Below are 46,983 nucleotides of genomic sequence, written 5' to 3'. Positions count from 1 at the left end.
TGTTCAATGTTGTGGGCCCGAAGAAATGCGGCCCAATCTCGGCTGGTATATTGAGAGCCTTGATCAGTGTGGATCAACACGGATTGCTTTGGTTTCCGGTAGCATGAGATCTCGGTAAAGCGTCACAGTATTTCTTGGGCATAGATGACTTTTACTTTCGTCTCGATGAGACTTTAGCGTCGCCGCATTTGGAAGACAGGATGGGCGCGCGCAATCGCGAGAAGCTATTGGAGCAGATCAACTCTGAACTAAAATTCGAAGAAATATCGAGCCACGCGACAGCAAGCCATTACCCAAGTCAACAAGTCTTCCTCAACGTGATTCCAATTTTTGTTTCGGCACTTTGCCGCATCTTTCGCAGCCTCAGTGATAGGGGGATCAAATTCGACGGGTTCGACGCTGGTACTTACAAGGCCGTCTTTGTCGACGAGCTCGCCGTCGACTTTGACAAAATTTCCTACAACAAATTGAGGATCATGTAAGTTGAGATCTTAACAAGCTTTATCTTTAGAAAACGATGTCTTGCAGTCGACCGATGCCGCGCGCGCAGCGAATGGCAGGAAAGAGTGCTGCAACCGGCAGAAGGCCGAAGGCGCATTGAAAGGCAGCTCTGGGCCGTCCACAACGCTGGGCCACCAAGAAAAGGGTGAGGGCGCGGCCCTCCCCCTCGGGCAACCGAATTAGACAGGGCCGTGTCCTCGCTTCGCTGCGGGCCGCACCACCCCTGTCGAATTAGGTTGCCTCGCCCCCTCCCGCGTTCGCCACGTGGCAGATTTGCAGGAGCAGGCGGCTTCGCCGTCTGACCTTCAAATCAGCCCTGATTTTCGGAAACGGAAGTCAGATCAACGCAACAGGCGCACAAGCGGCAGGATACGGGATCAGGTCAGTTTATGACGCAAAGGTCAAAGTCGTGTGACGTTCTACAAGAATTCTTTGGCGGACTGGGGAGGATTCGAACCCCCGACCCCTTGATTCGTAGTCAAGTACTCTATCCAACTGAGCTACCAATCCGCGTTAGGGGGGATTTAGACGTGCTGGCGGTTGGGCGCAAGGCCCAATTTCGATTATTTTGTCATTCATTTGCTTCCGTAAGGGCAAGGTCGGCTTTGGGCAGTTCGATGACGAATGTTGTGCCTGCCTCGCCGGTGCTTTCCAGTCGTAGCCGTCCACCGTGGCCTCGGATTAGGTCGCCTGCGATCACAAGGCCCAGTCCGGCCCCGCCTTTTCGTACGCCGCCTTGGAAAGGTTGGAATAGGTGTTCTTGTGCCTTTGGTGGAAGGCCTGGCCCGGTGTCGGAAACTGTAAGGTGCCAGCGGTCATCGTCTTCGTGGGCGTGAAGGCCGATTTCGCCGGGTTTATTGGTGGCCATGATGGCCTGACGTGCGTTGCGGACGAGGTTCTGAATGACGCGGTACAATTGTTCACCGTCGGCGCGCAGTGTCATTGAGGCAGGGATATCCTCGGAGAATGATAGGGGGTAGTCGCCTGCGGCCAGCCGTTCGCTGTCGATCACGTCGCTTACGATTTGCGCAAGATTAACGCGAGACAAGGACGGGGCAGGTTCTTCGACGCGGCCAAAGGCAAGGGTCGTTTCGCACAGGTGCACGGCGCGTGTGATTGACCCAACCAGCTTTGGTGCCATGCGTTGAACCAGCGGGTCTTCTGAGCCTTCGATCCGGTCCGTAAATAACTGCGCGGAGGTCAGGATGTTTCGTAGGTCATGGCTGACCTTGGCAACGCCACTGCCTAGCTGCGCTAGCCGTTCCTTTTGTTTCAAGGCGCTGGTCAGTTGGGTCTGCATCATCTGCAATGACTCTTCGGCGGCCCGCAGTTCCTTGATGCTGGCAGAGGGCGTAATGATCTGTCGCGCATCTTCGGGGGATTTGGCGTAGGCTTCCATATGAGCGACGACGCCCTTGATCGGCGTGACGAGCAATTTGCGAACGGCAAAGAACAACAGGCCAGCGGTCACGACAGAGATAAATGCCGATAGGATTAGGATGTTCCAGCCGTATTTGAGCATTGCCGCGCGTAACGGCATTTCATCGATTGTGACTTCGATCAATAGCCCGCCATCGCGCACAGGGTTCCCGATGATCCGAATGACCCGTTCTTCGGCGTCTAGCAATGTTCGCAAAGCATCAGCGATCAGCGTCATGCTGGTCGGTGCGCGCATGTCATATGTTGCCGTGATTGGTGACGGTATTGGTGATGACAAGGCCAGCTGCCGCATGTCATCGCGCCGCAACACGACGTTATAGACTTCGGCGTTTTCCAGCAGCTCCGCCTCGAGAGCCGGGCTGATCATATCGTCCGCTTCGAGCGCAAGTGACGCAAGCTGCGCCCGTTCAAGCCGAGCAAGCAGATAGTCTTGGCGAAATCGTGCGATGGAGGGGACGAAAATGAACACTTCGGCCAACATCACGAAAACTACCGTGAGAATCAGAAAGCGGCCGGAAAGTGAGTTGGTCATTATTCCTCGCTATGGCAACCACCGCTGCACAAGGCCGACGACACGTTTGACCGTCGGGTTTTCAAAAAGTCTTGGGCTAAAATAGGCACCCGCAGCCCGTTTGTTAACCTCAGTAATGGTGGGGTAGGGCAGAACGGTGTTCGCGATGGCAGACATCTTCATGTTATTGGCGATCGCCATGGCCCACATTCCAATCAATTCACCCGCTTGATGGCCCACGATTGATGCGCCAATTGGGCGTCCTTTTAACACCATGACCTTGATCAGGCCTTTGGTTTTGCGTTCTGCGATTGCGCGGTCGTTATGGTGGAATTCAAAGCGTACGACTTCGACCTTGTCGCCATGTTTTTCTTTGGCCTGCGCTTCAGTTAGTCCGACTTGCGCCAGTTCTGGGTCAGTGTAGGTCGCCCAAGGGATGTGATCTGTCCGTTGCTTTGACGGCAGGCCGAATAGCATCGACCGGATCAGAACACCTGCGTGGTAGCCGGCAACATGCGTGAATTGTAGCCCGCCCGCGACGTCACCTGCTGCATAGACCCTTTTATTGCTGATGGATCGCAGGTTGTCGCCAACCTTTAGCCCGCGGCGGTCATGTTCGATGCCGCCTTTATCAAGGTCTAGTCTATCCGTGTTCACCTTACGCCCGACGGCCATCAATAGGTGCGATCCGGTAAAGTCACCCTTGGCCGTATGCACAGTAATCGTGTCACCTTTGCTGCTGATTTTTTCGGCTTGGGCATCTTCAATGATGTTCACGCCTTCTTCGCGTAGGGTGTCGAGAACGATTTGAGCAAGCTCTGGGTCGTCTTTACCCAGCGCTTTTGCGCCTTCGATGACGGTTACATTGCAACCAAGTCGACGGTGCGCCTGTGCCATTTCAATCCCGATGGGGCCGCCGCCGATAATGATCAGGTGCTTGGGCTTTTCGCGTAGATCAAAGATGTTTTCATTTGTGTAATAGGTGACGCTATCCAGCCCTGGAATGGGCGGAACCAGCGGGCCGGATCCGGTTGCCACGACAAAACGCCGCGCAGTGATGATCGTGTCGCCTGCTTGGACATCGGTTTCGGAAATGAAACGGCCGTGTTCTTGGATGACGTGAACGCCTAAACCTTCGAACCGTTCGACACTATCGACGGGGGCGATGGTCGCGATCACATCATGAACGTGGTCTTTGGCTGCGGCGTAATCGACGACAGCGTCGGTTTCAGCCACGCCCAGATTCGCACCATGTGACATCGCATAGGCTTGTTTGGCTGATGCGATCAGGGCCTTGGATGGGACGCAGCCATAATTCAGGCAGTCGCCGCCCATTTTTCCACCTTCGATCAAGATGACCTTTGCGCCCATCTGAACCGCGCCTGCCGCAATCGACAGCCCGCCAGAGCCGCCGCCGATGATGCAGATATCTGTTTTAATACGCTTCATGGTCTAAGGGCCTTTCTTGCTGCGGACGGCTTTGATCACGATGGGAAGGGCAGCAAGCGCCGACAATCCGATGATAGGGAAAAGGATAGCGGGCTCGAAGATGATGCCAAGGTTTGGGGCTTCGCCTTTCGCAAATATTTCGCCCAAGCCCCCCCCGACCGATGTGTAGATCACAGCGCCCGGGATGATCCCAAAGAACGTGGAAACAACAAATCTGTGCAGTGGGACGCCCAAGAACGATGGAATCAGGTTAGCCAAAAAGAACGGGACGATCGGAAGAAGGCGCATCAGAAACAGCATCGACCATTGGTTATCGTTGATCCCGGCTTTTACCTTTTTCACCATGCCTTCGGCGCTATCGAGTTTTTGGCTTAGGGCTTCGCCAAATCCCCAGCGCGCAGCAAGGAAGATACCTGTCGCGCCGATTGTGGCTGCGGTCATGTTGAACAATGCGCCGGGAAAGACGCCAAACAGAAAACCGCCAGTGAGGGTAGCGATGGTTGCGCCCGGCAAGGAAAAGGCCACGATCACAATATATGCAGCCATGAACGCCATCACGGTAACAAGGTAGTTGTTGTCACGAAATGCGAGCAGGGCCTCGCGATTCTCGGCTAAGGCTTCGAATGTCAGCTTGTCACGCAAAAGATACGTACCAATTACTGCGACGACAATAATCGTGATCAGCGGCAGTTTTCGGATCAGGGTGTGTGTGGCTGTGGTGGTCATGGTCGTCCTATAGCGGGGTAGCGTGTCGCACCATAGATGGACATATATGGTGGCGGGCGGTACCCGCATCACGACGCGTTGATAGGAAACGTACGGTTATTTCAGTTTTCACTGGTTTGGCCGAGATCACTGAAACATTTGCGACTCTGACTTTATTGGAATTGTTGCAGTTTCAGGGGGCTTCGCGCGTTGACATGCAGTGGTGTCCTCTCTAAAGGACAGGTCTGAAATGTTGATCGGCTTCGAATCCCTTCTGGGGTTTGGCCTCGAACCGGAGAGAACGCGATGAAGCGCACGTTCCAACCATCAAACCGGGTTCGCAAGAACCGCCACGGATTCCGCGCACGGATGGCTACTAAAGCTGGCCGTAAGATCCTGAACAATCGCCGTGCCAAAGGCCGTGCGAAGCTAAGCGCGTAAGCGTTAGCACGTTTTGAGCGATTTGAAACCGCCGGTTGGGCCTGTTGACGGCACTCCGGCGGTTTCCGTTTGTTTGCACGTCCTGAAAAAGCGTGCGGATTTTGTGCGTGCGTCAAGTGCGCGTCGCCAAGGAACCCCCGGTATTCACCTGCAAGCCCGTAAACGGGCCGAGGGTGAAGCAGAGGGGATTCGCGTTGGGTACACCTGTTCCAAGAAAGTCGGCAATGCTGTCGCCCGTAACCGTGCCAAGCGCAGGTTGCGCGAAGTTTCCCGTGCCGTTTTGCCTGAAATGGGGCTTGATGGCTGGGATTACGTGCTGGTCGGTCGTAAAGATGTGACCGCGACCCTACCTTTTGATACGTTGATCGCGGATTTACGCCGAGCGTTGAAAAAGGTGCACGCATGACCCCCTTGGCTTACGTCGTTTCATTGCCCGTTCGCGCATATCGTTTGGTATTGTCGCCATGGATCGGGAATAGCTGCCGTTTCCACCCGACTTGTTCGGTTTATTCGCTTGAGGCGCTGGAAAAGCACGGCGCAATCAAGGGAAGCTGGCTGACCATCCGCAGGATTGGGCGATGCCACCCTTGGGCTACTGGCGGCGTAGACAACGTACCTGATTAATTTCTGCCGGGCGCGCCGCGACCTTCGCGGAACCAATCGGGCGTGTGCCATCTGTCATCTAGGTTTTCTTCTGACCAGTTGCTCATCGCAATGAGGACAGGCCGGAGCGCTTTGCCCTTATCTGTCAGGTGATATTCATACCGAGGTGGGCGTTCGGAATACTGAACGCGTTTCGCAACGCCGAGTTCCGTCAGCTGTTTCATTCTGTTTGCAAGTATGCTGGCTGGCACCCGTTCGTTTCCGGCCTCAAGATCACTGAACCGCCGTTTCCCAACCAGCATGTCGCGGATGATGATCAGCGTCCAGCGGTCACCCCATAAATCAAGGAAGCTAGAGATGGGGCAGGGGCTACGGTGATCTGTTTTCATGCCTTAGTTCTACACCTGAGCAATGCCTGAATCAAACTTTCAATTTGAAAGTTACTGTTCGCATGGTAGCTTTCGATTCGAAAGTAACTGGAGGTGAAACATGGAACTTATCGCAATATTGGGAATCGGGGCGCTGACATTTTTCGCGGCATTCGGGCAGCATTTGTATACGGTACGCAGCAAAGGTGTGGGCTTTGTCATGACGGATCGGTCGCAACCGCTATCCAGCGATGGGTTTGCAGGGCGATCGGGGCGGGCATTGCGCAATACCGTGGAATCGTCGGCGATGTATGTACCTGCGGCCTTAGTTGTAGTGGTCTTGTCAGGGCAAACGCAGATAACAGCAACAGCGGCGTTGGTCTATTTGATCGCGCGGGTTGGCTTCCTCGCTGCATATTGGGTTGGTGCTAGCGGTTTGCGGTCGGGGTTTTGGGGCGTCGGAATAGCGTCAATTGTCGCGACATACGTTGGGGCAATCAGTGCGTTGAGCCGTTAACAAAAGATTGGATTGCACCGCAGCATCTGGCATAGGACGCCTATGTTAGATGAAGCCGACGATATCCATCCGCTGTTCTACGGTGCGCCCAAAACCACCGAGTTCAAGAAGCTACGTAAACGCATCGTGCAGAATGTGCGCGAGGCGATAGAGCAGTACGGCATGATCGAACGCGATGCACGCGATCCTGACGCACCTCCGGTGCGATGGCTGGTCTGTCTGTCTGGTGGCAAAGATAGCTACACGCTGTTGGCCATTCTATATGAACTGAAATGGCGTGGGTTGCTGCCGGTTGAGCTGGTGGCCTGTAACCTAGATCAGGGCCAGCCCGGCTTTCCGGCGACTGTATTGCCTGAATTCCTAGAAAAGATGGGTGTACCTCATCGGATCGAATACCAAGACACCTATTCTATCGTGATGGACAAGGTGCCTGCTGGTCGCACGTTCTGCGCTCTTTGTTCACGCCTGCGCCGCGGCAATCTGTACCGGATCGCGCGTGAAGAAGGGTGTTCTGCCGTTGTCTTGGGGCATCATCGCGATGATATCCTTGAAACTTTTTTCATGAACTTGTTCCACGGCGGTCGTTTGGCGACGATGCCGCCAAAACTGGTGAACGAAGAGGGTGACCTTTTCCTTTATCGCCCACTTGCCCATGTGGCCGAGGTGGATTGCGAAAAATTCGCCAATGCGATGAACTATCCTATCATTCCTTGTGACCTTTGCGGCTCACAAGACGGGCTGCAGCGCCAACAGGTTAAGCAAATTCTAGATGGTTGGGAAAAGAACAGCCCCGGTCGGCGTCAGGTCATGTTTCGGTCGTTGATGAACGCGCGCCCATCGCATCTGTTGGATCCTAAACTGTTTGATTTCACAGGGTTGACGCTTGGTAATCTTGCGTCGGTGGACGAAGACAAGTCATAGAATCGTTTGTTGCAAGTAATGTGTCGCGCACTTCTACAGATGCGACAAACGGCGACACCTACTTATTATTATGAATAAAAATTGAGCATGAAGCGCGCTGGGCTGATAAACAGCCCCTGAGGCATTCAAGTAATTTTGTTGCTATTGCACATAGTTTTGGCACAAGCGCTTAACCGCACAGTTGTATCGGCGAAAATCCGCAGTTATCAAGTATCCATGCAAGGCTAAGTGATAGTTGTGAGTGGCAGCACCGTTTGTGTTCCAAGAGGTGGATCAATAAAGTTTTGCCAGCTTCGTTGATCTGAATAAGTTTCGAGTGTCGCCTCTCTCGTTAAACGAATGGTCACGGAGCTATGAATGATCACGATTAAAAATATTACAGCGGCCCTTATGTGCGCTGTAGCGCCTGCCGCATTGTTTGCAGAACCTGTAGAGCTTCGGTCGATTGATGGTTTTATTAGCGTCGACGGAGAGATCGTTGGCTACAATGGAACGATGGTGTCTGTCGAGACTTCGGTAGGGCGCGTAAGCGTGCCAGCTTCTCAGGTGGTATGTTATGGTGCTGGATGTGATCAGGTGATCTCCAGCAACGACTTTGGACTTACCGCAGCCGCCTTTCAGGGGGTTGTTATTCAAAACGAGGTGGCACCTGCTGGTGGAACAGATGAATTCGTAGTGAGCTTTACCGCGCCCATCTTTGACACGGTTTATAATAGTGTTGTGGGTGCGTATGCGCTGACGGGGCAATCGGAAGCCTCGATTGATGTTAATTCCAGCGGTCGTATTACCATGGAAAACCCGGCATCGAATGAATTAGCGACACTTCAAGTTGCTCAGGCTGGTGAGCCATCAAATGCTGTCGTAAGCACAGTCGCGCTCAAAGGGTCTGCACCGGCGTCTTATGATGCGCCAGTTGATTGGGCTACTGCCACTGGGCTAAGCGATCAGTTATTGGGCGTTCGTGCTTTTGCGGTCATCGTCGCGCCCGGAGTAGACGTTGACGGTGTATCGATGACGGAACTAGCGGGCATATACGCTGGAGAAATTAAGAACTGGTCCGAACTGGGTGGACCTGATTTACCGGTACTACCGTTGCAGTTGCCTACGAACTCAACCGTTCGTGCTGAGCTTATGAAATTGGTAATGGAGCCTGCGGGCAAAAGTATCGCAAGTAACGTTCTTACAATGGCGGACGGCATTAGTATTGCATCGTCGGTTAATCAATTCGCAGGTGCAATCAGCATTGTGAGCGTCGAAGACGCGGATGACAGCATCACACTTGCGGTTTCCGGTGAATGTGATGCGCCTGTGGAGCTGAGTGACTTTAACGTCATCTCTGGTGACTATCCGCTGATCCGGCCTTTGATGATCAGTTTTGATGCCGTGCCTGAAACGACGCTTTTGTCGGGTATGTTTGATTTTGCGGCTGGGACGACAGCGCAGCGGTTGATCGCAGCAGAAGGTTTCAACAACCTTACGGCAGCAGCGCAGGATGACACAGAAAAGAACCGCCGTTTGAACCGGCTGTTAGGTGGCACGTTTGAAGAAAATGAACGTTTGGCCGCTGCGCAGATGTTCCAGCGTTTGTTCGAGGCAGAACGTTTGTCACCGACAATGATTGGCGGCACGACTAGCGGCGTCGAAGGTGGATGGAACCGGGCAATGTTTGAAAATCTCAAAGTTGCGATTTCCGGTTCTGAAATGGCGGGCCGTGAAGTGATGTTCGTTGGATTTACCGATAATGCGATGATTGGTGGTGATGCCGCATTGTCAGCCTCAGCGGCATCTGCAGAGGAAATGCTTGGGGCCTTTATGCGTTATGCACCTGCTGCGATTGCAGCGAACAATGTGACACTGACGTCGGTCGGCTTTGGCGGGATTTCACCAACGACATGTTTTGACGGGCAAGTCGACAATGCAAATCACAGCCGCGTTGAAATCTGGGTTCAGTAACTTTCGTTGTATGACTTTGTCTATGACAGCGGCCCTTTGATCTGTTCTTGGGGGCGCTGTTATTGGAAAACATCTGGCGTGATATCGCCTAGCAGTATGATAAATGCTGTCTTTATCTTATCTTAGGCTGGAAGTTTCGGCCCGAACACATAGGTAAAGAACATGATAAAACGTATCCTATATACCGTCCTCGCCTTGGGCCTTGCCCTTTATGCAGGCTCTGCTTCTGCTCAACAGCTTAGTCTTGCGCAGATTTCACAGTATTTAAATCAACTGCAGACTGCGCAGGGTGGCTTTACACAGATTAATCAAGACGGGACGCTATCGACGGGGCAAATCTATATCAAACGCCCCGGACGCATCCGGTTCGAATACAATGCGCCTGACGATACATTGGTGATTGGTGGCGGCGGCTCGCTGGCCATATTTGACCCAAGGTCAAACGCAGGACCTGACCGTTACCCGCTGAACCAGACGCCTCTTGGGATTATTTTACGTGAAAACGTGAACCTTGATCAGGCTGATATGGTGACTGGTGTTGCGTCGGACGGAACAACTACCACTGTGACGGCGCAGGACCCGGATCATCCCGAATATGGCAATATCCAGCTTGTCTTTACTGCAAACCCAGTTGAGTTGCGCCAGTGGATTGTCACTGATGATCTAGGCACGCCGACGACCGTTATCTTAAATGATCTAACTAAGGGTGGTCGCGTGCGTGATGTGTTGTTCAACATTCAGGCTGAGACACGCAATCGCAGCAACTGAGGTTGTATGAATAACAATGAAAAGGCGGCCCGCGAAGGCCGCCTTTTCTCGTTATCGCTTCCGACAGGATCGTAACTGAACGTCGTACATTACTGCACGGGCTTCGACCTCTCCTGCAACGCGGATGAGCCAGCTTTTAGAGCGCCATGTGCCACGCATGTACCCACTGCGTCCATCGTGATAGGCAAGGTATTGGTTACGCGTGTCGTGAATTGGAACGCCAGTCACATCCACTGTTTGGACCATGTACCATCCCATAAAATCAGTCGCATCGCGGATATTTTGACGGTTCGCACGTGAACCACCTACTGAATCTTGGTATTCGCGCCAGGTCGCATCTAGTGCCTGACTATACCCAACAGCAGATGATTGTCGGCCAACAGGGATCACACCCAGCGCATAGCGATGGGGCGGACGGTTGTTACTGATGAATTTGCTTTCCTGATAGATGATCGCCATCAACGACGGTACTGGCACGCCGTATTTGCGTTCAACGGCGCGGAAAGCGCGTAAATACTCTGGGCGCTCGGACACAATACTACACGCATCGTCTAGGTTTCGCGGGGCCGAGTTATGACTCGATCCTCCACAGCTGCCCAGAACAAGCATAAGTGCCATAGCGCGAAAGAAACTGCTCATTTGCCTCTCGCTTATTTTGTTTTTTTACACGATAGCGTGTTCGGGCCGATCTGCAAATCCTAAAGGCAGCCCGATTAGATCACAAAAGCAAGGATAAGCGGCAAATAGACCACTGACAGCAGGGTCGAGGCGACAACAAGCCCAGCAACCGGCTGTGCATCGGCGCCATATTTCTCGGCCAGCAGATATGACGTGACCGCAACAGGGGTCGCAATCTGCACGATCAAGACCGCAGTTGGAACCGAATCCAATCCAAACCAATTGGCGGCGACCCATGACGCAGCAACGCAAATAATGACCTTTACCACTGATAGCCACATCGCTTGCGTCATCGCCTTAGTTTCCAAACGTGCGACGGCAACGCCAAGCGTAATGAGCATGATTGGAATCGCCATTTGTCCGATCAGTTCTAGCGTATTGGTCAAGACCATCGGGGTTTCCCAGCCCTGCCAAAGGAACAAAGCGCCTAAAAGAGTGGCGCCAACCAACGGCTCTTGGACAACACGTTTCAGTGATCCGCCACCGGAAACGATCCATACGCCAATGGTGAATGACATGATCGCCATGACTGCGAACACAACGACAGCATAGCCGAAACCGTCTTCTCCGAATGCAAACAGTGCCAATGGCAGTCCAAGGTTCCCGGTGTTCCCAAATACCAATGGCGCCAAAAAAGTGCGAACATCCAGCTTTGCCAACTTAACAAGCGCGAAACTAGACGCCATTACAATGATATAGGCGACCAAAGAGGCAAGGGTCAGCGCAGCGAGCGCTTCAGGTTCGATCTCGGTTTTCATTAGTGCAACGAAGATAAGGCAAGGGACCGAAAGGGTCATGGTTAGTCGTGTGACGAACTCTACACGGTACTCAAACCCTAATTTGACCCAAATAAAACCGACCGCAGCCAACAAAAAAACGGGTGCTGTAATATTGAGCACGGATAAAATCATATTCACAGACTGTTTCCTTAAAACGTGTCGCGCCCCGTGGACTTTAGCCATCTATGGGCCATATATTCAAACTATGTTCAAGACGCGCGCAAAATATCATCTAGGCCAAGTTGTCCGGCACAGGCAGCACCCATTTCGTGGGGTGGTTTTTGATGTCGATCCGATGTTTTCGAACACTGACGCGTGGTACAATGCGATCCCAGAAGATAGCCGTCCAAAGAAGAATCAGCCGTTTTATCATCTGCTCGCTGAAAACGACCAAAGCTTCTATGTGGCTTATGTGTCCGAACAAAATTTAGTCGCTGACTATTCTGGCGAACCGGTTGATCACCCCGATGTGGATGATTTCTTTGGTCCATTTGAGGATGGGCAGTATCCGTTGCAGGTTCAACTGAACTAAGGTCTGGTCACCACGGCCCTCCGTGTTACATCTTCCGTCAAGTCGAAAGGAAGATTGTCATGCTCGTCGTTGTATCCCCTGCCAAAGCTCTTGATATGGAACCGGTTGGGATTACCCCCACGCAGCCCGCGTTTCAGGAAGACGCAGTGCGTTTATCAAAAACCGCACGAAATCTGACTTTGGCAGAGCTGAAGAAGCTGATGCATTTGTCCGATGATCTGGCCCGCCTGAATCGCGACCGTTTCAAAGCCTTTGCCGCAGAACCCAGCGATGATGCAGTAAAACCCGCTGCCTTGGCATTCAATGGCGATACCTATCAGGGACTAGAAGCAAAGACCCTGTCCGAGGATGATATGATCTGGGCGCAGGACCATCTGCGCATCCTGTCAGGGCTATACGGGCTGTTGCGCCCACTCGACGCGATGCAGCCCTACCGTTTGGAGATGGGTAGCAAGCTGAAAACCCGGCGCGGCAAATCTTTGTACGACTATTGGGGCGATATTATTGCCAAGGCGCTGAATGCCCAAGCTGCCGAGGTAAATGCCCAAGTGCTGGTGAATTGCGCCAGCCAAGAATACTTTGGCGCGGTTGATCTGAACGCGCTGAAGCTGCGCGTGATCACGCCGCAGTTTATGGAAGTCAAAGACGACAAGCCGCGCATCGTTAGCTTTTTCGCCAAACGCGCGCGTGGTGCAATGGCGCGTTACGTCGTTGAGAACCGCCTGACCGACCCTGAAGATATCAAAGGCTTCAGCAGTGGCGGCTATGCCTATGACCCCGACCTTTCCGAAGGGGATAAGTGGGCGTTCGTGCGGGACTATCCCACGAAATAAGAAAAGCCGCGCGTCCAACAGGACACGCGGCCGTCTTTAGATCTGGACTGCCAGATTAGATGCGCTCAATCGCCAGCGCGATGCCTTGACCGCCGCCGATGCACATTGTGATCAGGCCACGTTTGCCACCAGTCCGTTCCAATTCGTACATGGTTTTGACCGTGATAATCGCACCGGTCGCACCAACAGGGTGACCCAGCGCGATTGCGCCGCCATTTGGGTTCACGCGTGCAGGGTCGAACCCAAGCTCTTTGCTGACGGCCAAGGCTTGCGATGCGAAAGCCTCGTTCGATTCGATCACGTCGAAGTCGCTGGCGGATAGACCAGTTTTTTCAAGCAAATTACGCACCGCTGGAACAGGGCCAATCCCCATGACATCGGGCCGCACACCCGCGTGACCGTAACCAAGAACGCGGAATTTGGGCGTCAGCCCGGCCTTTGCTGCTGCATCAGCCGTTGCCAGAACCACCGCTGCTGCACCATCGTTCAGACCAGATGCATTGCCCGCAGTAACGGTCCCGTCTTTTTGGAACACAGGACGAAGACCGCCCAGCTTTTCCATTGTGCTGGCTTTTGGGTGTTCGTCGCGTACGAAATCAACCGTGTCGCGTTTGACCCGCACATGTACCGGCGCGATTTGACTATCAAAGTAACCGCCTTCGATCGCCGCTGCTGCCCGTTCTTGGCTAAGCATCGCGAATGCATCTTGGTCTTCGCGGGTAATCCCATGCTCTGCCGCGACATTTTCTGCGGTCACGCCCATGTGGCCTGTTCCAAACGGGCAGTTCAGCGCACCCAGCATCATATCTTGGGATTTGATGTCACCCATCTTTGCGCCCCAGCGGGCATCAGAAAGGATGTAGGGTGAGCGGCTCATGTTTTCTGCGCCGCCAGCAAGGCCGAACTGTGCATCGCCCAGCATCAGCGACTGCACAACAGATACAATCGCTTGAATGCCCGACCCGCAAAGCCGGTTTACGTTCATCGCAGGGGTTGTTTCAGGAACGCCCGCATTCATCGCAGCGACACGGCTAAGGTACATGTCGCGCGGTTCAGTGTTGATCACATGCCCAAATGCAACGTGGCCGATTTGGTCGCCTGTAACGCCAGCACGTTCCATTGCAGACTTTGCCACAACAGTACCAAGATCAATAGGCGGTGTACCCGCCAACGATCCACCAAAAGTGCCAATAGCAGTACGTGCGCCGCCAAGAATTACGATTTCAGTCATTGAAGCCTCCCGAATGATTTGGTGGTAACTTACAGTGCTGCTTTGTCTCGGCCATAAGAACGTGGGGTCAGAACGCGTATCAAGGATAAGCGCCTAAACGCCGCAGCACCGTTCCCTTTGCGTTGACCTATGCTAAGTCATGTTCAACGCGCGAGGGAATATGTTGCTTACTGTTGAGAATGTTCAGAAAACTTATGGCACTGCCGACGGCCCGTTTGAAGTCTTGCGTGGCGTGGGCTTGCAACTGGACGCGGGAGAGACGCTTGCGCTTACCGGTGAATCCGGCAGCGGTAAAAGCACACTTTTGCACCTAATTGGTGGGCTGGATACCCCGGATCAAGGGCATATCGTTTTAAACGGCACCGATATTGCGGCACTTGATGATAATGGTCGTGCAGAATTGCGACGCGGTACAGTTGGTGTGGTTTTTCAGCAGTTTAACCTGATCCCAAGCCTTAAGGTTGTCGATAATATCGCCTTTCAGGCGCGTCTGGCTGGTCGCTATGACCCAATCTGGGCGCAGACGCTTGCCGATCGGATGGGATTGACCGCGCAGCTGAACAAATACCCCGAACAACTATCGGGTGGTCAGCAGCAGCGGGTCGCGATTGCACGCACGCTTGCGCCGAAACCTCAACTAGTACTTGCCGACGAGCCGACCGGAAACCTGGACGAAGAAACTGCCAGCATTGTGATGGACCTGATACTTGAATTGGTTGCCGAAACTGGTGCCGGGCTGTTGATGGTCACACATTCCCAAGCCCTAGCCGGTCGCATGCAGCGTCGTTTGCATCTGCGGGCGGGTCAAATCGCATGACCCGGGCAACGCTTCATGCGTTGCTGTCGCATTGGTGGCGCAGCCCGTTGCAGTTGTTCACATTGCTTGCAGGACTAGCACTAGCCACGGCGCTTTGGTCTGGGGTGCAGGCCGTCAATGCCGAAGCCCGCGCAAGTTATTCCGCAGCAGCCACGACATTGGGCGAAGGGCGGTATGACCGCCTGTTGCGCCGTGATGGGCAACCGATTGATTTAGAAACCTATGTCGCGCTTCGCCGTGCTGGTTGGCTGGTGAGCCCAGTCATCACGGGGCGTTTGAATAATGTGCGTATTGTTGGGGTCGAACCATTGACTGCGCCGGGAAGTATGGGCGCGCTTGAAATGGCGGATGGCGCTGATGTTGAACGGTTCTTAGCTGGCCAAGGTCAGATGTTTGCATCGGCCGATGTCGCTGACCGTCTGCCCGCATTCGAGGTCATCATTTCCCAAAATGCAGCACCCAATACTGCAGTGACCGATATTGGCATTGCCCAGCAGATATTGGGCCGGCCGGGCGAAATTGATAGCGTTGTGATTGCCCCTAACCAACCAGCATCTCAGCCCGATCTATCGCAGATCGCGCCTGATCTTATCCGGCAACAGGCACAAGCCAGCACTAATGTGGCACAGCTTACGGATAGCTTTCACCTGAACCTAACGGCCTTTGGATTGCTGTCATTTGCTGTTGGTATCTTCATCGTGAATGGCGCGATTGGTTTGGCGTTTGAACAGCGGCGTCCCGTGGTGCGTACGCTGCGGGCGCTGGGCGTGCCCTTGCGCCGGTTGGTACTGCTGATGGCGGCTGAGCTGATGTTTTTTGCTTTCATCGCAGGCGCTATTGGCGTGGTCTTGGGCTATGCTATCGCTGCGCTTTTGTTGCCGGATGTCGCGGCGACCTTGCGTGGATTATACGGCGCGGATGTATCTGGAACGCTGCAATTGCGCCCGTCTTGGTGGTTGTCCGGGCTTGCGATTGCGTTGGGCGGCACGGTAGTGGCGGCTGCTGGCGCGTTGTGGAAACTGACGCGAATGCCGCTTTTGGCCGGTGCACAACAGCGTGCACTTGCCATGGCGGCTGGACGGCGGGCATGGGCGCAAGCCTTGGGCGCAGGCGTATTGTTGGCGATCTACGCGATCCTTAGCGTCACCGCCGAGGGGTTAATTGCGGGCTTTACCTTGTTGGCTTGTCTTCTGGTCGGCGCGGCATTGGCGTTACCATTCGTGCTGGACCGCGTACTGGCATTGGCTAGCCGCGGCGCAAAATCCGTCACCGCGCAATGGTTTTGGGCCGATACGCGGCAACAGCTGCCGGGCTTATCGTTGGCATTGATGGCGTTGTTGCTGGCGATGGCCGCAAACGTCGGTGTGTCGACGATGGTTTCTAGCTTTCGGACAACCTTTACGGGATTTCTGGAACAGCGTCTAACCTCTGAACTTTACATCAATACCGCTGACCCGGCACAGGCCGACGCCTTTGTTGCATACGCGACACCACGTGTTGATGCGGTGCTTCCGATCATGTTCACGCAGATCACGATCGCGGATCAACCGACCGAGATTTACGGGACGCGCGACCATGCGACCTACCGCGATAACTGGAAGATGCTGGAAGGTGCGGATGGCCATTGGGACACGACCTTCGCCGGGGATACAATCATCATCAATGAACAGCTCGCGCGGCGGGCTGGTTTATCGATAGGTGATCCAGTGGCAGTCCAAGGTCGCCAAATGCCTGTTGCCGGTATTTATGGCGACTATGGCAACCCGATTGGCCAAGCGATCATCGGCGAACATCTGTTTGAAACGCTATACCCAAGTATTACCCCTGATCGGTTTGGATTGCGGATCGACCCGGCAAAGGCACCCGATTTCGTCGCAGCACTGACACGCGATACCGACGTATCAGCCGCGCAGGTGATCAATCAGGCTGGGATAAAGGCACTCTCGCTTGAGGTTTTTGAACGGACCTTCACCGTGACCACAGCGCTGAATATCCTGACATTGGCCGTCGCTGGTTTCGCCATTTTAATGAGCCTGCTGACCCTTGCTGCAATGCGCGTGCCGCAACTGGCCCCGGCATGGGCGATGGGTATGACGCGATCCCAACTGGGGCGGCTGGAACTACTACGTGCGGTGCTGCTGGCAATGCTGACGGCTGTGTTTGCTTTGCCCCTTGGGCTGGCGCTGGCGTGGGCGCTTTTGTCTGTGGTGAATGTCGCGGCGTTTGGGTGGAAGCTGCCGATGTACCTGTTCCCGCTTGATTACGCACGGCTGGGTGTGTTTGCGTTGCTTGCTGCAGCACTCGCGGCACTATGGCCAGCCCGGCGTTTGGCGCGCACGCCACCAGCGGACTTGCTGAAGGTGTTTTCCAATGAACGTTAAAGCGCTGCTTTTGTGTCTGTTGCCCGTTGCCGGTCATGCCCAAGGCTTTGCCGGTCTTGGCACCGCAGTTGATGGGTTCGCAGTTCCGCAGCGTGGTACGCCGTTTGATTTTCCAACCGACCACGCTGCGCATGACAACTATCGCATCGAATGGTGGTATCTGACTGCGAACCTTAAGTCCGAGGATGGTACAGATTACGGCCTGCAGTGGACATTGTTCCGGTCGGCCCTTTCACCCGAAAGCGGCAGCGGATGGGCTACCCCACAGCTTTGGATGGGCCATGCGGCGGTCACGACGCCAACGGCCCATTACGTGAGTGAACGTCTGGGGCGTGGTGGGATCGGGCAGGCGGGCGTGAATGCCGACCCATTCACAGCTTGGATCGACGACTGGGAATTATCGGGCGATTGGAACACCATGCAAATGTCCGCTAGCGGGGCAGATTTTAGCTATGATATGGACCTGACTGCGCAGGGGCCGCTGGTGTTTCACGGCGATGATGGGTATTCTGTCAAATCCGCCGAAGGGCAGGCGTCGTATTACTATTCGCAGCCCTATTTCGACATCGCAGGCGCGTTGAACCTGCCCGAGGGTGAAGTCCCCGTGACTGGCATCGCATGGCTAGACCGCGAATGGTCCAGTCAGCCGCTTGGCGCAAATCAGACAGGGTGGGATTGGTTTTCATTGTCGTTCGATGATGGGGCGAAACTGATGGGGTTTCGGTTAAACCAAACGGATGGCGCGCATTTCACGTCGGCCACATGGATCGAACCAGACGGCACCGCAACGCCGATGCCAGACGGGGCGTTTAACGCGGTACCACTTGTGGAAAACGGGCAGGGCGTCCCGGTGCATTGGCAGGTCACGTTGCCTGAACATGGGGTTGATGTCACAGTCGAAGCAATCAACGATAATGCTTGGATGACGACCAGCGTTCCTTATTGGGAAGGGCCAGTAACTGTCACTGGCAGCCACGAAGGGCGCGGATACCTAGAGATGACAGGCTATGACTGAATGGTATGAAACCTTGGATGGGCTGCATGCACGGGCCTGGGAAACGCTGAGGCTGGGTGTTGACAATCCAAAGCACCCTGCGCGGCTGCCAAACTTTGCGACCGTGTCACCTGATGGTTGGCCAGAGGCACGGACTGTTGTGTTGCGTAGCGCAGAGGGGGCAAGTGCCGAAGTGTCGGTGCATACCGATCTGTTCTCGGGGAAGGTTCAGAGCTTGCGGGCAAACCCCAAGGCTTCGTTACATATTTGGGACAGCGAACAAGCCCTGCAATTGCGAATGAAGGTCGAGGTTTCGATTGCTTCGGGGGCAGATACGCGCCAGCTGTGGGGTAAGATCCCGGATCATGCGCAGCAGTCCTACGGTGTGACGCCACCGCCGGGTGCGTTGATTGACGGTGGGCTTGATTATGTAAAGCAGCCCGATCCCGACACCTTTGCTGTGCTGACGTGCCGGATTGTCCAAATCGATGTTGTTCATCTGGGGGATGATCATCGCCGCGCGTTGTTTTCTCGGGAAAGCAATTGGGCAGGGCAGTGGCTATCACCATGATGAATCTTCCGCTTACACGTGACCTTGTGCTGATAGGCGGGGGGCATACTCACGCATTGGTGTTGCGGATGTGGGGCATGAATCCGCTGCCGGGGGTGCGGGTAACGGTTGTTAATCCAGGGCCGACCGCACCTTATTCAGGTATGCTGCCGGGCTTTGTTGCAGGGCATTACAGCCGTGATGAATTGGACATTGATCTAGTGCGCCTTGCTCGGTTTGCAGGGGCGCGGCTGATTGTTGGTGCCGCCGATGGGATTGATCGCATCGCAAAGACCGTGAGCGTGCCGGGGCGGCCGCCCATCGCATATGACGTGTTATCGATTGACGTGGGGATCACATCAGACATGCCGCAACTGCCGGGGTTCACGGATCATGCGGTACCGGCAAAGCCATTAGGCAAATTCGCAAGTTGCTGGGAAAGCTACCTCAACACGGCCCAAAACCCGCAAGTCGCCATTATTGGCGGCGGCGTCGCGGGGGCAGAGCTTGCCATGGCGATGGCCCATGCGTTGCGTGACCGATCGCCAAAGGTAACACTATTGGATCGCGGAACAGTCCTTTCGGCGCTGGGCGATACGGCACAAGGAAAGATGCGCGGCGCACTGAAAACGCAAGGCGTGAAATTAGTCGAAAATGCCGAGGTCGTCGAAGTCATTGAAGATGGCGTGTTACTTGCAGATGGGCAGCGCATTCCTAGCGACTTTACCATCGGCGCAGCAGGGGCAAAGGCGCATGACTGGATCGCGGGCACCGATTTGGACCTGCATGATGGGTACGTTACCGTCGGCTCTGACCTGCGATCAAATGACCCTGATATCTTTGCCGTTGGCGATTGCGCACATTTGGCTTTCGATCCCCGCCCAAAGGCTGGTGTTTATGCTGTTCGCCAAGCACCGGTGTTATTTCAAAACCTGCGGGCCGCTCTGTCTGGTGGCAAGCTAACGACCTATAAGCCGCAAAAGGATTACCTAAAGCTCATATCGCTTGGCGCGAAATCTGCCTTGGCCGAGAAGTTTGGGACTGCAATGCAAGGTCCGCTGCTTTGGCAGTTAAAGGATCATATCGACCGCAAATTCATGCGTCAGTTCGATGATTTGCCCGCAATGGCGGCGTTAAAGCTGCCACGCACAACTGCCCTTGGCATGGCGGAGGCGCTGGGCGACAAACCCATGTGCGGTGGTTGTGGTGCCAAGGTCGGGCGGGCAGCGTTGCAGAGCGTATTGGCTGACCAGTTCGGCGATGACGCGGCCGAAATTCAGGCCGGGCAAGTCATCTCGACCGATCACTTGCGGGCGTTAACTAATGATCCAGTCGCCATGACCTGCATTGCTGCAACCCATGCGCTGGGCGATATCTGGGCGATGGGGGCAAAGCCCCAAGCAGCGACCGTTAGTTTGGTTCTCCCGCGTATGTCGCCCGCATTGCAGGAACGGACACTTTCCGAAATTATGGCAACTGCTACGGAAGTGCTTAACAAGACAGGCGCAAAAGTCGCAGGCGGGCATTCATCACTGGGTGACGAGTTGACGATCGGGTTCACGATCACGGGGCTGACGGACGCGCCAATCACGCTGGCAGGGGCCAAGGTTGGTGACGCGATCATTCTAACAAAACCCATTGGAAGCGGCACGATCATGGCGGCTGAAATGGCTGGGAAGGCCAAGGGCGCAGATGTGATCGGCTGCCTAGAACTGATGATGCAGGGGCAGGCACGCGCGTCAGAAATCCTGTACGATGCGCATGCGATGACTGATGTTACTGGCTTTGGCCTTGCTGGACATTTGCGCGGGATCTGCGACATGTCGGGAACAGGCGCGGTGCTAAAGCGCGATGAAATTCCGATGATGCCGGGCGCGCGATCGCTTTGTGATGCTGGTACGCGATCTTCCTTGTTTGCAGACAATGTAGTTGGTGCAGGGCAAATCCAAGGGCCATCGTTTGATTTGCTTTATGATCCGCAAACCGCGGGTGGGTTGTTGGCTACGGTCAGTAGTGACAGCGCGGAACAAATGTTGGCGGACCTGAAAGCGGCGGGTTATCCAGCAGCGATTATCGGCGAAATCACGGCAGGCGAAACAATTAAAATCGTTTGATTTGATCCCATACCGCGTCAGCCGAACGGTCTTGACCGGCTTCATCGAGGGTTCCGGTTGTAACGACGCTCAGCACCTTACGTTCGTCTAGGCGGCGCGACTTTGTGTAGGCTGGATCATAGTGATCAACCATCAGTGCCGCTGCAAATGCTGTTAAATCACCGGCACGTAGCAGGTTCACCCAATTATCCACGATGGCATGGCCACGCACGCGACGCAGATGCGCTAGCCGCGTTTCGATATCGTCAGGGTTATCTGCAACATCGGAATATGCGCGCGTCAGGAATTCTGCACGGGCGGTCAACGGAGCCTCGATCACGATCCGTGGGGCTTTCAGCATCGCAGCCCATAGCGACGGCGGTACGATCAGGCGACCGATTTTGCTGCTTTCTGCCTCGACGACCACGGGGTGGGTCGGATCAAGTTCATGCAAGGCCATCGCGAGCGCGGTTTCGAACGCCTTTTGCGCGGGCTGCCCACCGGGCATCGAACCCAGCAGCGATCCGCGATGCGCGGCAAGTCCTTCAAGGTCCAGCACTTGGGCACCACGCGCGGCAAGGCGCGGTAAAAGGGCGGTCTTGGCGGTACCTGTGTTTCCATCCAAAAGAATAAAACGGTGCGGTAGTTTCGCGTCATAGACAGACTGGTTTACCAGCCTTCGAAAGCTTTGGTAGCCACCTTGTATGGTGTCCGCCCGCCAGCCAATTTGGGTCAGGATCGACGCAACAGACCCAGACCGCTGCCCGCCGCGCCAGCAATAAACTAAGGGACGCCAGCTTCCGTCTTTGTCAGCCAGTGGTCCCGAAATATGATCCGCAACATTGCGTGCAACCATTGCCGCACCAACTTTGCGGCCGTCAAACGGGCTGACCTGCTTATAGATCGTGCCAACCTCGGCGCGTTGTTCATTGGACAGGGCTGGCAGGTTGATAGCACCCGGAACGTGATCTTCGGCAAACTCTGCGGGTGAACGCACATCAATCACGGTGTCATAGCCGTGGTTTAAAAGCGCGGTGAGTGACGAAAATTCAATCGGCATAGAACGCGTGTATCTTAGTGCCGCTGTCTGCAAAAGGGATAACCATTGCCGCCCCCGTGTTTCGAACCTAACCTACCCAGAAATCTAATTGAGTGACCTAATGATTGAAACGCCACTTCCTCGAATTGCCCATTGGGCAGATGTTCAGCAGCTGATCGATATGAATGCGTTGACGCCAGCCGAACACCAACTGATCGAGGCGGTGAAGCAGGGCAAATGGGCCGAAGTCGGGAGTGCAGTTCCCAAATCTAAGACGGTGAGCGTCACCATGCGTGCCCCATTGCTGCAGTATTTGATCAAGGGTGGCTGCAATGAATTCGATGCAGCGGGAACAGGTGTTCAGGTCGAAGGCGCCTGGATCGTAGGTAAGGTCGATTTGAACTTTGCGTCGGCGGTTGGGTCGATTGCCTTAGTGAACTGCCACATAGAAGAGCGTCCAAGGATGCTCCAAATCACGGCACCAAGCCTACTGTTTAAGGGAAGCGCACTGGCCAAAGGGTTGAACGCGCAGGGTGCTGATGTGGTTGGTGACGTGGTTGTCGAAGGGGCAACCGTTGAGGGTGAGCTGTGTCTTTCAGGTGCGAATATCGGCGGTCAATTGATTTGCACTAAGGCGCAGCTACTGCACGGGACAGGTAACGCCTTGAACGTCCAAGGTGCAAAGATCGACGGTGATGTTTTTCTACGTGGTTCGAATGTCGAAGGTGGCGTGCTACTGTCAGGCGCCGAAGTTGGCGGGCAGCTAAGTTTCAAAGATGCCCGTTTGCGAAACGCGCATGGGTATGCGCTAGATATGCAGCGCACGGTCGTGAAAGAAGGGTTTTACTGGCAGCAGGTCGAAAACGTCATGGGGCGGGTTGATCTGACCTCTGCGCATTTGGCCGACCTCGCCGACGACGCAGAAAGCTGGGACAAGTGCGATGAGTTATGCCTTGTCGGTTTGACCTATGACGTGTTGCACGGGTCGGCGGATGTGGATCAACGGCTTGCGTGGTTAGAAAAGGGCGCTCTCTGGGACGACGAATTTCATCCGCAACCCTATGAGCAATTGGCAAAGGTCCTGCGCGAAAGCGGACACCGGACTGAAGCGACAAGCATCTTGTTCGACAAAGAACTGGCCCGGCGCAAGGCCATCCGAGGGCGTTGGTGGATGGATCGCAAGCCGTTTCGCTGGTTCTTGCAGCTATGTTGGGACTACATGCTGCAATTTACCATCGGGTTTGGTCACCGGCCTCAGCGCAGTTTCTACGTACTGGTTGTGCTTGTGTCGGTGGCTTGGCTATTCGCGCATTTCGCATGGAAAGAGGGCGATTTTGCCCCGAATGTCGCAGTATTGCTTATCTCGGATGATTGGCGGGCGTTGGCGCAAGGGCCAGATGCGGTGTCCAATCCTGCGATGGTATGGGGTGACGCTGATCATGCTGGTAAGGATTACGAGACATTTCATTCAGTCGCCTACGCAGTCGACGTCGTCGTGCCGCTCGTGTCGCTTGGCCAAGATGCGGCATGGGCACCGTCAACAAATCGCGGCCCTTGGGGCTGGCATTTGTGGTGGCTACGCTGGGTGCTGACCGTGTTGGGTTGGATTGTTACGGCCATCGGTGCGGCAGCCGTAACTGGGGTAATCCGCAAGGATTAGATCGTTAGCGGGACGCGGCCCTGATCGGTCAGGGTCCAGCAGTGGCGGCCTTCGAACACGGCAGGCACTAGTGGGCGGCCATAGCCTGCGCCGCCATCCAAATCGACACGGTTGCCAAAATGCTGCGGGTGATCCAATGCTGTGTGGCCGTGCACAACAAGTTGCCCGAAGTGGTGATTGGTATCAAGAAACCCGTCGCGGATCCAAATCAAGTCTTCGGGGTCTTGATGTTCAAGCGAAATATGCGGGCGCAAACCGGCGTGGACGCATAGCAGGTGGTCCGTTTCGTGCCACAACGGCAGGCTTTCGATAAACGCGATATGGTCTTCGGGAATGCTGGCCTGCGCTGCTGCGATCAGGGCCTCGGGGGTGATCCACCCGGCCTCTGTTTCGCAGTGCACTAGCTTTTCTTCATCACCGAATTGTTGTTCTGCGAAATGCATCTGACCGACGACACCGTAAGATTGCAGGGTCTGTGCACCGCCAAGGCGCGGGTTCAGCCAGTTCAATCCGGATTTTACGCGAGGGTCATGTTGCCGCCCTTCACGAATAAAGCGGGCAAAGAATCTGTCATGGTTTCCAAGCAAACATGTCCAAGGACGCACCGCAGCTTGCCCCTGCATGAGCGTATCAATGACACCACGGCTATCGGGACCACGGTCAACGTAGTCACCTAAGAATATGATCTGGGCATCGTCACCGCCATCCGCTGCAATAAGGGATAGCGCGTTGTCGAGCATATCTTTCTGCCCGTGAATGTCGCCAATGGCATAAATCGGGGGCATAGAAATTCCTTTGATGGAAAAGAAAAAGGCGCGTGATGTCTCACGCGCCTTGGTCGTCTTATACGTCGAAGGTCAGCGGTTTGACCTGTTGGAAAAGACCGGTGCCTTTTAGGTCTTCGATGGCCTGCAGTGGTAGCGGTGCATCAACGTAAAGCAGCGCGATGGCTTCGCCTTTGGCGTCTGCACGGCCAAGAGTAAAGTTCGCGATGTTAACGTCGTTCTTACCCAAGATCGTACCTAACGTACCGATGATACCTGGAACGTCTTTGTTCGTGGTGTAAAGCATGTGCTCACCGACTTCTGCGTCGATGTTGATGCCTTTGATCTGGATAAAGCGCGGCTTGCCGTCGCTAAACACAGTACCCGCGATCGAACGTTCGCGTGTGTCCGTCACGATTGTCACTTTGACATAACCTTCGAACGCGCCAGACTGGTCTTGTTTGGTGGTCGAGATTTTGACGCCGCGCTCTTTGGCGACCACAGGAGCAGAGACCATGTTCACGTCAGGGTTTGACGCTTTCATAATGCCCGCGATTGTTGCTGCGGTCAGTGCTTTGAGGTTCATCGCGCTGACTTCACCGTCAAACAGGATGTTCACAGCTTTGATCGGCTCGTCTGTCATTTGGCCGATGTAGTTGCCAAGGTGACCAGACAGTTTGATCCACGGGCCCATGATCTTTGCTTCTTCGGCTGTGACCGAAGGCATGTTCAGTGCGTTCTGTACCGCACCAGTCAGCAGGTAGTCAGACATCTGCTCGGCAACTTGCAGTGCCACGTTTTCTTGGGCTTCTGTTGTTGCCGCGCCAAGGTGCGGGGTAACCACAACGTTTGGCAAGTTGAACAGTGGGTTTTCTTTTGCAGGCTCTTCGGCGAACACGTCAAACGCTGCACCAGCAACGTGGCCAGATTTCAGCAATTCGGCCAAAGCAGCTTCGTCTACCAGACCACCACGGGCACAGTTGATGATGCGTACGCCTTTTTTGGTCTTCGCAAGGTTTTCCGCGCTTAGGATGTTTTTCGTGTCTGCCGTCAGCGGAACGTGCAGCGTGATGAAATCAGCGCGCTTGAGCAGTTCGTCCAGTTCAACCTTTTCAACACCGATTTCTGTAGCGCGTTCTTCCGACAGGAATGGATCCATGGCGATGACCTTCATCTTCAGGCCACGTGCACGATCACAAACGATCGAACCGATGTTGCCTGCGCCGATGACGCCAAGTGTTTTGCCTGTCAGCTCAACACCCATGAATTTGGATTTTTCCCATTTGCCAGCATGAGTAGAAGCAGAGGCCTCTGGGATTTGACGCGCCACAGCAAACATCATTGCAATCGCGTGTTCCGCTGTCGTGATCATGTTGCCGAAAGGCGTGTTCATCACGATGATACCCTTGCGGGATGCCGCTTCGCGGTCGACGTTGTCCACACCGATACCAGCGCGGCCGATAACCTTAAGGTTGGTCGCAGCTTCGATGATTTTTTCGGTTGCTTTGGTGGCAGAACGGATCGCCAGACCATCGTATTGGCCGATGACCTCAAGCAGCTTGTCCTTGTCTTTGCCAAGGTCAGGCTGGAAATCTACGTCAATGCCGCGATCTTTGAAAATCTGTACGGCGGCTTCGGAAAGTTTGTCAGAGATAAGTACTTTAGGTGCCATTGTAAGCTATCCTTCTCGGGTGGTGAGGCAGATCAAATTTAGCTAAATTTGATCGCCATCACCGAATTTCTAGAAATTTACTGTGCTTCGATTTCGGTCTCGAATGCCCATGCCAACCAAGGCAGCATTGCTTCGATGTCCGATGTTTCGACCGTTGCACCACACCAGATCCGCAGACCAGCAGGGGCGTCTCGATACGCACCGATATCAAGCGCGACGTTCTCGGCTTCCAGACGCTTTGCAACCGCTTTTGCGAATGCTGCGCCGTCTTTGATCCGGTCATCAGTAAACTTGAGACAAACAGAGGTGTTTGACCGCGTCGCAGGATCAACAGCTAGGTTGTCGATCCAGTCATTCGCAGCGCAGAAGTTCCAAATTGCACGTGCGTTAGCATCTGCACGGTGGATCAGCGCATCAAGGCCACCAATCGAGCGGCCCCATTTCAAAGAAACAAGGTAATCCTCAACAGCCAGCATAGAAGGCGTGTTGATGGTTTCACCGCGAAAGATACCTTCGATCAGCTTGCCGCCTTTGGTAAGACGGAAGATTTTCGGCAAAGGCCATGCAGGTGTGTAGCTTTCCAGACGCTCAACAGCGCGAGGTGAAAGGACAAGGATACCGTGTGCAGCTTCGCCGCCCATTACTTTCTGCCAAGAGAAAGTAGTCACATCCAGCTTGTCCCAAGGCAGGTCTTGGGCGAATGCAGCAGAGGTCGCATCGCACAATGTCAGACCAGCACGATCGCCGGGGATCACGTCGCCATTTGCAACGCGCACGCCAGAAGTGGTGCCGTTCCAAGTAAAGCAAACGTCGTTGTCATAGTTTAGTGCCGCCATGTCGACGATCTCGCCGTATTCGGCGGTGTGAACTGTGGCTTCGATTTTCAGTTGTTTGACCACGTCAGTGACCCAGCCTGCGCCGAATGATTCCCAAGCAACCATTTCCGCAGGGCGTTCGCCTAGCAGTGACCACATCGCCATCTCAAAGGCACCAGTGTCCGACGCAGGCACGATGCCAATGCGGTAATCGGCTGGGATACCAAGAATGTCGCGGGTCAGGTCGATGGCTTCGGCAAGCTTGGCTTTGCCGACGGATGCACGGTGTGAACGGCCCAATGGCGCATCACGTAGTGCTTCTAGATTCCAGACGGGGGGTTTGGCACATGGGCCAGAAGAAAAACGCGGATTACCCGGCCGCGTTGCCGGTTTGGTCATGACCATTGCTGGTACCCTCTCAGATATATGCCCTTCGTTGGGGAAGGGTGTCCCACCGCCGGACATAGAGCGTGTCCGGCTCTTTCACAATGGACAAAATGACGCTAGACCGCCGCTTAAGCCGCTTTTTGCGACACCCTTTGACGCGGATAGGAAATCTATGTTCACGGTCACTCTTTTGACGAACCCAACAGAACGTACTCTTGATTTGGCGCTGGTCGATAGCCTGCGTAATGCTTGGGGTGGAGGCGATGCAATCTGGTTGGCCATCGACGAGGCTGCAGAATTTGCTATGCCACAGATGCCCGATAACCGCTGGGATGTGTGGGCGGATTTGCAAAAGAATGGCGTCGATCTAATTGTACAACCTACTGAAAATCGTCAGAAAAAGATGTTGCTGGCCGATATGGACAGCACAATGATCCGCCAAGAATGCATTGATGAGCTTGCCGCCGAAGCGGGCGTTGGTCCGCGCGTTGCTGACATCACGGCGCGTGCGATGAACGGTGAACTGGACTTTAACGAGGCCCTGACCGAACGTGTTGGTCTGCTCAAAGGCCTACCTGAGTCTGTGATCGAAAAGGTGCTGGATGAGCGGATTACGCTGATGCCCGGCGGTTATGAGCTGGTCAGTACGATGAAAGCAAATGGCGGTTACGCTGCGCTGGTTTCTGGTGGGTTCACCGCCTTCACAACGCGAATCGCCGACACATTGGGATTTGACGAAAACCGGGCCAACACCCTGCTTGTCGAAGACGGTAAACTGACTGGCGCACCGGGCCTGCCAATTTTAGGCAAAGCCGCCAAAGTCACGGCGCTGGAAGAAATCACCGCAAAACTGAATATCTCAGAGGCCGACGTGCTGGCCGTTGGTGACGGGGCCAACGATCTTGGGATGCTTAACCGTGCAGGCACGGGCGTTGCGCTTCACGCTAAACCCAGCGTGCAAAAAGAATGCAGCGTACGGGTGAACCACGGCGACCTGACGGCGCTACTTTTCATTCAGGGTTATGCGCGGGATCAGTTTGTGACCTGATCTTGCTTGCATCTTTCGGTATTCTTGCATGACATGTGCATGACACCGAAGGATGCGAAAATGACCAAAAACCTGAAACCGGCTACCATTGCTGCACACGCCGCTGGCGCACTTGATCCACAGTCAGGTGGCGTTGTGCCTGCGTTGCAGCCTTCGACAACGTTTATGCGTGACGAAAACTACGACTTGGTTCGCCCGGATAACATTTATTCACGCGATAATTCCGATAACCTGCGCCAAGCCGAGGCGGTGTTGCAGCGTCTAGAAGGCGCGGCTGACACGTTGTTGTTCCCGTCGGGTATGGCGGCGATTGCGGCTGTGTTTCGGACCCTGCCCAATGGCGCGACCGCAGTTGTTCAATCTGGCATTTATTGGGGAACGACGGCGTGGATTCGTGACTTCACAACGCGCCGCGATATCACATTGGTTGAAGTGGATGTGTCTGAACTGGCGGCGGCCTGTGAAACGCACAAACCTGCATTGGTGTTTGTAGAGACACCTTCAAACCCCTGGCTCAAAACCGTCGATATCCGGGCCCTAGCTGATGCTACGGATGCAACGCTTGTGGTCGATGCGACTGCCGCGACGCCGATCTTGATGCAGCCTTTGGCTCTTGGCGCTGATATCGTGATGCATTCCGCGACCAAAGGGATCAACGGCCATTCGGATGTTTTGGCCGGGGTGTTGTCGACAGGTAATGCTGACGCGAAGATCTGGGATGATATCCGTGCAGACCGCAAGGGAGCTGGCGCAATTTTGGGGCCGTTCGAGGCTTGGCTGCTCACGCGTGCAATGCGGACATTGCCGCTGCGGGTTGAGCGTATGACGCAAAATGCGCAGGCGCTGGCAGAACATCTGATGGCCCACCCTAAGGTCGCCGATGTCTTTTATCCGGGATTACCGCATCATCCGGGTCACGACGTTGCGAAACGGCAAATGACTGGTGGGTTTGGCGGGCTTTTGTCGGTGCTGGTTAAAGGCAGCAAAGAAGACGCGCTGCGCGTTGTTGGCAGTCTGAAGCTGTTCTTGCGGGCGACATCATTAGGCGGCGTTGAAAGCCTTGTTGAACATCGTCACACAATTGAGCCCCACACCGGCATCCCCGAAAACCTGATCCGTGTTTCTGTTGGGATTGAAGACATTGGGGATCTGATTGCCGATTGGGAGCAGGCGTTGGAGTAGTACAATCATCGGGAAACGCGGCTTGCGGCGCTCTGTATGCGCAGGGGCATAGGGTGAAATCTTTGCCTTCCTTTCGAGGTTCGATGAGGTATTAGAGATAGGCCGTCGGGCCTATCTCTCGCGAGGCTCAATTGACGTTATTTCTTATTCTCGTAGAACAAGCTCCACCCTGCGATTGATCGCACGACCAGTTTCGTCAGCGTTGTTTGCAACTGGTGCGACAGGGCCAATTCCTACGCTAGTCAATCGATCCTCTTCTATTCCTCGTTCCGTCAACGCATCAACTACGCTCGCGGCGCGGTCTTCTGACAGTGATAAGTTGAAATCATAGCTGCCCACCCAATCCGTGTGTCCAACGATATAGAACGATAGATCAGGGTTCTCTGCTAGATAGGCGCCGGTTGTATCAAGCGTTTCGTTGGAAAGATCCGTTAAATCTGACGTGCCGCTCTCGAAATAGATACCTTCCAGAACGACTGTGCCGGTTTCTTCGATTGCTGCAGTGACGTTCTCAATGGTGCCGATGCCAATCTTCTCGGTATCCAAGGAGGCAGTTGAAACGATGGTTTGATGGACGCGGCGATCGTCGTTTCTACTTGCAGCGGTGACAATAGAAATATGTGCCGCTTGCCCATCTTGTTCGAATTTCGCGCTCAGAATGCCGAATTCCTCCATGAAATCGACGCGATCACCACCAAAAAGCGCCGTGTGCCGAATGCTATAGTTATAGAAGTCATTCCCTTTTGCTCCGCATTCCGCCTCACCAAAGCATGAAAAAATGATCTCTGCGTCGAGAGATTCTAGCGCCTTTTGATAGTTCGCAAAAAGCTGAAAGCCGGAAATGCTTGCATCGCTCGCGCGATATTCGATGTTTGTGACCTGACCTTCGGCGGTCATGGTTTCATAGTCGTCGTCGATCATTGGGGATACGATGAGTTGAGCTCGATCAAAGTCACGAACTTTATATGTGTCGATATAGAAACCAGGGTAACGAGACAGTAGAGGATGGTCAGAAGATCCCTCTTTGTCTGTTTCTGCAATCGCTGGCGTCGAAACGGACAGAAGAATGGAAACTGGCAAGGCGGCTTTAAGCACTTTCATATGTTTATCCCTTTAATTAATCAGGCCAATTTTCAGTTTCGAATTCTTCTACAAATTAATGGCGTGCGCAAATTGGATCGGCGTTATTTCGCCTTTATCACGATGGCAAATGGAGGCGAATTATACGTAGTCGGACAGTGAACTTTTCGGGCGCCCTTGTGCTGAGAAATTCGTTGGTTGAAGAGCCGCGGCTCTGCTTTTTTTCGACTGATAGCGAACAGCACCCTGCAAAAAAATGCCGGGCACGAGGCCCGGCAAGTCCAACAGGGAGGTGGTGATTAGACCCGATCACCGGCGGTATTCTTGGGCCCGATAGCTTGGGGAGGGAGGAGAACCAAACTACCGGGTTGGAGTACTACGCCACTAATCTATAACCTCCAGATTCGGTCACAAGAAGGCGAGCATTTGACGGATCTGGTTCTATTTTTTGGCGAAGACGGTAAATATGTGTCTCTAATGTGTGTGTCGTAACACCTGCATTATAGCCCCATACCTCATGCAAAAGGACGTCTCGCGCTACTACACCTTCGGTTGAACGGTATAGGAACTTAAGGATGTTCGTCTCTTTCTCGGTCAGGCGTACTTTCTTATCGTCTTCTGTTATCAGCATTTTTTGCGCTGGCTTAAAAGTATACGGCCCAAGCTGGAAAATCGCGTCCTCGGATTGCTCGTGCGCGCGCAGCTGGCTGCGGATGCGTGCAAGCAGAACGGGAAACTTAAATGGCTTGCTGACATAATCGTTCGCGCCCGCGTCGAGCCCTAGAATTGTGTCAGCGTCACTATCTTGCGCCGTCAGCATGAGAATCGGGCATTTCACGCCCTGCTTACGCATGACACGGCACAGTTCACGGCCGTCTGTGTCGGGCAATCCGACGTCCAGAATCATAAGGTCGTAAAGGCCCTCTTTGGCTTTCACCATTGCGCTCGCGCCGTCATCGGCCTCGAACACATCAAAGTCTTCCGTCATCAGCAGCTGTTCACCCAGCGCTTCGCGCAGGTCATCATCATCGTCGACCAGCAAAATTTTCTTGAGTTGTCCCATGACAGCCTCCTTCGTTACCCACTAGAAATGTGTCTTTGATACGGGCAGGACAAGGATTTCCGTCAAACTTTCACACGCTCGTGTGATTAATCGTGCAAATGTTTCACTTTGCTTCAAAACAGGGTATCGGTTCGTGACAAATACAAGGCGGGCGTATGGGATTTTCTCCGGATATTACAGAACGACTGGCACGTGCGCGGGCTGACCTGCGGATGGGGGTACCTGTTGTGTTGGATGGTGGCGCGGTTGTCTTGGCCGCAGAAACGCTAGACGCCGTCCGGCTTGCACATTTACGTGGTCTGGGCGGTGATCCTGTATTGGCTGTCACCAGCTGGCGCGCGGAGACTTTGAAAGCACGCGCTTATGATGGTGACATTGCACGGATCACTTTGCCAAGTGATGTTAGTCTTACGTGGGTGCGGTCTGTTGCAGACCCCGCAGATGATTTGCGTGCACCAATGAAGGGGCCGCTGCAAACACAACGTGACGGGCCTGCAGATTTGCATCGCGCAGCGATCGCCCTGACAAAGGCGGCACGGCTACTGCCTGCTGCTGTGGTTCTTCCGATAGATGACGCAACGGGCTTTGCTGCGAACCACAACCTTACGCTCGTTCCAGCGGATGCTGCGGTGGATGATGGGCTAAGCCCCCTTAACCCAATTATCAGCGCGCGTTTGCCGCTTGAAGTGTCTGAAGCAGGTCGTTTGCATATCTTCCGCCCCGATGATGGTGCCGAGGAACACTACGCCGTTGAGATCGGTCAGCCAGACCGTTCAAAACCTGTGCTGTCGCGACTGCATTCAGCGTGCTTTACGGGTGATCTGCTGGGATCGCTTAAGTGCGACTGCGGCCCGCAGTTACGCGGTGCCTTGGCGCAGATGGGGGCCGAAGGGGCAGGCGTTTTATTGTATCTGAACCAAGAGGGCCGCGGCATCGGCCTTGCTAACAAAATGCGGGCGTATTCCTTGCAGGATCAGGGATTTGATACTGTTGAAGCCAACCATCGGCTGGGCTTTGAAGATGACGAGCGTGATTTTCGGATTGGCGCAGAAATTCTAAAGCGCATGGGTTTTTCGCAGGCACGGTTGCTAACGAACAACCCAGCCAAGGTCGCGCGGATGGAAAGCTGTGGGGTCCATGTGACTGAACGGGTGCCGTTGAAAGTTGGCGCAAACGAACACAACCATGCGTATCTTGCGACGAAGGCTGCGAAGTCTGGGCACCTGCTATAGGTACGACCGGGGGTGCTATTGCATCGATTGCATTTGAAGCTGTTTGGCGCGGTCAGCAGGTACACCAAGAACGTCTTCGATTTGGTGCAAAACAAGGTCTTCTTGCTCGTGCTTGACACCATCTGCAAAGACCACGCGCCAAAGTGCAAGAAGGGTCGCCTCTTTTTCCTCTGCGCTGATGACGTCTTTTAGTATGCTGGCGATCGCATCGGTGGCAGGCATTTCCTTTTCCAAGTTCTCACAGGCTGCCCGCATTTTGGCCGCTTCTACGGGGTTTAGCCCGTTCCGTTCGGCAAGCACTTTATCGATCATGTTTATTTCTTCGAACAGATAAGCCTGGTCCGCTTTGGCGGCGCGCACCATCAATGCGCCCATTGCATGTCTCGCATCTGCTTGTGGAAGTGGGGTGGTATACGCGGGGTCACCATGATTGCGAAAAAGAGCGATAAGATGTTCAAACATTTTGTTGTCCATATAGCTGACTATCGACAGGTTAGTCATTTCAGGTCGACACGCAAACATGAGTTGCAAATCTTCATATTTTTCGGTCCAAGCGCGTTGATTTTGTTCTATTTCGTTGCGTACTGCGGTATTTCTGCATTTGTTCGAACCTAAGGTCCGATCTGCGATTGAAACAACGCGCAGGCTTGTGCCATATGAAAATCAGATGAAGGGGACATCATGATTTCTATATTCCGCATATTAGTGCTGTTTTTCCTGCTGGGCACGCCAGTCGCAAGCTGGGCGCAGGATTTGAAAATCATGACCGTCACCCGCGAGCCATTTTCAATGCTGGAACGAGGCGAAGAAACTGGGTTCTCTATGGATTTGTGGGCCGAGGTCGCCAAAGATCTTGGTTGGACTTACGAAGTTGTGCGCGTTGACGGCTTTGCTGATATGTTAAGCGCTGTCAGCGATGGCGAAGCTGACGCAGCAGTTGCTAATATTTCCATCACCTCAAGCCGCGAAGCCGTGATGGATTTTTCGCAGCCTATTTTTGAATCCGGCTTGCAAATCATGGCGCCTGCGGATGGCGGAACTGTGTCTATCTGGAGCGCGATATTATCATCTGATCTGTTACTTGCTATCGCAGCCGCGTTCGCAATCTTGTTCGGTGGGGGCATGCTTATGTGGCATTTCGAACGCCGCTATCAGGATTATTTTGATCTAACCGTCCGCGAGGCCATGTTTCCGGCGTTTTGGTGGGCCTTAAACTTGGTGGTTAATGGCGGGTTCGAAGAGCGTCAGCCAAGGTCGCCGTTGGGTCGTGTTTTTGGTGTGTTCATGGTGATTTCATCACTGTTTGTAGTGTCGATTTTTGTGGCCCGGATTACTGCGGTGTTGACCGTCGACGCGATCCAGTCTCAGGTCACAAACATTGGCGACCTATATGGTAAAACGATTGGTACTGTTGATGGATCTACCGCTGCAGGCTTTTTAGAGCGCAGGGATCTTGATTTTGCGGGTTACGCGAACCCTCAAGAATTGATTGCAGCATTTGAGAGCGATGATGTTGATGTGGTGGTGTTTGATGCACCCATTTTGGCCTATTATGCCGCAAACGACGGTAGGGGACGTGCTCGCGTCGTTGGAAAGTTGTTCGTTCCGGAAAACTATGGGATCGCTTTGCAGTCTGGTTCGCAATTGGCCGAACCGATCAATCAAAGCCTGTTGCGCCTACGCGAAGATGGCACTTACGATTCTATCCACCGTAAATGGTTCGGAACGTCAAACTAGCTATTAGTGGCGGGTGCCGTCGTCACCTTCAAAGAACGGTGTCATCTGGGCGACGATAACGCTGTTTTCTTCTAGCGCGCGCTGCATCAGCTCTTTTTCGTCGTCGGCAATATCGTGGCCTTCGGCGATCCGTTCTTCAAGCGTGCCGTATCCAGACACGTCCAGCGGCGCGAGGTCGGCTTGCTTTAGGATCGCAACAGTCTCGCGAACCGCTTCAGCCTCGTCAATGCCACTGGCATAGCACATCAGGGCCGCACCAGTGGAACCTTCGGGCAGGCCGTCGTTATCGTTGCGGCCCACTTCGACCAGCAAGGTAAATACCTTTTGGCGGCTTTCTTTCTTGGTCATTCTGGGCCTTTCTCGTCTTCCCAGCGGGATTTAACGGCCCACATGGAAGAAATGATAATCACGATTTGTGCGGGCACATAGATGACCAGCATCAAGAATAGAATGGTCCATATCAGCGAAAATTGCATGACATAGATAAAGGTCAGTGCTGGCTGCCATAGGGCGGCCAGCACCAAACCGATAATGATGGTGTCAGCCAGCACCGGCAGCCACGCACCACGGCGCGAGGGGCGTTCCCCCGCGGCGATGCGCTTGCGCGCCAGCGTCCGGCTGATCAGCATTTAGTCGCGCAGCAGTTCATTGATGCCAGTCTTGGAACGTGTCTTTGCATCAACACGTTTCACAATGACTGCACAGTATAGGTTCACGCCGTTCTTTGACGGCATGGAGCCGGACACAACAACAGAGTAGGGTGGTACTTCGCCGTACATGACTTCACCAGTTTCGCGATCAACGATTTTCGTGGATTGGCCGATGAACACGCCCATTCCCAGCACTGCGCCTTCGCGGACGATGCAGCCTTCGACGACTTCGGAGCGGGCACCGATGAAACAGTTGTCTTCGATGATTGTTGGGCCAGCTTGCATTGGTTCAAGAACGCCGCCGATACCAACGCCGCCGGACAAGTGTACGTTTTTACCGATCTGTGCGCAGGAGCCAACAGTGGCCCAAGTATCGACCATAGTGCCTTCGCCGACATATGCGCCAAGGTTCACAAAGGATGGCATCAGTACAACGCCGGGTGCGATGAATGCGGACTTGCGAACAACTGCGTTTGGCACGGCGCGGAAACCCGCAGCTTTCCACTGATTGTCGCCCCAGCCTTTGAATTTGCTGTCAACTTTGTCCCACCAGCCAGAACCCTGTGGCCCACCAGTTTGTTCTTCCATGTCCTTGATACGGAAACCTAGCAGTACGGCCTTTTTCGCCCACTGATTTACGTGCCAGCTACCATCGTCCTGTTTTTCAGCAACCCGAAGGCTACCGCTGTCCAGCGCGTTCAGCGTGTCTTCGATCGCTTCGCGGGTTTCGCCAGTTGTGGCGGGCGTGATAGTGTCGCGCGCTTCCCACGCGGCTTCGATTGCGGTCTCAAGGGCGGCGTTGGACATCGGTGTCTCCGGTTTTTTCTGGTCACTTGTTGTCATGGGCTATAGACCGAAAAAGCCCAAAAGCGCAATGCGAGGAAAAGCAGTATGACAGACGACCGACGCCATCCGCTCCGCCACAGTTCACAAGACCGCGAAGCAGCGAGCCATATTCCAGATACGCCGCAGACACGTGCGCCGTCCTATGCGCTGGCATTCGCTGACGAAGATTTTCTGTGCCGCGAAGAATTGCGCCCCGTTCGTTTGCAATTGGAGCTGCTAAAGCCTGAAATGTTGATGAACGAAGCAGGCATCGATTCAACAATCGTTCTGTTTGGTGGTGCGCGCATCCCGTCGCCTGCCAACAAAGATTCGGCGCGGACGCAAACCCTATCTGATTTGTCGGCCTACTATGCCGAGGCGCAGACATTTGCCCGCATCATGACCGAACGGTCACTGAAAACGGGCGGCACCGAAGACGTGATTGTTACTGGCGGTGGCCCCGGCGTGATGGAGGCGGGCAACCGCGGCGCACAAGAGGCCGGTGGTAAGTCGATTGGCCTGAATATTGTTTTGCCACACGAGCAGGCGCCAAATGAATATGTAACACCTGACCTGTGCTTTAACTTCCACTATTTCGCGATCCGCAAGATGCATTTCCTGATGCGTGCTTCGGCGGTTTGCGTGTTTCCCGGTGGTTTTGGTACCTTGGACGAAATGTTTGAGGCGCTGACGTTGATCCAAACTGGGCGTATGGCGCGGGTGCCCTTCTTGCTGTTCGGCAAAGAATTCTGGGAAAAGATCATCAATTGGGATGCGCTTGCTGACGCGGGAACGATTTCTGCTGACGACCTAGAACTGTTCCGTTTCGTCGACACCGCCGAAGAAGCCGTAGCCGCGATTGAGAGCTGGGAAGGCAAAGGCGAAAAGCGCGGCGTCATTCCCGGGCGCTAATCAATGCAGCAAGCAATCATGGTCATGGGCGTTTCGGGCGCTGGAAAATCGACCATCGCAGCGGGATTGGCTGATGCGGTGGGCGGCGTGTTTTTGGATGGTGATGACTATCACCCCAAAAGCAACGTCGATCACATGGCGGCGGGTCACCCGTTGACGGACGAAATGCGTTGGCCCTGGCTTGATCAGCTCGCGGCGGCAGTGAACACCGCACGCAAGGACAAAGTAACAGTATTTGCGTGCTCTGCTCTTAAACGTAGTTATCGCGACTATTTGCGTGCTGCTGTGCCTGACCTGAAGATTGGCTATCTGGATGCGCCATATGACGTAGTATCAGCACGGCTGTCCGCGCGGCAAAATCATTACATGCCGACCAGCCTGTTAGACAGTCAGTTTGCCGCGCTTGAGGTGCCAGTATCGCCCGAGGTGTCAGTTTCTATTGATCAGCCCGTCGCGGAGATCATTAGCGCGCTAAAGGTTGTCGTCTAACGGTACTTCTAGTCGCTGCATTGGCGGGGTAGTTGGTTGCCTGATCGCCTGAATGGCGGCTTTGGCGAGGAACTCTCCAGCAGTGCCAACTTGTTCTGCAACCGTCAAAATGTCGGCACGAAATAGCTTCAGAAAGGGAAGAGCCTCTTTCGCGAAGACATCTATTTCTTTGCCAACCTGCCCACCGGATTGTTCAATCGCTGCAACGGCGGCCATGGCCGAAGATGTGGATGCGGTCAGTATCGCGTCAATTTCGGGGTGATCGCTTAGCGCGTTGTTAATATAGGAAACGACATCCGCGATCGAACTATCGCTGGTAACGCTATCCGCGACAATTGTTGTGACACCATGTTCTGCTGCAGCAGTATTTACGCCCGCCAAAAGATGAAGCGCGTAGCTGTGTTCAATCGGCGGCGCGATAACAAGGATGTTTTTGCGGCCATGCGCGACCAGTTTTGTTAGGGCGAGATGTCCAAAAGCTTCGTTGTCGTAGTCATAATAGGGATGCTGGTCTGCCCAGTTGGACCGGCCATGTGCGGCAAAGGGAAATCCGCGTTCCATTAGATAGGATACACGGGGGTCATCTGGGCGAATTTGGTTCAGGATGATTGCGTCAGCTGAGCCGGATTCGACAATATATCGGATCGGGTCCATTGGGTCTTGGTCTGGGAAAAACGGCGTGACGACCATGTGAAATGGAGTGTCACGTAGGCCGCTTGCGACTGACGAAATCAGTCGCGCGGTGTGGCTCATCAGGTCATGTTCTGTCGACATAACAAGGCCAATGACGTTCGTACGTCCCGTGCGTAACCGTACACCTGCACGGTTCGGAACATAGCCAATGTCTTTGGCGATTTTGCGGATTAGCTTTTTGGTTTCGTTCCCGATGTCGGGTGCGTCATTCAGGGCGCGCGACACCGTCGGCACGGCAAGCCCGCTAATCCGAGCGATTGTTTTTAGCGTTGGTTTTCCGTCTTTGGGGCGTTCAGCAGGCGCGCCGTTTGTCGGTACCTTCTTTTCTGGCATGGCGTGAATTCCTCCCTTGCGCGATTGAATTTCCACGGGAATTCACCCCCGCAGCCACCCGTATAATCCTAAAAACCATTCAATAACAACGCTTTGGTTCGGGTGTTCGCGTCTAAATATAACTCTGACTTAATTTTACTTGCTAGGTCAATCTAAATCGATATAGCTTTTCTACAACGATTTAGAACCAGGGAGGAGAGAATCGTGAAACTGACAACCAAATTGATGGCGTTCTCCGCTATCGTCAGTGCATCTTCCGCGTCAGCGGTCGAACTAGAGGTTATGCACTGGTGGACATCCGGCGGAGAAGCGGCAGCTGTAGGCAAATTTGCCGAAGCATGGGATGCATCCGGAAATAAATGGATTGATGGCGCGATTGCCGGCGGAGGTGATACTGCACGTCCAATCATGGTCAGCCGGATCATCGGTGGCGATCCCCCCGCAGCGTTCCAATTCAATCACGGTCGTCAGGCTGAAGAATTGATCGAAGCAGGTCTTCTTTTGGACCTAACAGATGTCGCCGAAGCCGAAGGCTGGGCCGACATCGTGAACCCACCAAACCTTTTGGACGCATGTACTGTTGACGGTCGCATTTACTGCGCGCCAGTTAATATTCACTCTTGGCAGTGGATGTGGTTGTCAAACGGCGCATATGAAAAGGCCGGTCTGCCGGTTCCAACGAACTGGACCGAATTTTCAGAGTCCGCTGGTGCGCTTCAAGATGCAGGTATTACACCGCTTGCGATGGGCGGCCAGTCTTGGCAGCAAAACGGTGCGTTCGGCGTGATCTCGGTTGCGTTGGCCGGTACCGAAGCATGGCTTGCCGTGAACCGCGACAAAAGCGTCGATGCGGTGATGAGCGATGAATATACGCGTGTATTCGAAGCATTCGGTGCGGCGCGTTCACTGTCCGAAGGTCTAAACGTTCAAGACTGGAACCAAGCGACCGCTGCAGTGATCAACGACACTGCTGGTGCGCAAATCATGGGTGACTGGGCACAGGGTGAATTTGCTTTGGCTGGTGAAGTCGCTGGTGAAGACTATTCTTGCCTACCCGGTTTGGGTGAAGTTGGCGTTCTGCAAACGGGTGGTGATGCGTTCTACTTCCCAGTTGTAGATGATGCTGAAATCACAGCAGGTCAAAAAGAACTGGCAGCATTGCTACTGTCTCCACCTGTTCAAGTGTCATTCAACTCTGCCAAGGGTTCGCTGCCTGTACGTGGTGATGTTGACCTGACAACTGTGAACGAATGTACACAAAAAGGTCTCGACCTTCTTGCCGCTGGCGCAACATTGCCTGCTGGTGAAACACTGCTGTCACCTGACACGGTGACACAGCTTAACGACCTGATGACAGAGTTCTGGAACACACCTTCCATGACTGCTGCAGAAGTTCAGTCCGCGTACGCCGATATTATCGCCGACGCTGACTAATTTCGTAACATGCTAAACGTGCATAGGCCCTCCTTTTCGGGGGCCTATGTCGCGGTGTAGCTATCACTCAGGGAGGAATAAATGGCGCTTTCCGATGCCTCAGATGTCACTGCGCAAGTAGGGCAGGGCACCCCAGCCCGAAAACCCACACGCATTTTTAAGAACTTGTCGTCAAAGATCGCGTCTTTGCCGATGGTGTTCACCGCACTCGTCATTTTCGTTGGCGGCACGGTTTGGACGATTGTCTATTCCTTCACCAGTTCCGGTCTTCTACCGCGCCTGAAATGGGTTGGTTTGGACCAATACGAACGTCTTTGGAGTAGCCGCAAATGGATGGTGTCGATCGAGAACTTAGCCGTCTACGGTATCTGCTCTTTGATCTTGACGCTTGTCATTGGGTTTACGCTTGCGGCGTTACTTGACCGCAAGGTTCGCGGCGAAGGCATGCTTCGTACCATTTTTCTTTATCCTTTTGCGTTGTCGTTCATCGTAACGGGTCTTGTGTGGCAGTGGATTTTGAACCCGCAGCTAGGTTTACAAAATGTCGTCCGCGGGATGGGTTGGGAAAGCTTTGCTTTCGACCCAATGAACAATTCAAAAATTGTTATGTTCGGATTGCTAATCGCGGGACTGTGGCAAGGTACGGGTTTGATCATGTGCATCATGCTCGCGGGACTGCGCGGCATTGACGAAGACATTTGGAAGGCCGCCCGCGTTGATGGGATCGGCACCGTAAAAACTTATATCCGGGTCATAATCCCCATGATGCGTCCTGTATTTGTGACGTCGCTGGTTCTGATCGGATCCGGCATTGTGAAACTTTATGATCTTGTGGTTGCCCAGACCTCTGGTGGGCCGGGGATTAGTTCGCAGGTGCCTGCGATGTACGTGATGACATCCATGTTTGGTGGTCAAAATCTTGGGCAGGGCTTTGCTGCTTCGACCATGATGCTGGTCACTGTTGTGATCATTCTGGTCCCTTGGGCAATTCTTGAATTTGGAGGAAAGAAGCGTGGCTGATTCAGGAACAATGACCGCTGCAATGACAGGGCCGCGCGGACCGAAACCCAAGCGCGCCTTTAACCGCACTAACATTATGATCTACGGCACGTTGATCGTTGTCGCACTTTACTACGCACTACCGCTTTATGTGATGATAGTGACCTCACTTAAGGGGTTGCCAGAAATTCAGATGGGCAACATCTTTGCCCCACCAATGGAAATTACCTTTGAACCGTGGGTTAAGGCATGGGCGCAAGCCTGTACCGGGATCAACTGTGATGGGTTGTCGCGCGGGTTCTGGAACTCTGTTCGTATTCTGATCCCGTCGCTGATTATTTCAGTCGCAGTGGCAAGCGTGAACGGCTACGCATTATCGATGTGGAAATTCAAAGGGTCAGAAGTATTCTTTGGCATCCTTATGATTGGCGCATTCATTCCGTACCAAATCATGCTGTACCCAATCGTTATCCTACTGCGCGAAGCGGGTCTTTACGGGTCACTGACTGGGCTGGTTCTTGTTCACGTGGCCTTTGGGATGCCGATTAACACGTTGCTGTTTCGGAACTACTTTGCATCGATCCCCGAAGAGTTATTCAAAGCTGCACGCGTTGATGGTGCTGGTTTTTGGGCGATCTTCTTTCGGATCATGTTGCCCATGTCGCTACCGATCTTTGTCGTGTCCTTGATCATTCAGGTGACAGGTATCTGGAACGACTTCTTGTTCGGCGTGACGTATATTTCTTCGCCTGATCGGTATCCAATGACCGTACAGCTGAACAATATCGTGAACTCTGTGCAGGGCGTGAAGGAATACAATGTGAACATGGCAGCCACGTTGCTGACCGGACTTGTTCCTCTCGTCATTTACTTTGCCTCTGGCAAACTTTTCGTACGCGGCATCGCTGCCGGCGCTGTCAAAGGCTGATAAAACATGACTAACTCTGTAGAAATCAAAAACCTCGACCTGTCATTTGGCGCCGTAAAGGTGCTGCAAAACCTGAACCTAGACATCGGCGAAGGGGAATTCCTTGTGCTGCTGGGTTCATCCGGATGTGGTAAGTCAACGCTGCTGAATTGCATCGCTGGCTTGCTAGAAGTCACCGACGGGCAGATTTTCATCAAAGGCAAGAACGTCACTTGGGCAGAGCCGTCAGAGCGGGGCATCGGCATGGTGTTCCAATCCTACGCGCTTTATCCGCAGATGAGCGTGAAAGGGAACCTCTCGTTCGGTCTGAAAAACGCAAAGGTCCCAAAGGACGAGATCGAAAAGCGGGTCGCGCGGGCGGCTGAAATCTTGCAGATTGAGCCGTTGCTTGATCGCAAGCCGGGCGCATTGTCTGGTGGTCAGCGGCAGCGTGTTGCCATTGGTCGTGCGCTTGTCCGCGATGTTGATGTGTTCTTGTTCGATGAACCTTTGTCGAACCTTGATGCCAAACTGCGCGTTGACCTGCGGGTCGAGCTAAAGCGCCTGCATAACCAACTGCAGAACACTATGATCTACGTGACCCACGATCAGGTCGAAGCCATGACGCTGGCCGACCGTATTGCCGTCATGAAGGGCGGCAAGATCATGCAGCTTGGCAGCCCGGATGAGATCTATAACCAACCGCGCAACCTGTATGTGGCGGATTTTATCGGCAGCCCGTCGATGAACTTCTTGGAAGGCCGGCTTGAGGCTGGAGAATTCAAAGTCGACGATATGGTTATGCCGATGAATGGCTATGAATTTGGTGCGCCGCAGACGGCTGACCGACCAGCGATCATCGGTATCCGTCCAGAACATGTTGTGACGGGTGAATTGGTTCGCAACGCGCCACTGCAATTTGAAGTCGACGTTGATCTGGTGGAACCGATGGGTTCTGACACGCTTGTTTACGCGAAACTGGGCAAGCACAGTTTCCGTATTCGGATGGATGGTCAGGCACGCGTTCGTGACGGCGAAAAAATCTCTATCGGGATCGACCCATCACGCGCGTCGCTCTTTGATAAATCAACCGAGGATCGTCTGTGACACATCTAAACTTGGCTGGTGAATGGTCGCTGTCGGATGACAGCGGCGATTACACCTGTGCAATGCATCTGCCCACCGATGGGATCACCGCGCTGCATGAGGCAGGGCTCATTGTTGATCCGTATTGGGGGCGTAACGAATATGACCTGCGTTGGATTTGCGAGCGCGACTGGACGGTCACGCGAAATTTCGACGTTACCGAAATCGATATAGATTTGGTGCTGTCCGAGGTCGACACTGTTGTGACGGTCAGCGTCAACGATCAAGTCGTGCTAGAGGCAGAGAACGCGTTTCGTACCTATCGCGTTCCATTGTCTGAGGTCGCAAGGGTAGGGACAAACACGATCAGCATCACGTTCCATTCGCCAGTTGTGGCGGGTGGGCAAAAGCAGGCTGCGCATCCTTTTCCGCTGCCCATCAGTAAGAACTGCCCAATTCCGGATGGGAATATGCTGCGCAAACCAGCCTGTGATTTCGGTTGGGATTGGAACATCGCGCTAGCGCCATTCGGCATATACGGCACTATGGCGATTGAGCCATCGCAAACCTCGCGAATTGACCGGTTGGCGATTACCCAAGAACACGCTGATGGCGCGGTCATGCTCGGTGTGACCGTTCATACGGCAAATTATACTGGCGACGTGTCGGCCACGATTTCCGGGCAAACTGTGACAGGTGTCGCCGAAAATGGCAGTTGCACGTTGACGGTCCAGATCGAAGATCCAAATCTGTGGTGGCCCGCCGATCAGGGCGACCAACCGCTATACGATCTGACCGTGACAGCTGGCGCTGCCACTGCACGCCGTCGGATCGGGCTACGCAAGATGGAGCTGGTAACTGAACCAGACGAGGCTGGGCTGGGATTTAAGTTCCGCATCAACGGTCGCGACATGTTCTGCAAAGGTGCCAACTGGATTCCGGCTGACGCATTGCCCGGCCGGATTACCGAGGAAAAAACGCGCGACTTGCTGCAGTCGGCAGTCGATGCGAATATGAACATGGTCCGTATTTGGGGCGGCGGTCGGTATGAGCCGACTTCGTTCTATGAAACCTGCGATGAATTGGGCTTGCTGGTTTGGCAGGACTTTATGTTCGCCTGCAATCTATACCCATCCGATAACGACTATCTGGATGAGGTCCGCGCCGAGATCAGAGACAATGTCGCTCGGATACATCATCACGCCTGCATTGCAGTCTGGTGTGGTGACAATGAACTCATCGGGGCGCTGGGTTGGTATGACTGCAGCATAAACGACCGTGATCGGTATTTGGTGAACTACGACCGCTTGAACAGGGCCATCGAAACACAACTTTTGGAAACTGATCCAACGGCAATATGGTGGCCGTCATCGCCTTCGCCGGGGCCAATGAACTTTGGCGATGCTTGGCACGATGATGGATCAGGCGACATGCATTTCTGGTCGGTTTGGCACGAAGGGCGCGATTTTGAACATTACAGGGATGTAAGCCCGCGCTTCTGTTCCGAATTCGGTTTCCAAAGCTATCCTTCAATGAACGCTGTGCGCAAGTTCGCGGGTGAGGCGGACCAGAACATCGCGGCACCCGTCTTGGAAAGCCATCAAAAGAATGAAGGCGGCAATGCGCGTATTGCGGAAACGATGTTCCGCTACTTCCGTTGGCCGAAGAACTTTGACGACTTTGTCTATATGTCCCAAGTCCAGCAGGGACTGGCGATTAAGACTGCCGTCACACATTGGCGTAGCCTGAAACCGCGCTGCATGGGGACACTAATCTGGCAGCTAAACGACACATGGCCAGTCTGTTCTTGGGCGTCGTTGGACCATGGCGGCGATTGGAAGCTGCTTCACCACATGGCGCGCGACTTCTATGCGCCTGTTCTGGTGACGGCAGTACCGCAGGAGGGGGAATTCGTACTGCGTGCGATCAACGACATGCCAGAGGCCTGCGATGTGACCGTGACAGTCTACGCCGTTGATATGACCGGGGCTTTGCGTGAACTGGGCGCAGGTGGCGCATCGGTTGCAGAAAACGCTGTCGATGTCCTGACCGTGTCGGCCAGCGATCTGCGTGCAGACGAAATGCTGCACTATGAATGGGAAGTATCGGACGGCACCAAGGGCAGCGATACCTTCGCGCCTAAACCCTACAAGGACTATGATCTGCCTGCGGCCAACCTGCTGTACAGCGTGGATGGGAATATGATCACGATCACTGCGGATACCCTCGCGCTGTTCGTCGCGGTCGAGGCGGACGTGCAAGGGCGCTGTGATGACAACGCTTTCACGTTGTTGCCGGGGCAGACCAAGGTCGTGGAGTTCACGCCAAGCAACCCAGATGACAAACCAAATTTCACGCTACGCGACCTGCATAGCGCGACCTACGCCTAAACAAGGAACTCAAGATGACACAGATTTCTTATCAACTCTTCTGCTCACGGAATTTCCCGCCGCTGGGTGATACGCTTACGATGCTTGCTGAAACGGGCTTTAAAGAGGTCGAAGGCTATGGTGGTCTATTTGGTGATATCGACGGTCTAAAGGCCGGTTTGGACGCGACTGGTCTGAAAATGACCAGTACCCATATCGGGCTGGATATGGCCGAAGATGACGCCGCGAACATGATCGCGGTTGCCAAGGACTTAGGTACGACCAAGGTTATCGTGCCATTTGTTATGCCCGATGATCGCCCCAAGGATGCCGCTGGTTGGGCTGCGTTTGGTGCGCGTTTGGCCGAAGCGGGCAAGCCGTTTCAAGACGCAGGGCTTGTGTTTGGCTGGCACAACCATGACTTTGAATTTGTTGCGACAGAAACAGGTGATCTGCCGCTTGATCTGATTGCTGCGGCATCTGACGATCTGATGCTTGAACTTGATCTTGGCTGGGTTCTGCGCGCTGGGCATAGCCCGGTTGAATGGATCAACAAATACGCGGGCCGCATTACCGCAGCACATATCAAAGATATCGCGCCAGCAGGAGAAAACGCTGACGAAGATGGCTGGGCCGATGTTGGCCATGGCGTTCAGGACTGGGCGCCGATTCACGCTGCGCTGCAAGCAACTGGCGTTGATCACTACGTCGTCGAACATGACAATCCCAAAGACCACGCGCGCTTTGCACGGCGCAGCTTGGCCACCATCCAAAAATTCTAAGAGGTTACCATGACTAAACTTGGCGTAGGCATCATCGGATGCGGCAACATCTCAACCTCATATCTCAAACTGGCCCCACTGTTTAAGTCGCTGGACGTGAAGGCCGTGGCCGACATCAACATGGACGCAGCCAAAGCACGTGCAGAAGAATTCGGCGTACGTGCAGAAACTGTCGATGATCTGCTAAAGGCAGATGACATTGATGTGGTCGTGAACCTAACCATCCCTGACGTGCATTTTGCGGTCACAAAACAGATCCTTGAGGCAGGCAAACATGCCTATTCTGAAAAGCCGCTTGTGCTGTCATTGGACGAGGGCAAGCAGCTACGCGATCTAGCGGCGTCAAAAGGTCTGCGCGTTGGTTCGGCCCCCGATACGTTCCTTGGCGGTGCACATCAGTTGGCGAGGGCACAGATTGATGCTGGCAAGGTCGGGCGCATCATTGGTGGGACATGCCATGTGATGGGGCATGGCATGGAGGCATGGCACCCGAACCCGGACTTTTTCTTTAAACCGGGCGGTGGTCCGGTTTTGGACATGGGGCCGTATTACATCACCAACCTGATCCAGCTGATCGGGCCGGTAAAGTCGGTCACGGCGCTTGCCACGGCAACCTTTGCAACACGGACCATCGGTAACGGTGATCGGCTCGGCGAAACAGTCCCGGTTGAAACGCCGACGAACATTCAGGCGCTGCTTGAATTCGAAAACGGTGCTGTTGTGACATTGGGCGCAAGCTGGGATGTATGGGCGCATCGTC

Annotated in this window: 47 protein-coding genes and 1 tRNA gene (1 of these 48 running past the window's edge); 29 read left to right on the top strand and 19 right to left on the bottom strand. The window is 54.1% G+C overall.

The genetic code is table 11. The features are described 5' to 3' along the window. Positions 1-200 precede the first annotated feature (200 nt). Positions 201-482, top strand: coding sequence for a hypothetical protein (locus CLV80_RS11080; RefSeq protein WP_106357989.1), 282 nt, complete (start codon positions 201-203; stop codon positions 480-482). A 452-nt stretch (positions 483-934) separates the two neighbouring features. On the opposite strand, the gene CLV80_RS11075 is transcribed toward CLV80_RS11080, so the two are convergent. From CLV80_RS11075 to CLV80_RS11060, 4 genes are all read right to left on the bottom strand, one after another. Next, positions 935-1,011: transfer RNA gene (locus CLV80_RS11075), tRNA-Arg, on the bottom strand. A gap of 61 nt (positions 1,012-1,072) precedes the next feature. Further along, positions 1,073-2,473 carry a sensor histidine kinase gene (locus CLV80_RS11070; protein WP_106357988.1) on the bottom strand — a complete coding sequence of 467 codons (1,401 nt, stop codon included), beginning with the start codon at positions 2,471-2,473 and terminating at the stop codon, positions 1,073-1,075. 9 nt (positions 2,474-2,482) lie between these two features. Then, on the bottom strand, positions 2,483-3,901 hold the full coding sequence (locus CLV80_RS11065) for a dihydrolipoyl dehydrogenase family protein (protein WP_106357987.1): 1,419 nt from the start codon (positions 3,899-3,901) through the stop codon (positions 2,483-2,485). 3 nt (positions 3,902-3,904) lie between these two features. Continuing rightward, the gene (locus tag CLV80_RS11060; protein WP_106357986.1) at positions 3,905-4,627 is read right to left on the bottom strand and encodes a TVP38/TMEM64 family protein; all 723 of its coding nucleotides are present in this window, start codon (positions 4,625-4,627) and stop codon (positions 3,905-3,907) included. Between the two features lie 285 nt (positions 4,628-4,912). Here CLV80_RS11060 and rpmH point away from each other — a divergent pair, with 285 nt between their 5' ends. The 3 genes from rpmH to yidD are packed head-to-tail and all read left to right on the top strand — an operon-like array spanning position 4,913 to position 5,671. Beyond that, positions 4,913-5,047, top strand: a complete 135-nt coding sequence (rpmH, locus tag CLV80_RS11055) for a 50S ribosomal protein L34 (RefSeq protein ID WP_008231458.1) — start codon at positions 4,913-4,915, stop codon at positions 5,045-5,047. A gap of 22 nt (positions 5,048-5,069) precedes the next feature. Continuing rightward, on the top strand, positions 5,070-5,453 hold the full coding sequence (gene rnpA / locus CLV80_RS11050) for a ribonuclease P protein component (protein WP_375342198.1): 384 nt from the start codon (positions 5,070-5,072) through the stop codon (positions 5,451-5,453). Further along, a complete protein-coding gene (gene yidD / locus CLV80_RS11045) occupies positions 5,450-5,671 on the top strand; it encodes a membrane protein insertion efficiency factor YidD (protein ID WP_106357984.1) in 222 nt (73 codons plus the stop codon). Before rnpA ends, yidD begins: the two co-directional genes overlap by 4 nt. Here yidD and CLV80_RS11040 read toward each other — a convergent pair. Then, entirely contained in the window at positions 5,668-6,039 is a 372-nt protein-coding gene (locus CLV80_RS11040; protein ID WP_106357983.1) for a winged helix-turn-helix transcriptional regulator, read from the bottom strand. The two genes, yidD and CLV80_RS11040, sit on opposite strands and share 4 nt — an antisense overlap. A 100-nt stretch (positions 6,040-6,139) precedes the next feature. Here CLV80_RS11040 and CLV80_RS11035 point away from each other — a divergent pair, with 100 nt between their 5' ends. From CLV80_RS11035 to CLV80_RS11020, 4 genes are all read left to right on the top strand, one after another. Further along, the gene (locus CLV80_RS11035) at positions 6,140-6,535 is read left to right on the top strand and encodes an MAPEG family protein (RefSeq protein WP_106357982.1); all 396 of its coding nucleotides are present in this window, start codon (positions 6,140-6,142) and stop codon (positions 6,533-6,535) included. A gap of 42 nt (positions 6,536-6,577) precedes the next feature. Further along, positions 6,578-7,456: a tRNA 2-thiocytidine(32) synthetase TtcA gene (ttcA, locus tag CLV80_RS11030; protein WP_106357981.1), complete on the top strand. Its 879-nt coding sequence runs from the start codon at positions 6,578-6,580 to the stop codon at positions 7,454-7,456. 357 nt (positions 7,457-7,813) lie between these two features. Next, on the top strand, positions 7,814-9,409 hold the full coding sequence (locus tag CLV80_RS11025) for a substrate-binding domain-containing protein (protein ID WP_106357980.1): 1,596 nt from the start codon (positions 7,814-7,816) through the stop codon (positions 9,407-9,409). 162 nt (positions 9,410-9,571) lie between these two features. Further along, positions 9,572-10,177, top strand: coding sequence for a LolA family protein (locus tag CLV80_RS11020; RefSeq protein WP_106357979.1), 606 nt, complete (start codon positions 9,572-9,574; stop codon positions 10,175-10,177). Between the two features lie 51 nt (positions 10,178-10,228). Here the strand turns inward: CLV80_RS11020 and CLV80_RS11015 are convergent, their stop codons facing one another. Further along, on the bottom strand, positions 10,229-10,816 hold the full coding sequence (locus tag CLV80_RS11015; protein WP_106357978.1) for a transglycosylase SLT domain-containing protein: 588 nt from the start codon (positions 10,814-10,816) through the stop codon (positions 10,229-10,231). Between the two features lie 74 nt (positions 10,817-10,890). Then, complete coding sequence (locus CLV80_RS11010; protein WP_106357977.1) at positions 10,891-11,772, bottom strand: AEC family transporter; 882 nt, start codon at positions 11,770-11,772, stop codon at positions 10,891-10,893. A 67-nt stretch (positions 11,773-11,839) separates the two neighbouring features. Between CLV80_RS11010 and hspQ the strand changes: the two genes are divergently transcribed. Then, a complete protein-coding gene (hspQ, locus tag CLV80_RS11005; protein ID WP_106357976.1) occupies positions 11,840-12,166 on the top strand; it encodes a heat shock protein HspQ in 327 nt (108 codons plus the stop codon). A 59-nt stretch (positions 12,167-12,225) separates the two neighbouring features. Continuing rightward, the gene (gene yaaA / locus CLV80_RS11000; protein WP_106357975.1) at positions 12,226-12,999 is read left to right on the top strand and encodes a peroxide stress protein YaaA; all 774 of its coding nucleotides are present in this window, start codon (positions 12,226-12,228) and stop codon (positions 12,997-12,999) included. A gap of 55 nt (positions 13,000-13,054) precedes the next feature. Here the strand turns inward: yaaA and CLV80_RS10995 are convergent, their stop codons facing one another. Then, a complete protein-coding gene (locus CLV80_RS10995) occupies positions 13,055-14,230 on the bottom strand; it encodes an acetyl-CoA C-acyltransferase family protein (protein WP_106357974.1) in 1,176 nt (391 codons plus the stop codon). Between the two features lie 160 nt (positions 14,231-14,390). Here CLV80_RS10995 and CLV80_RS10990 point away from each other — a divergent pair, with 160 nt between their 5' ends. The 5 genes from CLV80_RS10990 to CLV80_RS10970 are packed head-to-tail and all read left to right on the top strand — an operon-like array spanning position 14,391 to position 21,086. Beyond that, positions 14,391-15,047: an ABC transporter ATP-binding protein gene (locus CLV80_RS10990; protein ID WP_106357973.1), complete on the top strand. Its 657-nt coding sequence runs from the start codon at positions 14,391-14,393 to the stop codon at positions 15,045-15,047. After that, positions 15,044-17,428 (top strand): FtsX-like permease family protein, encoded by a 2,385-nt coding sequence (locus CLV80_RS10985; protein WP_106357972.1) that lies wholly within the window; start codon positions 15,044-15,046, stop codon positions 17,426-17,428. Before CLV80_RS10990 ends, CLV80_RS10985 begins: the two co-directional genes overlap by 4 nt. Next, positions 17,418-18,443, top strand: a complete 1,026-nt coding sequence (locus CLV80_RS10980) for a lipocalin-like domain-containing protein (protein ID WP_106357971.1) — start codon at positions 17,418-17,420, stop codon at positions 18,441-18,443. The genes CLV80_RS10985 and CLV80_RS10980 overlap by 11 nt, the downstream gene beginning before the upstream one ends. Continuing rightward, positions 18,436-18,993, top strand: a complete 558-nt coding sequence (locus tag CLV80_RS10975) for a pyridoxamine 5'-phosphate oxidase family protein (RefSeq protein ID WP_106357970.1) — start codon at positions 18,436-18,438, stop codon at positions 18,991-18,993. Before CLV80_RS10980 ends, CLV80_RS10975 begins: the two co-directional genes overlap by 8 nt. Then, entirely contained in the window at positions 18,990-21,086 is a 2,097-nt protein-coding gene (locus CLV80_RS10970) for a slr1591 family oxidoreductase (RefSeq protein WP_106357969.1), read from the top strand. The genes CLV80_RS10975 and CLV80_RS10970 overlap by 4 nt, the downstream gene beginning before the upstream one ends. On the opposite strand, the gene mnmH is transcribed toward CLV80_RS10970, so the two are convergent. After that, positions 21,073-22,125: a tRNA 2-selenouridine(34) synthase MnmH gene (gene mnmH, locus CLV80_RS10965; RefSeq protein ID WP_106357968.1), complete on the bottom strand. Its 1,053-nt coding sequence runs from the start codon at positions 22,123-22,125 to the stop codon at positions 21,073-21,075. The genes CLV80_RS10970 and mnmH overlap by 14 nt on opposite strands. A gap of 100 nt (positions 22,126-22,225) precedes the next feature. On the opposite strand from mnmH, the gene CLV80_RS10960 reads away from it, so the two are divergent. Next, positions 22,226-23,764 (top strand): hypothetical protein, encoded by a 1,539-nt coding sequence (locus CLV80_RS10960; RefSeq protein ID WP_106357967.1) that lies wholly within the window; start codon positions 22,226-22,228, stop codon positions 23,762-23,764. On the opposite strand, the gene CLV80_RS10955 is transcribed toward CLV80_RS10960, so the two are convergent. From CLV80_RS10955 to CLV80_RS10945, 3 genes are all read right to left on the bottom strand, one after another. Beyond that, on the bottom strand, positions 23,761-24,549 hold the full coding sequence (locus CLV80_RS10955) for a metallophosphoesterase family protein (RefSeq protein WP_106357966.1): 789 nt from the start codon (positions 24,547-24,549) through the stop codon (positions 23,761-23,763). The genes CLV80_RS10960 and CLV80_RS10955 overlap by 4 nt on opposite strands. 58 nt (positions 24,550-24,607) lie before the next feature. Next, positions 24,608-26,200, bottom strand: a complete 1,593-nt coding sequence (gene serA, locus CLV80_RS10950) for a phosphoglycerate dehydrogenase (RefSeq protein ID WP_106357965.1) — start codon at positions 26,198-26,200, stop codon at positions 24,608-24,610. 77 nt (positions 26,201-26,277) lie between these two features. Next, positions 26,278-27,420 (bottom strand): phosphoserine transaminase, encoded by a 1,143-nt coding sequence (locus CLV80_RS10945; protein WP_106357964.1) that lies wholly within the window; start codon positions 27,418-27,420, stop codon positions 26,278-26,280. Between the two features lie 154 nt (positions 27,421-27,574). Here CLV80_RS10945 and serB point away from each other — a divergent pair, with 154 nt between their 5' ends. After that, on the top strand, positions 27,575-28,450 hold the full coding sequence (gene serB, locus CLV80_RS10940; RefSeq protein ID WP_106357963.1) for a phosphoserine phosphatase SerB: 876 nt from the start codon (positions 27,575-27,577) through the stop codon (positions 28,448-28,450). Positions 28,451-28,510: 60 nt separating this feature from the next. After that, positions 28,511-29,632 (top strand): trans-sulfuration enzyme family protein, encoded by a 1,122-nt coding sequence (locus tag CLV80_RS10935; protein WP_106357962.1) that lies wholly within the window; start codon positions 28,511-28,513, stop codon positions 29,630-29,632. A gap of 144 nt (positions 29,633-29,776) precedes the next feature. On the opposite strand, the gene CLV80_RS10930 is transcribed toward CLV80_RS10935, so the two are convergent. Continuing rightward, a complete protein-coding gene (locus tag CLV80_RS10930; RefSeq protein ID WP_106357961.1) occupies positions 29,777-30,733 on the bottom strand; it encodes an OmpA family protein in 957 nt (318 codons plus the stop codon). A 355-nt stretch (positions 30,734-31,088) separates the two neighbouring features. Next, on the bottom strand, positions 31,089-31,775 hold the full coding sequence (locus CLV80_RS10925) for a response regulator transcription factor (protein ID WP_106357960.1): 687 nt from the start codon (positions 31,773-31,775) through the stop codon (positions 31,089-31,091). Positions 31,776-31,930: 155 nt separating this feature from the next. Here CLV80_RS10925 and ribA point away from each other — a divergent pair, with 155 nt between their 5' ends. Continuing rightward, positions 31,931-33,007 carry a GTP cyclohydrolase II gene (gene ribA, locus CLV80_RS10920; RefSeq protein WP_106357959.1) on the top strand — a complete coding sequence of 359 codons (1,077 nt, stop codon included), beginning with the start codon at positions 31,931-31,933 and terminating at the stop codon, positions 33,005-33,007. Positions 33,008-33,022: 15 nt separating this feature from the next. Here ribA and CLV80_RS10915 read toward each other — a convergent pair whose 3' ends face one another. Beyond that, on the bottom strand, positions 33,023-33,469 hold the full coding sequence (locus CLV80_RS10915) for a tellurite resistance TerB family protein (RefSeq protein ID WP_106357958.1): 447 nt from the start codon (positions 33,467-33,469) through the stop codon (positions 33,023-33,025). Positions 33,470-33,688: 219 nt separating this feature from the next. Here CLV80_RS10915 and CLV80_RS10910 point away from each other — a divergent pair, with 219 nt between their 5' ends. Then, complete coding sequence (locus CLV80_RS10910; RefSeq protein WP_106357957.1) at positions 33,689-34,744, top strand: transporter substrate-binding domain-containing protein; 1,056 nt, start codon at positions 33,689-33,691, stop codon at positions 34,742-34,744. A gap of 3 nt (positions 34,745-34,747) precedes the next feature. Here the strand turns inward: CLV80_RS10910 and CLV80_RS10905 are convergent, their stop codons facing one another. The 3 genes from CLV80_RS10905 to dapD are packed head-to-tail and all read right to left on the bottom strand — an operon-like array spanning position 34,748 to position 36,201. Then, positions 34,748-35,092, bottom strand: a complete 345-nt coding sequence (locus CLV80_RS10905; protein WP_106357956.1) for a DUF8846 family protein — start codon at positions 35,090-35,092, stop codon at positions 34,748-34,750. Then, positions 35,089-35,373, bottom strand: a complete 285-nt coding sequence (locus CLV80_RS10900) for a hypothetical protein (protein ID WP_106357955.1) — start codon at positions 35,371-35,373, stop codon at positions 35,089-35,091. Before CLV80_RS10900 ends, CLV80_RS10905 begins: the two co-directional genes overlap by 4 nt. After that, the gene (gene dapD / locus CLV80_RS10895; RefSeq protein ID WP_106357954.1) at positions 35,374-36,201 is read right to left on the bottom strand and encodes a 2,3,4,5-tetrahydropyridine-2,6-dicarboxylate N-succinyltransferase; all 828 of its coding nucleotides are present in this window, start codon (positions 36,199-36,201) and stop codon (positions 35,374-35,376) included. It abuts the gene before it with no gap. Positions 36,202-36,285: 84 nt separating this feature from the next. On the opposite strand from dapD, the gene CLV80_RS10890 reads away from it, so the two are divergent. Beyond that, entirely contained in the window at positions 36,286-37,131 is an 846-nt protein-coding gene (locus CLV80_RS10890; protein ID WP_106357953.1) for an LOG family protein, read from the top strand. 3 nt (positions 37,132-37,134) lie between these two features. Then, on the top strand, positions 37,135-37,620 hold the full coding sequence (locus CLV80_RS10885; protein ID WP_106357952.1) for a gluconokinase: 486 nt from the start codon (positions 37,135-37,137) through the stop codon (positions 37,618-37,620). Here the strand turns inward: CLV80_RS10885 and CLV80_RS10880 are convergent. Beyond that, complete coding sequence (locus CLV80_RS10880) at positions 37,603-38,646, bottom strand: LacI family transcriptional regulator (RefSeq protein WP_106357951.1); 1,044 nt, start codon at positions 38,644-38,646, stop codon at positions 37,603-37,605. The genes CLV80_RS10885 and CLV80_RS10880 overlap by 18 nt on opposite strands. A gap of 204 nt (positions 38,647-38,850) precedes the next feature. Here CLV80_RS10880 and CLV80_RS10875 point away from each other — a divergent pair, with 204 nt between their 5' ends. The 7 genes from CLV80_RS10875 to CLV80_RS10845 all read left to right on the top strand — a co-directional run. Next, positions 38,851-40,080, top strand: coding sequence for an ABC transporter substrate-binding protein (locus CLV80_RS10875; protein WP_243394516.1), 1,230 nt, complete (start codon positions 38,851-38,853; stop codon positions 40,078-40,080). 81 nt (positions 40,081-40,161) lie between these two features. Further along, positions 40,162-41,100, top strand: coding sequence for a carbohydrate ABC transporter permease (locus CLV80_RS10870; RefSeq protein ID WP_106357950.1), 939 nt, complete (start codon positions 40,162-40,164; stop codon positions 41,098-41,100). Between the two features lie 10 nt (positions 41,101-41,110). Beyond that, complete coding sequence (locus tag CLV80_RS10865) at positions 41,111-42,007, top strand: carbohydrate ABC transporter permease (protein ID WP_106358002.1); 897 nt, start codon at positions 41,111-41,113, stop codon at positions 42,005-42,007. A gap of 6 nt (positions 42,008-42,013) precedes the next feature. Then, positions 42,014-43,093, top strand: coding sequence for an ABC transporter ATP-binding protein (locus tag CLV80_RS10860; RefSeq protein WP_106357949.1), 1,080 nt, complete (start codon positions 42,014-42,016; stop codon positions 43,091-43,093). Then, complete coding sequence (locus CLV80_RS10855) at positions 43,090-45,462, top strand: beta-mannosidase (RefSeq protein WP_243394513.1); 2,373 nt, start codon at positions 43,090-43,092, stop codon at positions 45,460-45,462. The genes CLV80_RS10860 and CLV80_RS10855 overlap by 4 nt, the downstream gene beginning before the upstream one ends. A gap of 14 nt (positions 45,463-45,476) precedes the next feature. Continuing rightward, positions 45,477-46,223: a sugar phosphate isomerase/epimerase family protein gene (locus tag CLV80_RS10850; RefSeq protein WP_106357948.1), complete on the top strand. Its 747-nt coding sequence runs from the start codon at positions 45,477-45,479 to the stop codon at positions 46,221-46,223. 9 nt (positions 46,224-46,232) lie between these two features. After that, positions 46,233-46,983, top strand: the 5' portion of a protein-coding gene (locus CLV80_RS10845; RefSeq protein ID WP_106357947.1) for a Gfo/Idh/MocA family protein. The gene runs 368 nt beyond the window's last position; the window shows 751 of its 1,119 coding nt (coding positions 1-751); the start codon lies at positions 46,233-46,235; the stop codon falls past the right edge of the window.

This window comes from Yoonia maritima, assembly GCF_003003285.1.
GTDB lineage: Bacteria > Pseudomonadota > Alphaproteobacteria > Rhodobacterales > Rhodobacteraceae > Yoonia > Yoonia maritima.
This window is presented reverse-complemented; position numbering and strand designations above follow the sequence as displayed.

What these genes read in the sequence shown, in the direction of transcription:
- CLV80_RS11080 (WP_106357989.1), top strand. Translation starts at nt 201, where the DNA reads ATGGGCGCGCGCAATCGCGAGAAGCTATTGGAGCAGATCAACTCTGAA.
- CLV80_RS11070 (WP_106357988.1), bottom strand. Translation starts at nt 2,473, where the DNA reads ATGACCAACTCACTTTCCGGCCGCTTTCTGATTCTCACGGTAGTTTTC.
- CLV80_RS11065 (WP_106357987.1), bottom strand. Translation starts at nt 3,901, where the DNA reads ATGAAGCGTATTAAAACAGATATCTGCATCATCGGCGGCGGCTCTGGC.
- CLV80_RS11060 (WP_106357986.1), bottom strand. Translation starts at nt 4,627, where the DNA reads ATGACCACCACAGCCACACACACCCTGATCCGAAAACTGCCGCTGATC.
- rpmH (WP_008231458.1), top strand. Translation starts at nt 4,913, where the DNA reads ATGAAGCGCACGTTCCAACCATCAAACCGGGTTCGCAAGAACCGCCAC.
- yidD (WP_106357984.1), top strand. Translation starts at nt 5,450, where the DNA reads ATGACCCCCTTGGCTTACGTCGTTTCATTGCCCGTTCGCGCATATCGT.
- CLV80_RS11040 (WP_106357983.1), bottom strand. Translation starts at nt 6,039, where the DNA reads ATGAAAACAGATCACCGTAGCCCCTGCCCCATCTCTAGCTTCCTTGAT.
- CLV80_RS11035 (WP_106357982.1), top strand. Translation starts at nt 6,140, where the DNA reads ATGGAACTTATCGCAATATTGGGAATCGGGGCGCTGACATTTTTCGCG.
- ttcA (WP_106357981.1), top strand. Translation starts at nt 6,578, where the DNA reads ATGTTAGATGAAGCCGACGATATCCATCCGCTGTTCTACGGTGCGCCC.
- CLV80_RS11025 (WP_106357980.1), top strand. Translation starts at nt 7,814, where the DNA reads ATGATCACGATTAAAAATATTACAGCGGCCCTTATGTGCGCTGTAGCG.
- CLV80_RS11020 (WP_106357979.1), top strand. Translation starts at nt 9,572, where the DNA reads ATGATAAAACGTATCCTATATACCGTCCTCGCCTTGGGCCTTGCCCTT.
- CLV80_RS11015 (WP_106357978.1), bottom strand. Translation starts at nt 10,816, where the DNA reads ATGAGCAGTTTCTTTCGCGCTATGGCACTTATGCTTGTTCTGGGCAGC.
- hspQ (WP_106357976.1), top strand. Translation starts at nt 11,840, where the DNA reads ATGTTCAAGACGCGCGCAAAATATCATCTAGGCCAAGTTGTCCGGCAC.
- yaaA (WP_106357975.1), top strand. Translation starts at nt 12,226, where the DNA reads ATGCTCGTCGTTGTATCCCCTGCCAAAGCTCTTGATATGGAACCGGTT.
- CLV80_RS10995 (WP_106357974.1), bottom strand. Translation starts at nt 14,230, where the DNA reads ATGACTGAAATCGTAATTCTTGGCGGCGCACGTACTGCTATTGGCACT.
- CLV80_RS10990 (WP_106357973.1), top strand. Translation starts at nt 14,391, where the DNA reads ATGTTGCTTACTGTTGAGAATGTTCAGAAAACTTATGGCACTGCCGAC.
- CLV80_RS10985 (WP_106357972.1), top strand. Translation starts at nt 15,044, where the DNA reads ATGACCCGGGCAACGCTTCATGCGTTGCTGTCGCATTGGTGGCGCAGC.
- CLV80_RS10980 (WP_106357971.1), top strand. Translation starts at nt 17,418, where the DNA reads ATGAACGTTAAAGCGCTGCTTTTGTGTCTGTTGCCCGTTGCCGGTCAT.
- CLV80_RS10975 (WP_106357970.1), top strand. Translation starts at nt 18,436, where the DNA reads ATGACTGAATGGTATGAAACCTTGGATGGGCTGCATGCACGGGCCTGG.
- CLV80_RS10970 (WP_106357969.1), top strand. Translation starts at nt 18,990, where the DNA reads ATGATGAATCTTCCGCTTACACGTGACCTTGTGCTGATAGGCGGGGGG.
- mnmH (WP_106357968.1), bottom strand. Translation starts at nt 22,125, where the DNA reads ATGCCGATTGAATTTTCGTCACTCACCGCGCTTTTAAACCACGGCTAT.
- CLV80_RS10960 (WP_106357967.1), top strand. Translation starts at nt 22,226, where the DNA reads ATGATTGAAACGCCACTTCCTCGAATTGCCCATTGGGCAGATGTTCAG.
- CLV80_RS10955 (WP_106357966.1), bottom strand. Translation starts at nt 24,549, where the DNA reads ATGCCCCCGATTTATGCCATTGGCGACATTCACGGGCAGAAAGATATG.
- serA (WP_106357965.1), bottom strand. Translation starts at nt 26,200, where the DNA reads ATGGCACCTAAAGTACTTATCTCTGACAAACTTTCCGAAGCCGCCGTA.
- CLV80_RS10945 (WP_106357964.1), bottom strand. Translation starts at nt 27,420, where the DNA reads ATGGTCATGACCAAACCGGCAACGCGGCCGGGTAATCCGCGTTTTTCT.
- serB (WP_106357963.1), top strand. Translation starts at nt 27,575, where the DNA reads ATGTTCACGGTCACTCTTTTGACGAACCCAACAGAACGTACTCTTGAT.
- CLV80_RS10935 (WP_106357962.1), top strand. Translation starts at nt 28,511, where the DNA reads ATGACCAAAAACCTGAAACCGGCTACCATTGCTGCACACGCCGCTGGC.
- CLV80_RS10930 (WP_106357961.1), bottom strand. Translation starts at nt 30,733, where the DNA reads ATGAAAGTGCTTAAAGCCGCCTTGCCAGTTTCCATTCTTCTGTCCGTT.
- CLV80_RS10925 (WP_106357960.1), bottom strand. Translation starts at nt 31,775, where the DNA reads ATGGGACAACTCAAGAAAATTTTGCTGGTCGACGATGATGATGACCTG.
- ribA (WP_106357959.1), top strand. Translation starts at nt 31,931, where the DNA reads ATGGGATTTTCTCCGGATATTACAGAACGACTGGCACGTGCGCGGGCT.
- CLV80_RS10915 (WP_106357958.1), bottom strand. Translation starts at nt 33,469, where the DNA reads ATGTTTGAACATCTTATCGCTCTTTTTCGCAATCATGGTGACCCCGCG.
- CLV80_RS10910 (WP_106357957.1), top strand. Translation starts at nt 33,689, where the DNA reads ATGATTTCTATATTCCGCATATTAGTGCTGTTTTTCCTGCTGGGCACG.
- CLV80_RS10905 (WP_106357956.1), bottom strand. Translation starts at nt 35,092, where the DNA reads ATGACCAAGAAAGAAAGCCGCCAAAAGGTATTTACCTTGCTGGTCGAA.
- CLV80_RS10900 (WP_106357955.1), bottom strand. Translation starts at nt 35,373, where the DNA reads ATGCTGATCAGCCGGACGCTGGCGCGCAAGCGCATCGCCGCGGGGGAA.
- dapD (WP_106357954.1), bottom strand. Translation starts at nt 36,201, where the DNA reads ATGTCCAACGCCGCCCTTGAGACCGCAATCGAAGCCGCGTGGGAAGCG.
- CLV80_RS10890 (WP_106357953.1), top strand. Translation starts at nt 36,286, where the DNA reads ATGACAGACGACCGACGCCATCCGCTCCGCCACAGTTCACAAGACCGC.
- CLV80_RS10885 (WP_106357952.1), top strand. Translation starts at nt 37,135, where the DNA reads ATGCAGCAAGCAATCATGGTCATGGGCGTTTCGGGCGCTGGAAAATCG.
- CLV80_RS10880 (WP_106357951.1), bottom strand. Translation starts at nt 38,646, where the DNA reads ATGCCAGAAAAGAAGGTACCGACAAACGGCGCGCCTGCTGAACGCCCC.
- CLV80_RS10870 (WP_106357950.1), top strand. Translation starts at nt 40,162, where the DNA reads ATGGCGCTTTCCGATGCCTCAGATGTCACTGCGCAAGTAGGGCAGGGC.
- CLV80_RS10865 (WP_106358002.1), top strand. Translation starts at nt 41,111, where the DNA reads ATGACCGCTGCAATGACAGGGCCGCGCGGACCGAAACCCAAGCGCGCC.
- CLV80_RS10860 (WP_106357949.1), top strand. Translation starts at nt 42,014, where the DNA reads ATGACTAACTCTGTAGAAATCAAAAACCTCGACCTGTCATTTGGCGCC.
- CLV80_RS10850 (WP_106357948.1), top strand. Translation starts at nt 45,477, where the DNA reads ATGACACAGATTTCTTATCAACTCTTCTGCTCACGGAATTTCCCGCCG.